This window comes from Azospirillum terrae, assembly GCF_053470425.1.
The window spans coordinates 1-53,891 of the sequence record NZ_JBPXMR010000017.1; the positions used below are offsets into that span (position 1 = coordinate 1).

The 53,891-nt window shown below is 67.8% G+C and carries 58 protein-coding genes, 1 tRNA gene and 1 rRNA gene (1 of these 60 running past the window's edge); 27 read left to right on the forward strand and 33 right to left on the reverse strand.

What is annotated here, in order from left to right; translation table 11 throughout:
* Positions 1–109: ribosomal RNA gene (locus ACSVDD_RS26485) — 16S ribosomal RNA — on the reverse strand; the annotation flags it as partial.
* Positions 110–816: 707 nt separating this feature from the next.
* On the opposite strand from ACSVDD_RS26485, the gene ACSVDD_RS26490 reads away from it, so the two are divergent.
* Complete coding sequence (locus tag ACSVDD_RS26490) at positions 817–2,193, forward strand: peptidoglycan DD-metalloendopeptidase family protein (RefSeq protein WP_448192428.1); 1,377 nt, start codon at positions 817–819, stop codon at positions 2,191–2,193.
* A 9-nt stretch (positions 2,194–2,202) separates the two neighbouring features.
* Here ACSVDD_RS26490 and ACSVDD_RS26495 read toward each other — a convergent pair whose 3' ends face one another.
* From ACSVDD_RS26495 to motA, 3 genes are all read right to left on the reverse strand, one after another.
* Complete coding sequence (locus tag ACSVDD_RS26495; protein WP_448192429.1) at positions 2,203–2,376, reverse strand: hypothetical protein; 174 nt, start codon at positions 2,374–2,376, stop codon at positions 2,203–2,205.
* A gap of 62 nt (positions 2,377–2,438) precedes the next feature.
* On the reverse strand, positions 2,439–3,386 hold the full coding sequence (locus tag ACSVDD_RS26500) for a lipid II:glycine glycyltransferase FemX (protein ID WP_448192430.1): 948 nt from the start codon (positions 3,384–3,386) through the stop codon (positions 2,439–2,441).
* Positions 3,387–3,401: 15 nt separating this feature from the next.
* Positions 3,402–4,262, reverse strand: a complete 861-nt coding sequence (gene motA / locus ACSVDD_RS26505; RefSeq protein WP_448192431.1) for a flagellar motor stator protein MotA — start codon at positions 4,260–4,262, stop codon at positions 3,402–3,404.
* A gap of 483 nt (positions 4,263–4,745) precedes the next feature.
* Here motA and ACSVDD_RS26510 point away from each other — a divergent pair, with 483 nt between their 5' ends.
* A complete protein-coding gene (locus tag ACSVDD_RS26510) occupies positions 4,746–5,768 on the forward strand; it encodes an amino acid ABC transporter substrate-binding protein (RefSeq protein WP_448192432.1) in 1,023 nt (340 codons plus the stop codon).
* Between the two features lie 67 nt (positions 5,769–5,835).
* Here the strand turns inward: ACSVDD_RS26510 and ACSVDD_RS26515 are convergent, their stop codons facing one another.
* The gene (locus tag ACSVDD_RS26515; RefSeq protein ID WP_448192522.1) at positions 5,836–7,677 is read right to left on the reverse strand and encodes a phosphoenolpyruvate carboxykinase (GTP); all 1,842 of its coding nucleotides are present in this window, start codon (positions 7,675–7,677) and stop codon (positions 5,836–5,838) included.
* 356 nt (positions 7,678–8,033) lie between these two features.
* Complete coding sequence (locus tag ACSVDD_RS26520) at positions 8,034–8,858, reverse strand: HugZ family pyridoxamine 5'-phosphate oxidase (RefSeq protein ID WP_448192433.1); 825 nt, start codon at positions 8,856–8,858, stop codon at positions 8,034–8,036.
* A 188-nt stretch (positions 8,859–9,046) separates the two neighbouring features.
* Between ACSVDD_RS26520 and ACSVDD_RS26525 the strand changes: the two genes are divergently transcribed.
* From ACSVDD_RS26525 to ptsP, 8 genes are all read left to right on the forward strand, one after another.
* Positions 9,047–9,751, forward strand: a complete 705-nt coding sequence (locus ACSVDD_RS26525; protein ID WP_448192434.1) for a response regulator transcription factor — start codon at positions 9,047–9,049, stop codon at positions 9,749–9,751.
* Positions 9,720–11,414 carry a stimulus-sensing domain-containing protein gene (locus ACSVDD_RS26530; protein ID WP_448192435.1) on the forward strand — a complete coding sequence of 565 codons (1,695 nt, stop codon included), beginning with the start codon at positions 9,720–9,722 and terminating at the stop codon, positions 11,412–11,414. Before ACSVDD_RS26525 ends, ACSVDD_RS26530 begins: the two co-directional genes overlap by 32 nt.
* A 109-nt stretch (positions 11,415–11,523) precedes the next feature.
* Positions 11,524–11,874 carry a hypothetical protein gene (locus tag ACSVDD_RS26535; protein WP_448192436.1) on the forward strand — a complete coding sequence of 117 codons (351 nt, stop codon included), beginning with the start codon at positions 11,524–11,526 and terminating at the stop codon, positions 11,872–11,874.
* A 54-nt stretch (positions 11,875–11,928) separates the two neighbouring features.
* Positions 11,929–12,378 (forward strand): HPr kinase/phosphorylase, encoded by a 450-nt coding sequence (locus ACSVDD_RS26540; RefSeq protein ID WP_448192437.1) that lies wholly within the window; start codon positions 11,929–11,931, stop codon positions 12,376–12,378.
* Positions 12,379–12,383: 5 nt separating this feature from the next.
* On the forward strand, positions 12,384–13,298 hold the full coding sequence (rapZ, locus tag ACSVDD_RS26545) for an RNase adapter RapZ (RefSeq protein ID WP_448192438.1): 915 nt from the start codon (positions 12,384–12,386) through the stop codon (positions 13,296–13,298).
* A gap of 59 nt (positions 13,299–13,357) precedes the next feature.
* Positions 13,358–13,759 (forward strand): PTS sugar transporter subunit IIA, encoded by a 402-nt coding sequence (locus ACSVDD_RS26550; RefSeq protein WP_448192439.1) that lies wholly within the window; start codon positions 13,358–13,360, stop codon positions 13,757–13,759.
* A gap of 2 nt (positions 13,760–13,761) precedes the next feature.
* A complete protein-coding gene (locus ACSVDD_RS26555; RefSeq protein WP_448192440.1) occupies positions 13,762–14,076 on the forward strand; it encodes an HPr family phosphocarrier protein in 315 nt (104 codons plus the stop codon).
* Positions 14,066–15,832 carry a phosphoenolpyruvate--protein phosphotransferase gene (ptsP, locus tag ACSVDD_RS26560; RefSeq protein ID WP_448192441.1) on the forward strand — a complete coding sequence of 589 codons (1,767 nt, stop codon included), beginning with the start codon at positions 14,066–14,068 and terminating at the stop codon, positions 15,830–15,832. The genes ACSVDD_RS26555 and ptsP overlap by 11 nt, the downstream gene beginning before the upstream one ends.
* A gap of 180 nt (positions 15,833–16,012) precedes the next feature.
* Here the strand turns inward: ptsP and ACSVDD_RS26565 are convergent, their stop codons facing one another.
* The 5 genes from ACSVDD_RS26565 to aceA form a co-directional block, all read right to left on the reverse strand.
* Positions 16,013–16,393 carry a helix-turn-helix domain-containing protein gene (locus tag ACSVDD_RS26565; protein WP_448192442.1) on the reverse strand — a complete coding sequence of 127 codons (381 nt, stop codon included), beginning with the start codon at positions 16,391–16,393 and terminating at the stop codon, positions 16,013–16,015.
* On the reverse strand, positions 16,390–16,563 hold the full coding sequence (locus tag ACSVDD_RS26570) for a type II toxin-antitoxin system RelE family toxin (RefSeq protein WP_448192443.1): 174 nt from the start codon (positions 16,561–16,563) through the stop codon (positions 16,390–16,392). Before ACSVDD_RS26570 ends, ACSVDD_RS26565 begins: the two co-directional genes overlap by 4 nt.
* Positions 16,560–16,913: an HVO_A0114 family putative DNA-binding protein gene (locus tag ACSVDD_RS26575; RefSeq protein ID WP_448192444.1), complete on the reverse strand. Its 354-nt coding sequence runs from the start codon at positions 16,911–16,913 to the stop codon at positions 16,560–16,562. The genes ACSVDD_RS26570 and ACSVDD_RS26575 overlap by 4 nt, the downstream gene beginning before the upstream one ends.
* Entirely contained in the window at positions 16,910–17,233 is a 324-nt protein-coding gene (locus ACSVDD_RS26580; RefSeq protein ID WP_448192445.1) for a toxin-antitoxin system TumE family protein, read from the reverse strand. Before ACSVDD_RS26580 ends, ACSVDD_RS26575 begins: the two co-directional genes overlap by 4 nt.
* 154 nt (positions 17,234–17,387) lie before the next feature.
* Positions 17,388–18,665 carry an isocitrate lyase gene (gene aceA, locus ACSVDD_RS26585; protein ID WP_448192446.1) on the reverse strand — a complete coding sequence of 426 codons (1,278 nt, stop codon included), beginning with the start codon at positions 18,663–18,665 and terminating at the stop codon, positions 17,388–17,390.
* A 182-nt stretch (positions 18,666–18,847) separates the two neighbouring features.
* On the opposite strand from aceA, the gene ACSVDD_RS26590 reads away from it, so the two are divergent.
* A complete protein-coding gene (locus ACSVDD_RS26590; protein ID WP_448192447.1) occupies positions 18,848–20,293 on the forward strand; it encodes a helix-turn-helix domain-containing protein in 1,446 nt (481 codons plus the stop codon).
* Between the two features lie 5 nt (positions 20,294–20,298).
* On the opposite strand, the gene ACSVDD_RS26595 is transcribed toward ACSVDD_RS26590, so the two are convergent.
* The 8 genes from ACSVDD_RS26595 to ACSVDD_RS26630 form a co-directional block, all read right to left on the reverse strand.
* Complete coding sequence (locus tag ACSVDD_RS26595; RefSeq protein WP_448192448.1) at positions 20,299–23,232, reverse strand: tetratricopeptide repeat protein; 2,934 nt, start codon at positions 23,230–23,232, stop codon at positions 20,299–20,301.
* 5 nt (positions 23,233–23,237) lie between these two features.
* On the reverse strand, positions 23,238–24,383 hold the full coding sequence (locus ACSVDD_RS26600; RefSeq protein WP_448192449.1) for an ATP-binding protein: 1,146 nt from the start codon (positions 24,381–24,383) through the stop codon (positions 23,238–23,240).
* A gap of 196 nt (positions 24,384–24,579) precedes the next feature.
* A complete protein-coding gene (locus tag ACSVDD_RS26605) occupies positions 24,580–25,011 on the reverse strand; it encodes a PRC-barrel domain-containing protein (RefSeq protein ID WP_448192450.1) in 432 nt (143 codons plus the stop codon).
* A gap of 169 nt (positions 25,012–25,180) precedes the next feature.
* Positions 25,181–26,137 (reverse strand): YsnF/AvaK domain-containing protein, encoded by a 957-nt coding sequence (locus ACSVDD_RS26610; protein ID WP_448192451.1) that lies wholly within the window; start codon positions 26,135–26,137, stop codon positions 25,181–25,183.
* Positions 26,138–26,141: 4 nt separating this feature from the next.
* On the reverse strand, positions 26,142–26,573 hold the full coding sequence (locus ACSVDD_RS26615; RefSeq protein ID WP_448192452.1) for a YsnF/AvaK domain-containing protein: 432 nt from the start codon (positions 26,571–26,573) through the stop codon (positions 26,142–26,144).
* An 8-nt stretch (positions 26,574–26,581) separates the two neighbouring features.
* Positions 26,582–26,713, reverse strand: coding sequence for a hypothetical protein (locus ACSVDD_RS26620; protein WP_448192453.1), 132 nt, complete (start codon positions 26,711–26,713; stop codon positions 26,582–26,584).
* 69 nt (positions 26,714–26,782) lie between these two features.
* Positions 26,783–27,445 (reverse strand): hypothetical protein, encoded by a 663-nt coding sequence (locus ACSVDD_RS26625; protein ID WP_448192454.1) that lies wholly within the window; start codon positions 27,443–27,445, stop codon positions 26,783–26,785.
* Positions 27,446–27,450: 5 nt separating this feature from the next.
* A complete protein-coding gene (locus ACSVDD_RS26630) occupies positions 27,451–28,860 on the reverse strand; it encodes a cation diffusion facilitator family transporter (protein ID WP_448192455.1) in 1,410 nt (469 codons plus the stop codon).
* 223 nt (positions 28,861–29,083) lie between these two features.
* Between ACSVDD_RS26630 and ACSVDD_RS26635 the strand changes: the two genes are divergently transcribed.
* Positions 29,084–30,877, forward strand: a complete 1,794-nt coding sequence (locus ACSVDD_RS26635; protein WP_448192456.1) for a glycoside hydrolase family 17 protein — start codon at positions 29,084–29,086, stop codon at positions 30,875–30,877.
* A 4-nt stretch (positions 30,878–30,881) separates the two neighbouring features.
* Complete coding sequence (locus ACSVDD_RS26640; protein WP_448192457.1) at positions 30,882–31,274, forward strand: hypothetical protein; 393 nt, start codon at positions 30,882–30,884, stop codon at positions 31,272–31,274.
* A gap of 37 nt (positions 31,275–31,311) precedes the next feature.
* On the opposite strand, the gene ACSVDD_RS26645 is transcribed toward ACSVDD_RS26640, so the two are convergent.
* Complete coding sequence (locus ACSVDD_RS26645; RefSeq protein WP_448192458.1) at positions 31,312–32,028, reverse strand: orotate phosphoribosyltransferase; 717 nt, start codon at positions 32,026–32,028, stop codon at positions 31,312–31,314.
* Between the two features lie 327 nt (positions 32,029–32,355).
* On the opposite strand from ACSVDD_RS26645, the gene ACSVDD_RS26650 reads away from it, so the two are divergent.
* On the forward strand, positions 32,356–33,486 hold the full coding sequence (locus ACSVDD_RS26650) for an HD-GYP domain-containing protein (RefSeq protein ID WP_448192459.1): 1,131 nt from the start codon (positions 32,356–32,358) through the stop codon (positions 33,484–33,486).
* 3 nt (positions 33,487–33,489) lie between these two features.
* On the opposite strand, the gene ACSVDD_RS26655 is transcribed toward ACSVDD_RS26650, so the two are convergent.
* Positions 33,490–35,820 (reverse strand): mechanosensitive ion channel domain-containing protein, encoded by a 2,331-nt coding sequence (locus tag ACSVDD_RS26655; protein WP_448192460.1) that lies wholly within the window; start codon positions 35,818–35,820, stop codon positions 33,490–33,492.
* A gap of 185 nt (positions 35,821–36,005) precedes the next feature.
* Here ACSVDD_RS26655 and ACSVDD_RS26660 point away from each other — a divergent pair, with 185 nt between their 5' ends.
* The 5 genes from ACSVDD_RS26660 to ACSVDD_RS26680 all read left to right on the forward strand — a co-directional run bounded on the left by ACSVDD_RS26660 (position 36,006) and on the right by ACSVDD_RS26680 (position 40,275).
* Entirely contained in the window at positions 36,006–36,668 is a 663-nt protein-coding gene (locus ACSVDD_RS26660) for a sulfite oxidase-like oxidoreductase (RefSeq protein WP_448192461.1), read from the forward strand.
* Between the two features lie 245 nt (positions 36,669–36,913).
* Positions 36,914–38,638, forward strand: a complete 1,725-nt coding sequence (locus ACSVDD_RS26665; RefSeq protein ID WP_448192462.1) for a 2-oxoacid:acceptor oxidoreductase subunit alpha — start codon at positions 36,914–36,916, stop codon at positions 38,636–38,638.
* A 21-nt stretch (positions 38,639–38,659) separates the two neighbouring features.
* Positions 38,660–39,502: a 2-oxoacid:ferredoxin oxidoreductase subunit beta gene (locus ACSVDD_RS26670; RefSeq protein ID WP_448192463.1), complete on the forward strand. Its 843-nt coding sequence runs from the start codon at positions 38,660–38,662 to the stop codon at positions 39,500–39,502.
* Positions 39,499–40,035: a ferritin-like domain-containing protein gene (locus ACSVDD_RS26675; RefSeq protein WP_448192464.1), complete on the forward strand. Its 537-nt coding sequence runs from the start codon at positions 39,499–39,501 to the stop codon at positions 40,033–40,035. The genes ACSVDD_RS26670 and ACSVDD_RS26675 overlap by 4 nt, the downstream gene beginning before the upstream one ends.
* A gap of 69 nt (positions 40,036–40,104) precedes the next feature.
* On the forward strand, positions 40,105–40,275 hold the full coding sequence (locus ACSVDD_RS26680; RefSeq protein WP_448192465.1) for a DUF1289 domain-containing protein: 171 nt from the start codon (positions 40,105–40,107) through the stop codon (positions 40,273–40,275).
* Between the two features lie 40 nt (positions 40,276–40,315).
* On the opposite strand, the gene ACSVDD_RS26685 is transcribed toward ACSVDD_RS26680, so the two are convergent.
* Both ACSVDD_RS26685 and ACSVDD_RS26690 read right to left on the reverse strand, forming a co-directional pair.
* Positions 40,316–40,525 (reverse strand): hypothetical protein, encoded by a 210-nt coding sequence (locus ACSVDD_RS26685; protein WP_448192466.1) that lies wholly within the window; start codon positions 40,523–40,525, stop codon positions 40,316–40,318.
* 113 nt (positions 40,526–40,638) lie between these two features.
* Positions 40,639–41,088 (reverse strand): PA2169 family four-helix-bundle protein, encoded by a 450-nt coding sequence (locus ACSVDD_RS26690; RefSeq protein WP_448192467.1) that lies wholly within the window; start codon positions 41,086–41,088, stop codon positions 40,639–40,641.
* A gap of 162 nt (positions 41,089–41,250) precedes the next feature.
* On the opposite strand from ACSVDD_RS26690, the gene ACSVDD_RS26695 reads away from it, so the two are divergent.
* A complete protein-coding gene (locus ACSVDD_RS26695; protein WP_448192468.1) occupies positions 41,251–41,763 on the forward strand; it encodes a YciE/YciF ferroxidase family protein in 513 nt (170 codons plus the stop codon).
* 43 nt (positions 41,764–41,806) lie between these two features.
* Here ACSVDD_RS26695 and ACSVDD_RS26700 read toward each other — a convergent pair whose 3' ends face one another.
* The 4 genes from ACSVDD_RS26700 to ACSVDD_RS26715 form a co-directional block, all read right to left on the reverse strand.
* Positions 41,807–42,349 (reverse strand): YgjV family protein, encoded by a 543-nt coding sequence (locus ACSVDD_RS26700; protein WP_448192469.1) that lies wholly within the window; start codon positions 42,347–42,349, stop codon positions 41,807–41,809.
* Between the two features lie 175 nt (positions 42,350–42,524).
* Positions 42,525–42,788 (reverse strand): hypothetical protein, encoded by a 264-nt coding sequence (locus ACSVDD_RS26705; protein WP_448192470.1) that lies wholly within the window; start codon positions 42,786–42,788, stop codon positions 42,525–42,527.
* Positions 42,789–42,900: 112 nt separating this feature from the next.
* Positions 42,901–43,548 carry a hypothetical protein gene (locus tag ACSVDD_RS26710; RefSeq protein WP_448192471.1) on the reverse strand — a complete coding sequence of 216 codons (648 nt, stop codon included), beginning with the start codon at positions 43,546–43,548 and terminating at the stop codon, positions 42,901–42,903.
* Positions 43,549–43,564: 16 nt separating this feature from the next.
* Positions 43,565–44,356: a 2OG-Fe(II) oxygenase gene (locus tag ACSVDD_RS26715; RefSeq protein WP_448192472.1), complete on the reverse strand. Its 792-nt coding sequence runs from the start codon at positions 44,354–44,356 to the stop codon at positions 43,565–43,567.
* 180 nt (positions 44,357–44,536) lie between these two features.
* On the opposite strand from ACSVDD_RS26715, the gene ACSVDD_RS26720 reads away from it, so the two are divergent.
* On the forward strand, positions 44,537–44,986 hold the full coding sequence (locus ACSVDD_RS26720) for a lasso peptide biosynthesis B2 protein (RefSeq protein ID WP_448192473.1): 450 nt from the start codon (positions 44,537–44,539) through the stop codon (positions 44,984–44,986).
* A gap of 6 nt (positions 44,987–44,992) precedes the next feature.
* On the opposite strand, the gene ACSVDD_RS26725 is transcribed toward ACSVDD_RS26720, so the two are convergent.
* Genes ACSVDD_RS26725 through ACSVDD_RS26740 form a run of 4 tightly spaced genes read right to left on the reverse strand, consistent with a single transcriptional unit; the run spans position 44,993 to position 48,984 of the window.
* On the reverse strand, positions 44,993–46,921 hold the full coding sequence (locus ACSVDD_RS26725) for an asparagine synthase-related protein (RefSeq protein ID WP_448192474.1): 1,929 nt from the start codon (positions 46,919–46,921) through the stop codon (positions 44,993–44,995).
* A gap of 13 nt (positions 46,922–46,934) precedes the next feature.
* Positions 46,935–47,204: a PqqD family peptide modification chaperone gene (locus ACSVDD_RS26730; RefSeq protein WP_448192475.1), complete on the reverse strand. Its 270-nt coding sequence runs from the start codon at positions 47,202–47,204 to the stop codon at positions 46,935–46,937.
* Positions 47,201–48,061 carry a sulfotransferase domain-containing protein gene (locus tag ACSVDD_RS26735; RefSeq protein WP_448192476.1) on the reverse strand — a complete coding sequence of 287 codons (861 nt, stop codon included), beginning with the start codon at positions 48,059–48,061 and terminating at the stop codon, positions 47,201–47,203. Before ACSVDD_RS26735 ends, ACSVDD_RS26730 begins: the two co-directional genes overlap by 4 nt.
* A gap of 8 nt (positions 48,062–48,069) precedes the next feature.
* Positions 48,070–48,984: a hypothetical protein gene (locus ACSVDD_RS26740; protein WP_448192477.1), complete on the reverse strand. Its 915-nt coding sequence runs from the start codon at positions 48,982–48,984 to the stop codon at positions 48,070–48,072.
* A 210-nt stretch (positions 48,985–49,194) separates the two neighbouring features.
* Here ACSVDD_RS26740 and ACSVDD_RS26745 point away from each other — a divergent pair, with 210 nt between their 5' ends.
* The 5 genes from ACSVDD_RS26745 to ACSVDD_RS26765 all read left to right on the forward strand — a co-directional run bounded on the left by ACSVDD_RS26745 (position 49,195) and on the right by ACSVDD_RS26765 (position 52,405).
* Positions 49,195–49,353 carry a hypothetical protein gene (locus ACSVDD_RS26745; RefSeq protein ID WP_448192478.1) on the forward strand — a complete coding sequence of 53 codons (159 nt, stop codon included), beginning with the start codon at positions 49,195–49,197 and terminating at the stop codon, positions 49,351–49,353.
* A gap of 633 nt (positions 49,354–49,986) precedes the next feature.
* Complete coding sequence (locus ACSVDD_RS26750) at positions 49,987–50,601, forward strand: phage tail protein (RefSeq protein WP_448192479.1); 615 nt, start codon at positions 49,987–49,989, stop codon at positions 50,599–50,601.
* Positions 50,602–50,684: 83 nt separating this feature from the next.
* Positions 50,685–51,233 carry a phage tail protein gene (locus tag ACSVDD_RS26755; protein WP_448192480.1) on the forward strand — a complete coding sequence of 183 codons (549 nt, stop codon included), beginning with the start codon at positions 50,685–50,687 and terminating at the stop codon, positions 51,231–51,233.
* A gap of 20 nt (positions 51,234–51,253) precedes the next feature.
* Entirely contained in the window at positions 51,254–51,811 is a 558-nt protein-coding gene (locus ACSVDD_RS26760) for a phage tail protein (RefSeq protein WP_448192481.1), read from the forward strand.
* Positions 51,812–51,889: 78 nt separating this feature from the next.
* Positions 51,890–52,405 carry a GNAT family N-acetyltransferase gene (locus ACSVDD_RS26765; protein ID WP_448192482.1) on the forward strand — a complete coding sequence of 172 codons (516 nt, stop codon included), beginning with the start codon at positions 51,890–51,892 and terminating at the stop codon, positions 52,403–52,405.
* Between the two features lie 141 nt (positions 52,406–52,546).
* Here the strand turns inward: ACSVDD_RS26765 and ACSVDD_RS26770 are convergent.
* A tRNA-Arg gene (locus ACSVDD_RS26770) sits at positions 52,547–52,623 on the reverse strand.
* Between the two features lie 196 nt (positions 52,624–52,819).
* Between ACSVDD_RS26770 and gpt the strand changes: the two genes are divergently transcribed.
* Positions 52,820–53,299, forward strand: a complete 480-nt coding sequence (gene gpt, locus ACSVDD_RS26775; RefSeq protein ID WP_448192483.1) for a xanthine phosphoribosyltransferase — start codon at positions 52,820–52,822, stop codon at positions 53,297–53,299.
* On the opposite strand, the gene ACSVDD_RS26780 is transcribed toward gpt, so the two are convergent.
* Positions 53,296–53,891, reverse strand: partial view of an ABC transporter permease gene (locus tag ACSVDD_RS26780; protein ID WP_448192484.1) — the 3' portion only. It continues 265 nt past the right edge of the window; 596 of the gene's 861 nt are visible here — the last part of the coding sequence; its start codon lies off the right edge, out of view — the gene reads right to left on this strand; the stop codon is at positions 53,296–53,298. The genes gpt and ACSVDD_RS26780 overlap by 4 nt on opposite strands.

A 53,891-nucleotide genomic window follows, 5' to 3' on the forward strand; every position in this document is an offset into this window, starting at 1 on the left:
CCACGTGTTACTCACCCGTGCGCCACTAAGGCCGAAGCCTTCGTACGACTTGCATGTGTTAGGCATGCCGCCAGCGTTCGTTCTGAGCCAGGATCAAACTCTCAGGTTCAATTCGCCGCCCCGCCCGAAGGCCGGAGGCAATTGATAAGGGTCGCCAAAGCGACATTCCTTACACCTAAGCGCGATACTGTTTCGTCTCTTGCTTGGCTTGTCGGATGCGCTCCGATCGATCCTTGCATTGTGCCGTGTCCTCTGAAACCCGAGAACCCCGACCAGCAAAGCCGACCGCCTGCGCATCCCTTCTCACAACACGGTATTCAATTGTTCAAGATCCGGGCCGCTCCGTCAGCCGGAGCGACAGCGGCCCGAGCCTGCCCCTTTCGGAACCGGCGGCGGAGCCGCGAATTGTCTCGTGTGGACCCAGAGACGAAAAGCGCAACGCCGAACCGGCGCCGCTTTCTGCGGAGAACCGCAACCCTCTGGGCTTATCCCGACCCGCCCGCCTCTCAGTGGAGGCCGCCGCGTCGGTGAGCGGTTTATAGGGGGAGCTCCGGGGAACTGGCAAGCGCTTTTTTCAGTTCCATGACGAATTTCTGGCAAGACGGCGTAGGCCGACCGACAGAGCCCTCCCATACCTCCTCCGGGAAGGGGCCGGGAAAGGGCTGGGACACCTCCTCCTTCTGACGGTTGTGCGTTGACAGTGCCAAGCACCGCGAGCATGGTCCGAGAAGAAGGATCTATGACAACCCTGTAGAAGCGCGCGCGTGCACGCAGGGGGTGATCCGGTTGCGGCGGGGTAATCAAAGGAGGGTGCCGGTGCGTCTGAGGGTCGTCAGCCTCCCCGCGCTTGCGTTGCTTGCGTCCGGCATAGCCGGTGTTCTGATTCCCACGTTTCCCCTCACCGCCTCGGCTCAGGAGGAGAGTGCGCCACTCGATGCCGCCCAGGCCGGAGCCGCACAGGCCGAGACCGTCCAGGCAGAAGCCACACCGGCCGCGACGGCGCCGGCCGAAGATGGGCCGGCCGAAGGCGGGCTGGACCGCCGCGTCGTGTCGGTCGGGCGCGGCGACACCTTGATGGACCTGCTCACCGGCGCCGAGGTGCCGCGCGCCGAGGCCGATGGCGCCATCGCCGCGCTGAGCGGCGTCTACGATCCGCGCAAGCTCAAGGTCGGCCAGCAGGTCACCGTGCTGTTCGAGCCGCGGCGCGGCGGCTCCCGCCGCTTCGTCGGGCTGGAGCTGACGCCTGACGTGGTGCGTTCGGTCAGCGTGGCGCGCACCGGCGACGCCGGCTTCGAATCCGCCGAGGTGAAGAAGGAAGTCCGCCGCGAGCAGGTGGCGGCCGAGATGGACATCCGCTCCAGCCTGTTCGAGGCGGGAAACGGTGCCGGCGTGCCGGTGTGGGTGATGCTGGCGGCGATCCGCACCTATTCCTATGAGGTCGATTTCCAGCGCGACCTGCAACCGGGTGACCGCTTCAAGGTGCTGTACGATCGCCTCGTCACGGCCGACGGCAAGGTCGCCGGCGAGGGCGAGGTGCTGTTCGCCTCGCTGACCGTCGGCGGCGAGGAGCTGTCGATCTACCGGCACAAGACGCGCGACGGCCGGACCGACTATTACGACCGCGATGGCGAGAGCATCCGCCGCGCCTTGCTGCTGACGCCCATCGACGGCGCGCGGCTCACCTCCGGGTTCGGCATGCGCATGCATCCGATCCTCGGCTACAGCAAGATGCACAAAGGCGTCGACTTCGGCGCGCCGACCGGCACGCCGATCTACGCCGCCGGCAACGGCGTCATCGAGGAGATCGGGCCGCACGGCGCTTACGGCAACTATGTCCGCATCCGTCACAACACCGAAGTCACCACCGCTTACGCCCACATGAGCCGCTTCGCCAAGACGGTGCGGCGCGGCAGCCGGGTCGAGCAGGGCGACGTGATCGGCTATGTCGGTGCCACCGGCCGGGTCACCGGCGCGCACCTGCACTACGAAGTGCTGAAGGCCGGCCATCAGGTGAACCCGAAGGCCGCCGACCTGCCGACCGGCGAGAAGCTGCAAGGGCGCGAGTTGCAGGCGTTCGAGCAGACCGTGCGCGCCACCGACCGCACTTACGCCGAGGCCAAGGCCGGGATGCAGTTCGCCCACACCGCCGACACCAAGCTCGACAAGGCCTGCACCAACGTTGCGACGTGCTGACGACTGATATCAGCGATCCTCGTGCAGCAGCCGCTTGATGGCGCGGGCCAGCATTTCCAGGCCCTTGTCCTCGCTCGCCATCTTCTGGATGCGGTCGCGCACCGCCGACACCTGCGGTTTGCGCTCCGAGGCGCGGACGATGGCCTTGTAGGCGTCCTCGGGCTTGATGTCGTCGTCGGCCATGATCGGCTCCGTGGGCTTCGATCCATCCTGCGCCGTGGTCCCCGTCCCGCGCAAGGACCGGATCAGCGGAACAGGCCCACCGTCTCGGTGGCCTCGCCGCCGGTGCCCAGCTTGAACTCGGTGACGCCCGGCGCGGTGTCGGGGTTGATGCCGCCGAGGTCGAGCCAGCGGAAACCGCGCTCGCGCAGATGGCCGATGGCCCGCCACAGCACGAGGCGCATGGCGCCGGCCTTCTTGCCCGCGTCGTTCGACCAGCCGATCTGGTAGGTCGCCGCCTTCCCGTGGCCGAGCAGCAGCGCCGCCGCCACCGGAGTCGTCCCGTCCAGCGCCGCCGCCATCAGCACGCCGTCCGCCTTGTGCAGCGCATTGCGCAGCCGCACCGACAGGCGGCCGGACATCTCGCGGTAGTGCTTGGCCTGCGCCTGATCGTGCTCCTGCTTGGCGAGCCAGGGCAGGTTCTTGGCCTCCGGATCGAGGTCGAGGACGAGGCCGGCCTTCTCGGCGCCCTTCAGGCGCTGCCGCCAGTCACGGGCCAGCACGGCGCGCAGATCCTCGTCGGGCTTCGACAGGTCGATCCACACCGTGCGGTAGCCCGGCCCGGTGCGGCGGAATCCGCAGCGCAGCAGCAACGCCTCGGTCTCCGGCGACGCGATCAGTTCCGGCAGAAAGCTGAAGCGGTTCAACGGGTTGTCCGGGCACTCGCGGCGCAGCCGGCGCAGCACGGCCTCCAGAACGTCCTCGGATGGCGCACCGTCGAACCACAGCGGGCCGCGGTGCAGCTGGCGATGATGGAAGAGCTTAAGGGAGCGGCGCTCCAGCACCTGGACCATGCCGATGGGCCGGCCATCCTGCTCGATCATGCCGAGGCGCGGCACGTAGCCGTGCGTCTTACCCATGGCCTGGGCGTAGCCGAAGCACTGCGGCAGGGTGGAGCGCGGCACGCGCGCGAAGGCCGCGGCCCACTCGGCCATCGTGCCTTCGTTCCAGACGATGCGGACGTCGCAGGACATGAAGGGCCGGCGTCCTTAGGCGGGCGGCAACGCCGCCGTCGCTTCTTCGACCTGGGTGAAGCTTGGCCGGTATTCGGGTTCGAGCACGTTGCGCGCGTACTCCACCGAGATCGCCGGCGCGTAGCCCGAGAGGTGGGCGAGCAGGCCGGTCTTCATGCACTGATAGTACTTGCCCTCGGCGTGATAGATGTTCTTCAGGCCGGACGCGATCGGCCCGACGAAGCCATAGGCCACCAACACGCCGGTGAACGTGCCCACCAGCGCGCCGCCGATCAGCTTGCCCAGCACCTCCGGCGGCTCGGTGATCGAGCCCATGGTGTGAATCACGCCCAGCACCGCCGCCACGATGCCCAGCGCCGGCACGCCGTCGGCGACCGCTTGGATCGCGTCGGACACGCGCTGGTGCTCGTGGTGCATGGTCTCGATGTCCTCCTCCATGAGGTCGACCAGCTCGTGCGGGTTGTCGGCGCCGAGCGACATCAGGCGGAGATACGTGCAGAGAAACGCGATGGCGTGGTGGTCGCCGTAGAACTTCGGGAACTGCTGGAACAGCGGCGAATCCTCGGGCTTCTCGATGTGCTGTTCGAGGGCCAGGAGACCCTTGGTCTTCGCGATCTTGAAGACCTGGTACATCATGGTGAGCAATTCGAGATAGCTCTCCTTGTTGTACTTCGATCCCTTGAAGAGGTGCCCCATCTCCTTGCCGGTGTGCGAGATGACTCCCTTGGGATTGCCGATGAAGTACGCGCCGGCCGCGGCGCCGAGGATGATCAGGTACTCGAACGGCTGCCACAGCACGCCCATGTGGCCGCCACCCGCGATGTATCCGCCGAACACGCAGGCGATCACAACGACGAAGCCGATGATGACGAACATGTTCCAGATCCCCTAGCGCTCTACCGATCCCGACAGCACGTTCGCCACGCCGACGCCGGCCGAATCGCGAGCCCGGATGCGGGCCCGTGTGCCATGGACAACAATGGCCGACTCAGGCGTTGAAGCTTGGTAAATTCCGCAGGACATGAGGCCACACACGGCCGGATGGCCGTGGATGTCACGGGATTCTACCGGGTTGGCCGAAGCCTGTCACGAAGGGAGTAGGCCGGGTGGGATGATGACCGGCACAGCATGCAAACGGAAGAGATGATCCGTCAGGACTTTGGAAGTGCAGCCCCTTGGCATCAACAAATATTTGCAAAAACCCGCCGCGCACACATGCGATATGCAGCATGACTACGCTCAATTTGGATCAATGAAAACTCTCATGGGGTAAGGTCTTGCTCAGACCAGCGCCATTCTGGAAATTTTAGACAATGTGTGTGATGCTTGCAAAAAGGCAAATATTGAGGAGGTCAGACAATGCAGACCACTCTCCGCCTGATAGCAACCATCGCCCTCCTGCTCGCCACCGGCACCGGTTCAGCGTCGGCGCAAAGCACGCTCGACCGGGTCAAGCAACGCGACAGCCTGTCCTGTGGCGTCAGCCAAGGTCTCGGCGGCTTCTCGCTGGCGGACAGCGCTGGCCGCTGGACCGGGTTCGACGCCGACGTTTGCCGGGCTCTCGCGGCGGCGATCTTCAACGACCCCAACCGGGTGCGCTTTGTCCCGCTGTCCGCGAAGGACCGCCTGACCACGCTTCAGGCCGGGGACATCGACGTGCTCTCGCGGACCACGACATGGACCATGGGCCGCGACGTGGGGCAAGGGCTGAACTTCACGGCCGTCAGTTTCTATGACGGGCAGGGCTTTCTGGTGCGGCAGTCCAAGGGGGTGCAGTCCGCCAGGGATCTCAAGGGTGCCTCGATTTGCGTCTCGCAGGCCAGCACCCACGAACTGAACCTCGCCGACTATTCGCGGATGAACGGGCTCGACTACAAACTGGCGGCGTTTCCCACCACCGACGAGATCAAGTCCGCCTATGAGGCCGGGCACTGCGATGCCTGGAGCGGCGACCTCTCGCTGCTTTCGTCGGTGCGCCTCACCCTTGCCAGCCCCGGCGAGCACCGTCAACTGCCGGACGTGATTTCGAAGGAGCCGTTGGGTCCGTGGGTGCGGCATGGGGACGATCAGTGGTTCGACCTCGTCCGCTGGACGATCTTCGCCCTGCTCGACGCGGAGGAGTTAGGGGTGACACAGGCCAACGTGGAGGACATGCTGTCGTCCAGCAACCCGGAGGTCCGGCGCCTGCTCGGCGTCGAAGGCTCCTTCGGGGAGACGCTCGGCCTTACGCGCGATTGGGTGGTGCGGGTCGTGAAGAATGTGGGCAATTACGGGGAGAGCTTCGAACGGAATCTCGGAACCGGCAGCCCATTGAACCTCCCCCGTGGCCTGAACCAGCTCTGGTCGAAAGGCGGCCTGCAATACGCACCGCCAATCCGCTGAAAAAGCCACAAAGAAAAAGGGCCGCCCAAAGGCGGCCCTTTCCCCGGAACAAACGCTCAGCCCGAGATCAGGCCGACTTCCACACCGCGGGGGCGTCCTCGAGGCGCTTCAGCAGGGCCTGACGCTCCTGCTCCAGTTCCACGGGGAGGTGCTTGCCGAAGCGGTCGAACAGCTCCTGCTGGTCGCGCGCCTCGTTCTTGGCCTCCTCGCGGTCGACGTTCATGATCTTCGCGAACTTCTCCTGCGGGAAGTCCAGGCCGTCCCAATTCAGGTCCTGATAGCGCGGCATCAGCCCGAACGGGCTCTCCACCGCGTCCGCCGCACGGCCGCGGACGCGGTCGACGATCCAGCGCAGGACGCGCATGTTGTCGCCGAAGCCCGGCCACACGAACTTGCCGTTCTCGTCCTTGCGGAACCAATTGACGCGGTAGACCTTCGGCAGGGCCTTCACCTTGCCCTCGAAGCTCAGCCAGTGGTTCCAGTAGTCGCCCATGTTGTAGCCGCAGAACGGCAGCATGGCGAACGGGTCGCGGCGGATGGCGGCCTGACCGACCGCGGCGGCGGTCGCCTCGGAGCCCATGGTCGCCGCCCAGTACACACCCTGCTTCCAGCTCGTCGCCTCGAACACCAGCGGGAAGGTCTTGGACAGACGGCCGCCGAAGATGAAGGCCGAGATCGGCACGCCGGCCGGATCTTCCCACGCCGGGTCGATGGACGGGCACTGCGCCGCCGGAGCGGTGAAGCGCGAGTTGGCGTGCGCCGCCGGACGGCCGGACTCCGGGGTCCAGTCCTTGCCCTGCCAGTCGATGAGGTGCGCCGGCGGGGTGTCGGTCAGACCCTCCCACCACACGTCGCCGTCGTCGGTCAGCGCGACGTTGGTGAAGATGACGTTGTGGTCCAGCGTCTTCAGCGCGTTCGGGTTCGACTTGATGCTGGTGCCCGGCGCCACGCCGAAGAAGCCGGCCTCCGGGTTGATGGCGCGCAGCGTGCCGTCCGGCTGCGGCTTGATCCAGGCGATGTCGTCACCGATGGTGCGGACCCTCCAGCCCTCGAACTCCTTCGGCGGGACCAGCATGGCGAAGTTGGTCTTGCCGCAGGCCGACGGGAACGCGGCGCCGACGTAGGTGCGCTCGCCCTCGGGGCTCTCGACACCGAGGATCAGCATGTGCTCGGCCAGCCAGCCCTGCTCGCGGCCCATCGCCGAGGCGATGCGCAGCGCGAAGCACTTCTTGCCCAACAGCGCGTTGCCGCCGTAGCCCGAACCGTAGGAGACGATGGAGTGCGTCTCGGGGAAGTGGACGATGTACTTGTGGTCGGCGTTGCACGGCCAGGCCACGTCCTTCTGGCCCTCGGCCAGCGGGGCGCCCACCGAGTGCAGGCACGGCACGAAGTCGGCGTCGCCCAGCTCGTCCAGCACGGCCTGACCCATGCGGGTCATGATGCGCATGTTGACGGCGACGTACGGGCTGTCGGAGATCTGCACGCCGATGTGCGAGATCGGCGAGCCGAGCGGGCCCATGCTGAACGGCACCACGTACATGGTGCGGCCGCGCATGCTGCCGTCGAACAGGCCGTCCAGCTTGGCCTGCATCTCGGCCGGGTCCATCCAGTTGTTGGTGGGACCCGCCTCTTCCTTGGTCTTCGAGCAGATGTACGTGCGGTCCTCGACACGCGCGACGTCACCCGGATCGGAGCGGCAGAGGAACGAGTTGGCGCGCTTCGCCGGGTTCAGCCGGATGAACGTGCCGGCCTCGACCATCTCGTTGCAGAGCCGGTCGTACTCCTCCTGCGAACCGTCGCACCAATGCACCCGCTCCGGCTTGCACTTGAGCGCGATTTCCTCGACCCAAGCCAGGAGCTTCTTGTTCCTCGTACGTGCAGTCATCTCAGCCTCTTTGCCTTTCGCCAGCCGCCCTGCGGTTCCCCGCGGCAGCCTGCCGGCCAAATCCAATGTTTGCCACGGCGGTCTCCGACGGAGCACCGCCTCCCGTTTGTCTCCGACCCGCAGGCGGAACGCCGACGAACCGAAACCCTACACCGCGCCGCCCGCGCCGAACCCGTCGGGGCCGGCAAGGATGGCGGGTCCCACCGCGACACCTCGCGCCGTCATGCGGCGCCCGGCGTTCGGGGTGGTCAGCCTGAAGCCCTGAGGGCCATAGCGGCTGCCGGTCGGTCCGAAGTGGTCCACTGTCCTGGTCTCCTGGTTGCGCTGGTTCTTTTTTCCATGCCGCTTGTGCGGCTTTATCGTTCTTGGCGTGGAGGTAATCAACTGTGAGGGGGCGGATGGCCCACCCCGGCCGCGTCCTGACGCTGGCGCCGGGCGCGCACGGCAAGCCGGATCAGCTCCGCCTTGGCTCCCTCGCCGTCGTGGACGCGGTGTTCGAAGTCGAGGCGGCCGATGGCGCCGCCGCGGCGGAGGTCGACGCCCTCCGGGTCGATGCCCGTCACCGTCCAGCCCTCGTCGCCGGGCAAGCCCAGCAGGACGCCGGCGAACAGTTGCACGGCGTCCGATTCCTCTTCGTTCATGTGGCGGACAAGGTCGGCCTCCCCCGCCGCGAGGCCGGCGGGCACCGCGGGCAGCAGCAGGTCGGCGGCGCCGATCCAGTGGATGCGGCCGAACCCGGCGACGAGATGGGCGCGCTCGACCTCCACCCGGTACAGGGCGAAGTCGGCGAAGCCGGCGTACAGCGCGGCGTCCGGGTGGCGGGCGAGGTAGCGGTCGCGGTGGCGCGGCTCGTCGCTGGGGACGGCGCGGCCAAGCACAGAGACGCGGGCTCCGGCCAGCGGCTGTGCCAGCCCGGCGGTGCCGTCGAACAGCAGGCCGACGCGGGAATCGGCGAGGATGTTCTGGGTGTGGTCGGCCAGTCGCGAAATCAGCAGCAGCGGCGTGCCGTCGTGGTCGAGGGCGGTGAGCGCAAGCGACGGGTACGGCCAGCCGGCACCATCTCGCTGCCCGGTGGCGAGCGCCGCCCGGTCGGCGCCGCGCAAAACGCGACGCGCGGACTCGCCGGGTGAATCGGCCTGATCGACCGAATGGCTGTCCGCCGGCCCCCTGGATTTGGGTCCGCTGGAGTCTGCTGTTGAACTCATGTCTTTTTTGAGTGCGTCCGCCCGTGCCGCGGAGTTTCCTCCGCTGCCGTTTTGATGCCATATTGGCGCGGAGAATGCCCTTTAGAAAGTGAAAACTGCCGGGTTATGCGTTTGCACCGCAACAATCGGGAAGGAAGTTGCCCGGAAGCGTTGGCATCCGGGCTGTGGCAACGAAGGGACGCGACTTCATGGCGCAGATCATTGCGCTCGTCGATGACGACCGGAACATCCTCACCTCGGTGTCCATGGCGCTGGAGGCGGAGGGCTACGAGGTGCGCACCTACACCGACGGCAGCGAGGCCCTGCGCGGCCTGACCCAGCGCCCGCCGGATCTGGCCGTGCTGGACATCAAGATGCCGCGCATGGACGGGCTGGAGCTGTTGCAGCGCCTGCGCCAGACCACGCAGATGCCGGTCATCTTCCTGACCAGCAAGGACGACGAGGTGGACGAGCTGATGGGCCTGCGCATGGGCGCGGACGACTACATCAAGAAGCCGTTCTCCCAGCGCCTGCTGATCGAGCGCATCCGCGCCCTGCTGCGCCGCGAGTCGCTGGCCCGCGACAAGGACGCACCCAGCGCCGATCCCGGTCAGGTGCTGACCCGCGGCTCCATGCTGCTGGACAGTTCGCGCCACGCCTGCACTTGGAAGGGCCAGCCCATCGACCTGACGGTGACCGAGTTCCTGCTGGTCAAGGCGCTGGCCCAGCGGCCGGGCCACGTGAAGAGCCGCGACCAGCTCATGGACGCCGCCTATGGCGAGCACGTCTACGTCGACGACCGCACCATCGACAGCCACATCAAGCGCCTGCGCAAGAAGTTCAAGGCGATCGACGCGGAATTCTCACAGATCGAAACCCTCTATGGCGTCGGTTATCGTTACAAGGACCAGTGAGCGCCCGGCCCGCCGGCCGACGCCCCAGCCCGGACGGCGCACGCTGTCGCCGCTCACGCTGCGCGTGCTCGCCGTCAACGTGCTGGCGCTGGCGCTGCTGGTCGGCGGGCTGCTGTACCTCGGCCGGTACCAGGACCGCCTGATCGACGCCGAGATGGAAGCGCTGGAAACCCAGGCGCGCATCTTCGCCACGGCGCTCGGCGAAGGCGCCGTGCAGCGCGCCGACCCTGCCGCCGACAGCCCCGGCGAGAGTTACGAGCTGTCGCCCGAGCTGGCGCGGCAGATGGTGCGCCGTCTGGTCGAGGCGACCGAGACGCGCACCCGCCTGTTCACCCCCGATGGCGCCCTGGTGTCGGACAGCCGCGTGCTGACCGGCTCGCCCGGCACCATCCAGATCGTCGAGCTGCCGGCGCCCGACGACAGCGGCCCGCTGACCCGCGCCGCCGTGTACCTCTATAATTGGGCCACCGACACCATCCCCGGCCGTGACGCGTTCCCGCTCTACCGCGAGCAGCCGGGCCAGAAGGCGAGCCAGTACCCCGACGCCGAACGCGCGCTGGCCGGCGAGGAATCCTCAACCGTCTGGCGCACCGAGCGGCCGGGCGAACGGCCGGGGCTGATGTTGACCGTGGCGATCCCGGTGCAGCGCTACAAGCAGGTGCTGGGCACCGTCATGCTGTCGCGCGGCGGGGCGGAGATCGACGAGGCGATCCGTTCGGTGCGCTTCGACATCCTGCGCGTCTTCGTGCTGGCGCTGGGGGTCACGGTGCTGCTGTCCTTCTATCTGGCCGGCACCATCGCGCAGCCGATCCGCCGCCTTGCCATCGCCGCGGATCGCGTGCGCTCCGGCCACGGCCGGCAAGCGGAGATCCCCGACTTCACCGCGCGCGGCGACGAGATCGGCGATCTGTCCGGCACGCTGCGCGATATGACCGCGGCCCTGTGGGCGCGCATGGACGCCATCGAGCGCTTCGCCGCCGACGTGGCGCACGAGATCAAGAACCCGCTGACCTCGCTGCGCAGCGCCGTGGAGACGGTCAACCGGGTCAACGATCCCGACCGCCGCGAGCGGCTGATGGCGATCATCGCCGACGACGTGCAGCGCCTCGACCGGCTGATCAGCGACATCTCCAACGCGTCCCGCCTGGACGCCGAACTGTCGCGCGCCGAACCCGAGCCGGTGGACATCGGCGCCATGCTGGCGATGCTGGCCGACATCCACGCCGCGACCGCCGCAGCCTGTGAGGACGGCCAGCATCCGCGTCTGACCGTGACCATGCCGGCCGGCGCCGACCTGACGGTGCCGGGGCTGGAGGGGCGGCTGACCCAGGTGTTCCAGAACCTGATCGCCAACGCGGTGTCGTTCTCGCCGCCCGGCGGCGCCGTGCACATCGCCGCGCGGCGCGACGGGCCGGAGGTGGAAGTGACCGTCGCCGACTCCGGGCCGGGCATCCCCGAGGGCAAGGAAGAGGCGATCTTCGAGCGCTTCTACACCGAGCGCCCGGCCGGCGAGAAGTTCGGCACCCACTCCGGCCTGGGGCTCAGCATCTCCAAGCAGATCGTCGAGGCGCACGCCGGCAGCATCACCGCGGCCAATCGCCGCGACCCCGCCGGAGAGGTGGCCGGCGCGGTGTTCACGGTGCGGTTGCCGGTCGCCGCGTGATCTGCATCATTGGTGCGGTATCGTCTGAAGGGTAGACTCCCAATCGAATGACTCGAGCCGGCGGGCCGCGATGCGGGACCCGTTGGCTTTCGGGAGCAGAGGGGAGCCCATGGCCAGCAGCAGCGCCAAGCTCGTGGATTTCAACCGCTACCGATTGGCGCGGCTCATTCGCGACGCCGGCCGCCAGCAGGGCGAGTTGGCCCAGATGATGCGCGCCGCCACCGTGGAGCGCACCCAGCTTGCCGAGGCGCTGAACGGCGCCCAGCGCCACCTCGCCCGCATCGCCGATTCCTATAAGGTGCTGCTCGGCCGTCTGGCGCAGGAGAAGGACTTCCGCGAAGCCTGTCTGGCCGCCACCGAGCTGGAGGATCTGGACGAGATGATCCGTCGCCGCGACGAACTCGCCAAGCAGCTGGAAGATATCCGCCGCGACTCGCGCCAACCGCTGCTTGTCGATTAGTCCTTCCCGAGACCTCCCATTGACAGAACCCGCGGCACGCCTCACCTTGGCCGCATGGTGACGATTCACGGCACCTGCGTTCTGGTCGGGGGAATCGGCGTGCTGCTGCGCGGGCCTTCCGGCGGCGGCAAATCCGATGTCGCCGTGCGCCTCATCGACGACGGGGCTCTGCTCGTCGCCGACGATCAAGTGCAGGTGCGCAACGACCAGGGCAGGCTGATGGCAACCGCGCCGGCTCCGCTGGCGGGCCTCATCGAGGTGCGCGGCGTCGGCATCCTCCCCGTGCCCACCGCTCCCGCCGCCGAAATCCGCCTTGTGGTCGATCTCGTGGCGGCCGGGCACGTCGAGCGCCTGCCCGAGCCGGAAACCGTCACGTTGCTGGACCACGCCCTGCCGCGCCTGGCGCTCGCCCCGTTCGACGCGTCCACCCCCGCCAAGCTGCGCCTCGCCGCCGCCGCGGTGGCGGCTGGACGGCTCGGCGCGGTGCCGCCCCCGCCCCAATGACCACCATGACCGATCAAGCCCAAGACACAGCACCCACCTCCACCGCCGGCCGCCGCCGCATCCTGCTGGCCACCGGCATGTCCGGCGCCGGGCTGTCGGTGGCGCTGAAGGCGCTGGAGGATCTGGGCTACGAGTCGGTGGACAATCTGCGCCTGTCGCTGGTGCCGGCGCTGATCGAGCAGGGCGACCCCAGCCACCGCTCGCTCGCCATCGTCATCGACAGCCGCACCCGCGACTTCTCGGTCGCCGCCTTCCTGGAGCAGGTCGAGTCGCTGCACGCCCGGCCGGATCTCGACGTGCGCCTGCTGTTCCTCGACTGCGGTGACGAGGTGTTGCAGCGCCGCTTCACCGAGACGCGGCGGCGCCACCCGTTGGCCGACGACCGCCCGGTGCCCGATGGCATCCAGCGCGAACGCACCCTGCTGTTCCCTTTGAAAGAGCGCGCCGACGTGGTGCTCGACACCACGCAGCTGTCCATCCACGATTTGCGGCGGCTCCTCGCCGGGACCTTCTCGCTGGACGCCCAGCCGGCCCTGCAAGTGTTCGTAACGTCGTTCTCTTTCCGCCTGGGGCTGCCGCGCGAGGCCGATCTGGTGTTCGACGTGCGCTTCCTGACCAATCCGCATTGGGACCCGACCCTGCGGCCGTTGACCGGGCGCGACGCGGCGGTCGCGGCGAAGGTCGAAGCCGACCCGGACTTCCCGGCGTTCTTCCAGAATTTGACGGGCTTGTTGCGGCCGCTTTTGCCGCGCTACAACCAAGAGGGAAAGAGCTATCTTACCGTTGCCGTCGGCTGCACCGGCGGGCGGCACCGTTCGGTCTTCGTGGCCGAGCGGCTGGCGGAATGGTTGAAGGAACTGGGGCTCAAGGTCGGGCTCAGCCATCGGGACCTCGAACGGCAAAGCCCGCGCTCCGGTTGAACCGGGAAAGAACGGGCCGCGACAAGGGTGGGAGGTTATCCCAGCGTGAAGGACATGCGATGATCGGTATGGTTCTGGTGACCCACGGACGGCTGGCGGAGGAGTTCATCGCCGCGCTGGTGCACGTCGTGGGCGAGCAACAGCAGGTCCGCGCCGTTTGCATCGGGCCGGACGACGACATGGAGCAGCGCCGGCAGGACATCCTCAACTCGGTCGCGTCGGTGGACGACGGGGCGGGCGTGGTGGTGCTGACCGACATGTTCGGCGGCACGCCGTCGAACCTCGCCATCTCGATCATGGACAAGGCGAAGGTCGAGGTGATCGCCGGCGTCAATTTGCCGATGCTGATCAAGCTGGCCAGCGTGCGCACCAACGAGACGCTGACCCACGCCGTCGTCGCCGCCCGCGAGGCCGGGCAGAAGTACATCAACATCGCTTCCTCCCTTCTGTCCGACGGGTGACCATGTCCGACGAGAACGGCGCCAACCAGCCTCCCGCCAGCCAGGCTCCCGAGGTCTGCCAGACCCTGACCATCACCAACCAGCGCGGCCTGCACGCCCGCGCCGCCGCCAAGTTCGTCAAGCTGGCCGCCAAGTACGATTGCGAAATCGAAGTGCGCCGCGGCGAGACGGTGGTGTCGGGCGAATCGATCATGGGCCTGATGATGCTGGCCGCCGGCCCCGGCACCACCGTGGAGTTGTGCGGCTACGGCGCCGAGGCCGAGGCCGCCATCGGCGCGCTGGCCGACCTGATCCTCCGCAAGTTCGATGAAGACTGACGCACCCCCCGGCAGCCGGACGCTGCGCGGCCTGGGGGTCTCCCCCGGCGTCGCCATCGGCCCGGCGCACATCGTCGAGAGCGGCGCCGTCCGCGTGCCGGAATACGCGCTGGCCGCCGACGCGGTCGACGCCGAGGTCGAGCGCTTCGCCGACGCCTGCGGCAAGGCGCGCCGGCAGATCCGCAAGCTGAAGACCAAGGCCCTGGTCCTGCCCGAGTCGGCCTCGGAGGAGATCGGCATCCTGATGGATGCCCACCTCGCCATGCTGACCAACTCGCGCCTGACGCGCGGGGTGGAGCGCCGCATCCGCGCGGAAGCGGTCAACGCCGAGGCCGCCGTGCAGGCGGAGATCGCCACCATCGCCGAGACCTTCGCCGCCATGGGCGACGCCTATCTGGCGGCGCGCGTCCACGACGTGCGCGAGGTGGGCCGGCGGGTGATCCGCGCGCTGATGCGGCACGAGTACCAGGCCTTCGCCGTGCTGCCGCCCGGCACCGTCATCCTGGCCGAGGAACTGACCCCGGCCGACACCGCCCTGCTCGACCCGCGCCGGGTGGCCGGCTTCGCCACCGTGCTGGGCGGGGCCGAGGGGCACACGGCGATCATGGCGCGCTCGCTGGGCGTGCCGGCGGTGCTGGGCGTCGCCGGGCTGCTGACCGGGGTGCGGCACGGCACGACGGTGGTGGTGGACGGCATCGCCGGCCGCGTCGTCATCGACCCCTCGCCCGAGGAGCTGGCCGACTACGGGCGCCGCCGCAGCGAGCGCCAGAAGGAGCGCGAGAAGCTCAAGACGCTGAAGCGCCTGCCGGCGGTGACGCGCGACGGCACCTCGATCGTCCTGCAGACCAACCTGGAGCTGCCGCGCGACCTCGACAACGCGCTGGACAGCGGTGCGCAGGGCATCGGCCTGCTGCGCACCGAGTTCCTGTTCATGAACCGCGACGACCTCCCCGACGAGGACGAGCAGTACGAGGTGCTGCGCGCCATCGTCGAGGGCATGGGCGGCCGTCCGGTCACCGCGCGCACCATGGACGTCGGAGGCGAGAAGCTGGCCGGCTGGATGACCGGCCGCTACACCGAGCCGGCCAACCCGGCGCTGGGCCTGCGCGCCATCCGCCTCGGCCTGCGCGAGCCGAAGCTGATGGAGACGCAGCTCGCCGCCATGCTGCGCGCCGGGGCGCACGGGCCGCTGCGCATCCTGCTGCCGATGATCTGCTCGGTGGCCGAGGTGCAGACGGTGCGCGAGATGATCGCCGCCGTCGCCCGCCGCCTGCGCCGCCGCGGCACGCCCATCGCCGACCCGCTGCCGCCGGTGGGGGTGATGGTCGAGGTGCCGGGAGCGGCGCTGTCGGCCGACGCCTTGAGCTACGCCGCGGATTTCTTCGCCATCGGCACCAACGACCTGACGCAGTACACGCTGGCCATCGACCGCGGCGACGAGCAGGTGGCGAGCCTGTACGACCCGCTGCACCCCGCGGTGCTGCGCCTGATCCAGTTTACCGTCGAGGCGGCGCTGCGCGCCCGCATCCCGGTGTGCGTCTGCGGCGAGATCGCCGGCGACCCGCGCTACACGGCGCTGCTGCTGGGATTGGGGATACGCGAGTTGTCGATGGCGCCGCTGAGCGTCCCGGTGGTCAAGCGCCGCATCCGCGCCATGGACCTGATGGAGGCGACGCGGCGGGCGCGTGTCATCATGGACCAGTCCGACAGCGGGAGGATCGCCGCGCTGCTCGACGACTTCAACGCAACGGCGTGAGGACCGAGGACCCAGGGAGGGTGGGAATGGAACAGAGTGGAACAGTTTGAAACAGTGTGCACGCCGTGTTTCGTTCATCTCTCCCGTCGCCACACAGCATGGCCGCTATAGACTATATTCCTAGCATGCCCGGCCATGTTTGGCAACGATCCATTCCCTCCCCCCGCTTCCAGCGGGTCACTATTGGCGCACCAGCAGATCCAGCGGAACCTTGAGCGTTGTGGCGATGCGGGCCATGGCGTCGAAGCTTCCCGGCTTCCGGGCGTTCTCGATCTCGGAAAGGTAGGACGGGGCGACACCAGCCGCTTCCGCCAAGCCACGTGCGGTGAGCCCGCGATGCTCGCGGAACACCGTGACCGGGTGGGCGCCGTCGAGGAGACGCTCCGCGACCTCGAACAGGAACGCCTCCGTCTCGCCGGCCACCAAGCGGGCCTTCACGGCTTCAGCATCGGACAGATCGTGCGCATCGGCCACCAACTCGGCCAGTGCCTCGAAGTCGGCCCGGCTCAGGGTCACGCTGTCGGCCGTTTCGGCAATCGGCGTGATGGGCAGAGCGCTCATCGGTAAACCTCCTTGCGGTTTCCAATCTTCAGCACGGTGATCACCAGGGCATCACCGTCGATCTGGTAGACGGCCCGCCAGTCGCCATGACGGATGCGACCTTGAGTGACTGACGTGAGCCAAACGTGTGTTAGGGAGGGACTATGGCCGATGCATGAGCCGCCACTCAAAGTGAGATGACCGCGTGGATCTCCGACACCGGCGCGCGCAAGGCGCGCCCCTCCTTCTCCACCAGACCGACCGATGCCAAAGCCTCCACATCCTCGTGAACGCGCTTGTAATCACGTCCCAGGTCACGCGCCAGCGCCCGCATGCTGGGTGCCGGGTTCCGATGCAGGTGCCGCAGCAGTTCATGACGCTTGTCGGTCATTACCGCCGACAAAGCCGACCACGAGACGAAGGACACGTTGTCCTCCGGCTCGACAACTTCTCCGCGCTCGGCCTTCTTCCAGACCTCCACGAAACGCTTCGCCGCATCGTCGAGCGCCGTGTAGCTGACGAAGATGTTCCGCTTGGTCATGATCTGTCTCCCCTGCATCCGTTCACGTCCGACAGGAAGTCGGCAAGCAGCGTGTCCACGTCCTCGAACACATATGGGGCTTCCGTGTCCCCATAGTGGCGGTGGTCACCCTTGCCGCGCTCGTTGTCGTATCCGACGATGCGCTTCCCCGTGACAATATAGACGAGGCGATACTTGAGGCCGTGCGTCGTCGGTGGGATCGGTTCCGGCACGCGCCACAACACCATTTCCGCGAAGGCTCCATCGGGAAACTCGACGCGCTCGCGGAGCAGGAGTTCGGCTTTGGGTTTCCTCGCCTTCATGATGGCAGAGTCTGCCATCACCCGCTGATGGCGGCAAGCGCCATCATGGCGCGCTCACCCACCCACGAAAAAAAAGCGGCCGGAGGGTTGCCCCTCCGGCCGCTCAGTTTATCAGAGCGTCAGCCTAATGTTGCCCTGAGAACTCACACAACAGAACTCACACAACCTGCGATCAATGGAACTGATCGGCCTCGGTCGAGTCCTTGTACGCGGTGGTCGAGGACTGGCCGCCCGACACGGCCGTCGCGACCATATCGAAGTAGCCGGTGCCGACCTCGCGCTGATGCTTGGTGGCCGTGTAGCCCTCGGCCTCGGCGGCGAACTCGGCCTGCTGAAGCTCGGAGTAGGCGGCCATGCCGCGGGCGGCGTAGCCCTTGGCCAGCTTGAAGGCCGAGTAGTTCAGGCTGTGGAAGCCGGCCAGCGTCACGAACTGGAACTTGTAGCCCATGGCCCCCAGCTCCTGCTGGTACTTCGCGATGGTCGCGTCGTCCAGGTTCGCCTTCCAGTTGAAGGACGGCGAGCAGTTGTAGGCCAGCAGCTTGTTCGGGAACTCCTTGCGGATGGCCTCGGCGAACTTGCGGGCGTCGTCGAGGTTCGGCTTGGAGGTCTCCCACCACAGCAGGTCGGAGTACGGCGCGTAGGACAGGCCGCGGGCGATGCAGTGATCGACGCCCACGCCGGTCTTCAGGCGGTAGAAGCCCTCCGAGGTGCGGCCGGCGTCGAAGTCGATGAACGGATGATCGCGCTCGTCGATGTCCGAGGTGATGAGCTGCGCCGACTCGGCGTCGGTGCGGGCGATCACCAGGGTCGAGGTGCCGCAGACGTCGGCGCCCATGCGGGCGGCGTTCAGCGTGCGGATGTGCTGCTGCGTCGGGATCAGCACCTTGCCGCCGAGGTGGCCGCACTTCTTCTCGGACGCCAGCTGGTCTTCCCAGTGCACGCCGGCCGCGCCGGCCTTGATCATCGACTTCATCAGCTCGAAGGCGTTCAGCGGGCCGCCGAAGCCGGCCTCGGCGTCAGCGATGATCGGCGCGAACCAATAGGTGTCGCCCTTGCCCTCGGCGGTCTGGATCTCGTCGCAACGCTTGAAGGCGTTGTTGATGCGCTCCACCACGGCCGGCACCGAGTTGGCCGGGTACAGGCTCTGGTCCGGGTACATCTGGCCGGCCAGGTTGGCGTCGCCGGCGACCTGCCAGCCCGACAGGTAGATGGCCTTCAGGCCGGCCTTCACCGCCTGCATCGCCTGGTTGCCGGTCAGGGCGCCCAGGGTGTTGATGTACGGCTCGGTGTTCAGCAGCTCCCACAGGCGCTGGGCGCCCAGCTCGGCCAGCGTGTACTCGATCTTGATCGAACCGCTCAGGCGCTTGACGTCATCCATCGTGTAATCGCGCTTGATGCCTTCGTAGCGGCTGGCGCGGAGGGCGGCCTTGGTCTTCTCGTCGAGTGCCATGCTGATGTTCCTTCTGCCTTCGGTCGCGCGCCACGTTGCGGCGCAGCACATGCTTTACAGTTATGACGAACGCCGCAGGATAGCAATAAGTGCTTGTTCGTAAAAAGGTAAGCTTGTAAAGCTCTGTCCGTGACAGCCTGTAAATCCGTAAAGTTTGTAACTTTACATGGCGGTGCGGTGGGATGGACAAGAAGGCGATGCTGGGACCCAAGGTGCGGCGCCTGCGGCGCGAGCACGGGTTGACCCAGGCGCAGATGGCGCAACAGCTCGGCATCTCGGCGAGCTACCTCAACCTGATCGAGCACAACCAGCGCCCGGTGACGGTGCCGCTGCTGCTCAAGCTGGGGCACGGCTTCGGCGTCGATCTCCAGGCCTTCGCCGAGGATGAGGAAAGCCGGCTGGTGGCCGGACTGCGCGAGGTGTTCGCCGACCAGCTGTTCGACGGCTCGGACATCAAGAACCAGGATTTGAAGGAACTCGCGGCCGTGGCGCCGACCCTGGGGCAGGCGGTGGTGACGCTGTACCGGTCGTTCCGCGAGCAGCGCGAGGATTTGCAGAACATGGGCGAGCGGCTGGCCGACCGCGACAAGCTCAATCTCGTGCACAACGCCGCCTTCCCGCTGGAGGAGGTGCGCGACTTCTTCCACACCCACCACAATCATTTCCCGGAGATCGAGGCGGCGGCCGAGGCGCTGTGGGAGGAGGCCAACCCCGAGCGCGGCGACCTCTACCGCGGGCTGGTGGACTGGCTTGCGAACCAGCAGGCGGTGCGCGTCAAGATCATGCCGGCCGACGTGATGGGGTACGCGGTGCGCCGGTTCGACCGGCACGGCCGGCGCATCCTGGTGTCGGAGATGCTGGCGCCGTCGGGGCGCAACTTCCAGCTCGCCGGGCAGATCGCGCTGTTGCGCCACCGCGACCTGATCAACAGCATCGTGGACGCCGCCAACCTGTCCGGCGACGACGCGCGGCGGCTGGCGCGCATCGGGCTGACCAACTATTTCGCCGGTGCCGTGCTGATGCCCTACGACCGCTTCCTGGAGGCGGCCAAGCACGAGCGGTACGACATCGACGTGCTGCGCCGCCGCTTCGACGCCAGCTTCGAGCAGGTCTGCCACCGGCTGACCACGTTGCAGCGGCCGGGGGCGCGCGGGGTGCCGTTCTTCCTGATCCGGGTGGACAGCGCCGGCAACGTGTCGAAGCGGTTTTCCGGTGCGGGGTTCCACTTCGCGCGCTTCGGCGGCGGCTGCCCGCGCTGGATCGTCTACGAGGCGTTCCGCACGCCCGGCAAGATCCACACCCAGGTAGCGCAGATGCCCGACGGGACGACGTATTTCTCGCTGGCGCGCACGGCGGTGAAGGCCAGCGGCGGCTACCGCAGCCCGCCGCAGCAGTTCGCCATGGCGCTGGGCTGCGAGATCGCGCACGCCGGCCAGATCGTCTACGCCGACGGCATCGACCTGGAGCACACCGAGGCCGCAACCCCCATCGGCGTCAACTGCCGCCTGTGCCCGCGCGTGGACTGCTCACAACGCGCCTTCCCGCCGCTGAACCACCGGCTGATCGTCGACGAGAACCTGCGCGGCGTGACGCCGTTCCTGTTCGCGCCGCCGCCGGGGGAGCGGTAGGGGCGTCAGGGGGAGCTGATGCGCTTCGGCGGTCGGCCACGGCGACGCTTGGGCGGGGGCGGCTGTGGGGGTTCGGAGGCGTGGCGGCGGCTGGCGAGCCAGTTGTAGATGCGTTGCGCGGGCTGCCGCACCTCGGGATTGACGTCCAGCAGCGAGCGCTCGCCACGCACATAGGCGACAAAGGCGGCATAGATGGGAGCGTGACGGTCGGAATGGCCGGTTTCAGCCATCCACGCGATCAGGCGCTCGCCATAACCGCGCCGCTCGAACAAATACAGAAGGCGCAGCAGGTCATCGAAGCAATTTACTTCTGGTGTGTCCAATTCAAGAGCCAGCGCAGCATCGAGGTGGCGCGTTGAGGCCCCGAAATTGTCTTTTGAAACTTCCATGCCAGCATCAATCAGGCAAATCCCAACCAATGCCATATTGGAAATTTCCTGGCGCAGCACCTCGGCTTCGGTTTGGCGCCCAGTATCGAGATACAACCAAAGCAGATTGCATTGACCCATCGCCAGAATGTCTCCGCCAAGGTTAACAACTCTCCGGTAGGCGCGCTCGGCGTCTTTCGGACGCCGGAGATGATCAGCCAGCAGGTTACCAAGACGGTTCAGCACCCGAGCATTTGTCGGATCGAGCTCTATGGCTCTGCGGCAGGCCACCTCCGCCTCGGCGGGGTGGTCAAGGTGGTCCATCAGCACGGCGCCAAGGTTGTTCAACGCCCAGGCATATTGCGGATCGAGCTCTATGGCTCTGCGGTAGGCCACCTCCGCCTCGGCGGGGCGGCCTAGGTGGTCCATCAGCACGGCGCCAAGGTTGTTCCACGCCCAGGCGTATTGCGGGTCAAGCTCGATGGCTCTGCGGTAGGCCACCTCCGCCTCGGCGGGGCGGCCTAGGCAGTTCATCAGCAGGCGACCGAGGTTGTTCCACGCCAAAGTGTGTTGCGGATCAAGCCGGATGGCTCTGCGGTAGGCCACCTCCGCCTCGGCGGGGCGGCCTAGGTGGTCCATCAGCACGACGCCAAGGTTGTTCCACGCCCAGGCGTATTGCGGGTCAAGCTCAATGGCTCTGTGGTAGGCCACCTCCGCCTCGGCGGGGCGGCCTAGGCGGTTCATCAGCAGGCGACCGAGGTTGTTCCACGCCGAAACGTATTGCGGATCAAGCCGGATGACTTTGCGGTAGGCCACGGCCGCCTCGGCGGGGCGGCCAAGGTGGTCCATCAGCACGGCGCCAAGATTGTTCCACGCCCGGGCGTATTGCGGATCGAGCTCGATGGCTCTGCGGCAGGCCACCTCCGCCTCGGCGGGGCGGCCTAGGCGGTTCATCAGCAGACGGCCGAGGTTGTTCCACGCCAAAGCGTATTGCGGATCAAGCCGGATGGCTTTGCGGTAGGCCACCTCCGCCTCGGCGGGGCGGCCTAGGCGGTTCATCAGCACGACGCCAAGGTTGTTCCACGACCAAGCGTATTGCGGATCAAGCTCGATGGATCTCCGGTAGGCCACCTCCGCTTCAGCGAGACGGCCAGCTTTGTAGTGTGATACCCCTGCCGCGAATAGCGTAGGCGCATCCCGCTTTCCCTGCACACCGGAGGCCACCGCCGCACGTTTCCGTACCAAGCCGCCCCCTGCCCGCCCCGTGGCAACCTGCCCCTCCATGGCTTCGAGCGCCGCATCGAGAGCTTCGGCGTAGAGCGGCCCCCACCTGCCAGAATCCGTGCATTGCGCAAAGCGTTCCCGCATCCGCTTCAGGTCACCATCCGTGTAGAAGATCTGCAAAAAGGCCGTGAGCCAGCGCATCTTCTGCTTGGTCCGGCGCGTGCCGTGCCGCATCAGGTACCAGACATTGAAGAATCGCTCGACCAGTTGGTATCCGGCCCGCGAGCCGGAGGTCGGCACCTCCTCGATCAGCCCGAAACTCTTCAGGCGGCTGAGCTGGGAGGAGACGGTGGTGACCTCGACCCCGGCCGCCACGGACAGGTCGTGGGACGTGATCGGGTCCCAATGCAGAGCGACGGCATCGAAGATCGAGCGCTGCAACTCGGTGCTCAACTCCTCCACCCGCGCCTTGTAGAAGGGCGTCAGCTGGTCGAGCAACGCTTCCAGATCGGCGAACACCGTCTCGCTTTCCGCGCGCTCCAGCAGTTGGTAGATCAGCGCGAGAATGCGCGGGTTGCCGCCCGTCAGCGTGTGCAGAACGCGCAGCCGTTCCGGTTCGCGGTCCAGAATGGCGATCACGGGCTTCCCGGCGTCGCCGCGCGAGACGGCCAGCCGGCGCATGCATTGCAGCAGTTCCGCTTCGGTCAGCGGCTCCAGCAGGTCCATTCGGAAGAACTCGTAGAACGCCGCCTTCGGGTCGCCGCTCTGGCGGAGAGCCCGCGTGGCCGCACCGTAGAGGATCGGCCCGCTGGGAGCTTGCAGGGCGCGGCGCAGTTGCCAGTGCTCGTCCGCCGGCAAGGCATCCAGCACGAGGTCCAGGTTGTCCACCAGCAGCACCGGGCGCTTCCCGGTCAATGCGACGCACGCCAGAAAATTTTCGACCGCGCCGTCCGCCGTGGCCCAGGCGGGACCGCACAACGCACGGTCCAACCGTTGCGCCTCGGCGCCTTGGCCCGACTGTTCCAGCCATTCGGCGAGAGCCTCGCCGCAGTTGCGCCAGAAGCGGTCAAGCGTGCGGACGTTGTACTGCTCCTCGCGGAAGGTGAGCGGCAGCAGCGTCGTGGCCAAGCCCGGATCGCTCTTGATGCCGATGGCGAGGCGGCGCAGCAGGCTGGTCTTGCCCATGCCACGCTGGCCGATGATCACGCGGTGCTTGGCTTCGCCGCAGGACGGGATCTGCCGCAGTTGGCCGAGCAAGAAGTCCGCCAGTTCATTGCGGGCGATGAATCCGGCAAGGAAGTCTTCTTCGCTCAGGCGGCGGGGATCGTAGATGGCGATGCCGGTCATCGGGCTCACTCCGCGTGGTAACGCAGCCAATAACGGCGCAGCAGCCCGGAGCGGAAGCGGAACCGCGCGTCCTCTCCCTCCCCCGCTTCCATCAGGTATCCATCGGTGACAAGCACGTTCAGCAGGGCACGCAGTGTTTTGCGGGCGACGCTACGCGGCGGCACGCTCAAGCGGGCGAACAGCGTGTCGAACTGCTCTCCGGTGGACTGCCGGGAGCAAAGGTCGAGGACAAGGCGCAGGATATCGGCGTCGTCCCGCGCGAAGTTCTTGCTCAGATGTTCTTCCCACGGAACGAAGCAGGTGTTGCGCTCGGGGGCCAACATGGCGGTCAGCGCGGCATCAATGTCTTGTTCGGTCGCCAGCGGCAAGCCCTCGCCTTGCGGGCCGCTCGGCCTGACGAGCTTGGCGATCTCTTCGAGGTAGTAAGGCGCCAACCAACCGAGTTGATCGGCCAAACGCGCGAAAGACGCATCGTTCAAAGCGAATGGCCGGAACACTTGGCCGGTCTTCGACAGGTGCTCCAGGAACGCCCGTGCGGCGTCGGTTCCGAAGGGCTCAAGCGGGAACAGTGTGAGATTGACCAGCGCTCCCCCAATTTCTCCACGCTTGGCGATGGCATCGAGCCCGATGGAGCCCGTGAACAGCCAGCGGACCTTCGGGTAACGCTGCTGGAGAGCCCGCAAGCCGTACAGGAATCCCTTGGCCGCTTGCGGATCGCGCTCCTGGAGATCTTTGACGAAGAGCGCCAACTCGTCGACGAGGATGACGGTTCCTTGCTCCCGCGCGTTGAGGCCGCGCACCAAGGTCTCGGCGAAGGAAGCCCAATCCGTTTGAACCAGCGCTTGCTGCCATCCATCCTTGAAGTCATTGGAGAAAAACTGGTTCACAAACTGCTTTGCGCGGCCTCCGGCCTTTGCAGCAAGCCCCTCTTGCTCTTCGATCTGCTGGCAGAGGTGGCGCAGGAATTGTGTCTCCTGGCTCATGCCCTGAACGTCGCACAAAACAGCCATCCAGCCCTTTTGGCGCAGGTCGTCGGCAAAGCTTTTGATCAGCCACGTTTTGCCGATTCGGCGCGGCGCCAACATGAGGACGCTGCGCCCCCGCTCAACGTGAAACAGCAGTTCCTGACGCTCGGTAAGCCGGCTGAACATGAGCGGACTCCGCCAGAGGCATCGCGGCACGATTTATCCAATAACTGATAAATCGGTTTTTGGATAAATTCAATAGCGATATACGCGAAGCCCGCCTGCGCTTTCCCTTCCATCGTGCGGTCATCCACCCAAAACAAAGCCGGCGGACAGGCGCCCCACAGGCCCCCGTCCGCCGGCTCGCAAACGCCGCGCTCGGTTACTTCAGCGCGCCCTTGACGTCCTCGTACTTGCCCTTCTGCCACTTCTCCAGGCCCTGGATCTGGTCCTTGGTCATGTCCAGGGTCATCTTGTCGCCCTTCATGTGCAGGCGGTTCGCCGGCAGCACCACGTCCTTGTCGCTCACGTCCACCACGTGGTCGACGTCGAGCACGACGAAGGTGTCCTTGCCCTTGCGGACCACACCCTCGACCTGGGCGATCTCCTTGCCGTCGCTGCCGTAGACGTCCTTGCCCTTCAACTGGTCGGCGCGCATGCGCGCCAGCGCCGGGTCCATCTGGCCCTCAGTGGACGCCACCGACGGCGATACCTCCTTGGCCGGGGCCTTGCTGCTGCTCGTGCCGGTCTGAGCGAAGGCCGGCGCGGCGGCGAGAAGGACGGCAAGGCTGCACGCGGTCATCAGCGTCTTCATGGTAAACCTCCCATGCGGTTGGAACTGTACCGACGTGAACGCGCCAGCCGGAGAATGCTTCCCTGCTCCGGCGGGCTACCCCGTTCACACCGCACGCCCAGCCCATAAGAAGAGGGCGGCCCGGCGGCCGCCCTCCCCGTCTTCCCGGCTTTCCGGCGAATGGTGCCGGTCAGCGCTCCAGATCGTCATCGCGGCGCACCGTCCGGTCCGTGGCAGGCCGATCCTTGCCCGTGCGGCCGTCATCGATCTCAACCTCGGTGCGGCGGACGGTGTCGGAGACGTTCTGCGCGCGCTCCTCGACGTCCTTGCGGATGACGACTTCCTCCGTCACGTGGGCGCGCTTCTGCACGACCGCCTCCTCGGCGGTCTCGGAGACCTCGATCTCGCGCTCGCGGAAGGCGTCCTCGGGCAGGTTGTCGACCGCGCGGTCGACCGGGCGCCGCTCGACGCTGACGTGCTCCTGGCGCAGGTTGACCTGCTCGTTCACCGGAGTCTCGGTGACATAGCTGCGCACCCGCACGGTGCCGCGCTCGACCTGACGCTTGCCGATGTCGAGCTTCTCCTCGGCGACCGGGATGACCTCCTCGCGGTCCACATCGACGCCGCGGCGGGCGGTGGTTTCGTCGGTGGTGTTGGTGGCGCGGAACGACTCCGCGGCGGCACCCAGCCCGGCGCCGGTGCCCATACCAGAGGTGGTCATGCTGCCGGCGGCGTAGCGCGCGCGCTCCTCGCTGGCCGAGGTCTCGTCGTAGGGGGCCGCCGTCTCGTCGTAGCCGGTCCAGCCGGACGAACGGTAGGCGGTCTCGCGCTCGTCCACGTCCACCACGTTGCCGCGCTCCAGCACGGCGACGGCGCGGTCGACGTCGTCGTCATCGACGCGCAGCTTCAGCAGGCTGCCGCCGCGCCGCACGCCCTCGGCGTAGACATGGGCGTCGCGCTCCGGGACGCTCCACTCGAACAGGCGGGACAGGAAGCCGCCGCTCTCGCGGCTGCTGTAATCCGTGGTGGTGTCGGTGTGGGCGATGATCTCGGTGGCGCTGCGGTCGAAGCCGTCCGCTTCCAGATCCCTCACCGCCGCCTCGGCATCGCTGCGGGTGTCGTAGAGGGCTACGATGGTCCTGTTCATGGTGTCACTCCTCGGGTTGTGGGTGTGCCCCGGCACCCCGCCCGCCGGGTTCTTCGATAGGTTCGCCCCCTATCCGCTCGATGGTAGCGCCCTCGGATCGCAGCGTGACGGGCTGCTCGGCCTGCACGGTGCGCTTCGTGCGGCGCACGTGGATCTCCTCGCGCAGGACAAGGCGCCTCTCCACCACCAGCACCTCTTCGACCAGCGGAATGATCGTGGTGTCGCCGTCCTGGCGGATCTCCGGCCGGGCATCGACCTCGCGGTCGACGGGCACGCGCGTCACCTCGACGTCCTCCTGCTCCAGGGCCTGGCGGACGATCTCCTGGTGTTCGGTGACTTTGGTGGTCACCCGCACGCGACCGCGTTCGACGCGGCGCTTGCCGACGGAGATCGTTTCCTCGTGGAGCGGAACGACCGTCTCGCGGTCGTCAGGCATGGCGGCGCTCAGCGCAGGACGAAATACAGGATGATCGCCAGGACGATCAGCCCGACGACGATCCACGTCCAATTAAGCCCCGCGGCGGCCCCCGGCCCGCCGTATACGCCGACCTTCTTGGGTCCGTGCTCGTTCGCCATGGATGCCTCCAGAGGTGTCGAATGCACCGTCAACAGTGGGAGGCACAGGCCGTTGCGACTCGACTCCTATTATTTGGGGAGACCCCGCATTGGGGCACCCGGCCGGCAGGTCTGCACGGCGTGCTCGATGATGGCGCAGGCGTCGGCGCCCTCGATGACGCGCCGCTCCAGCAGCGCGTCGGCCAGCGCCTCGACGGCGGCCCAGCGCGGCGGCGGTCGCAGGACGGCGGCGGCGCGGGCCCACAGCGCCGTCATGAGGACGTTCAGCTCACGGTCGTTGCGGGCGAAGTCGCGCGCCTTGCGCAGCGCGAGGGCATAGTCGCCGCTGCCGCCGGCCATCATGATGCGGTTGCGCGAGATCCGCCGGCAGCGCGCCTCGGCCAGCGTGCCGGCCAGCAGCTCGACGACGTCCGCCTCCATGTCGCGGCGCCAGCCGGCGAGCATGCGGCCATACTCCGCCGGGGAGGCGGCGTCGCTCGTCGTGCCGGGCAGGTAGCGGCCCTGCGGCAGGTAGCGCGCCGGCTCCTCGACCATGCCCAGGCAGTCGATCCGGCAGCCGAGGCCGGTGACGTAGGCGCCGGCCTCGGCCTCCTCCATGGAGCGCACGACGACGCGCTCGAAGTGGCAGCCGCGCAGGCCCAGCGCGCGCTGCATGGCCCAGCTCGCCACGGCGTGCCCCGATTCGTGGACAGCGACCCAGCGCGGCGTTCCCTTGAGCCCGTGCCGGTCCATGCCCCCTACTCCGCTGGTACGGTGCTGACGCCGGTCACCGGGTCGTCGTGGTGGCCAACGGGTTCGGCGTGCACCACGACGCGCGCGATGCCGCGCAGCCGGTCGCGGATCAGGTATTCGAAACGGGCGGTGGCGTCGTGCACCCGGCGCACCGGAGCGTCGCCGGCGAACACGCAGTGAAAGGAGACGTACAGCCCCTCCTCCACCTGCTGGACGCGCACGTGGTGCACGCCCTTGATGGTCGGCAGGTCGCGCCCGATGGCCTCGATGTCGGCGGTCAGCGCCGCGAGGCGGTCGGGGTCGAGGTCACGGCCCTGCACCACATGGGTACGGCGCGGGTCGATGTGGCTGTCGATGGCGATGTCGCCCAGCTCGGCCAGCAGCGCCTGCTCCAGCTCGGTCGCGATGTCGTGCGCGGCGCCGATCGACAGGTCCTCCTCGACCTCCAGGTCGAAGCCCAGGTGCTTGCGGCCGGCGACATCCTGGACGCTGACGTCGTGCACGGCCAGCCCGCGTGCCGCGGCCTTGACGCGCACCGTCTCGGCGATGCTCTCGTCGTCGAGCGCCAGCGGCTCGGCGACCACCAGGGGATCGGCCTCGGGCAGGGCGGCGCGGATGGCGTCGGCCACCTCGGCGCGGAGTGCTGCGACCCGCTCGAAGGGCAGCGTGCGGCTGACCCGAAGCTCCACGTCGAGGAACAGCACGTTGCCGGCCGGGCGCACCCGCACGCGCTCGACCCGCGCCACATCAGGCACCTTTGCGGCGATCCGGGTGACGCGGTCGGTGACGCCCTCCGGAGCGGCGTCCATCAGCACGTCGATGGTGCGCTTGCCCAGCCGCCAGCCGGCCAGCGCCACGAACACCGCCACGCCCAGCGCCGCCACCGCGTCGCCCTTGGGCCAGCCCAGCGCCACGAAGCCCAGGCCCAGCAGCACCACCGCCGAGCTGACGATGTCGGAGCTGAAGTGCAGCGCGTCGGCCTCCAGCGCCTGGCTGCCGGTTTCCTTGGCGACCCGGTACAGCGCGCGCGAGCGGCCGAAGTCGATGGCGATGGACACCACGATGACCGCCACCGCGTACCATGGAGTCTCCACGGCGACGGTGTCGGAGAGCAGCCGCTCCACCGCCTCCTTGACGATCCAGGCGCCGGTGACGAACAGCAGCCCGGTCTCGATCAGCGCCGAGATGCTCTCCACCTTGCCGTGGCCGTAGGGGTGGTTCTCGTCCGCCGGCTGGTCGGACATGCGCACGGCGAACCACGTCAGCGCCGCCGCGCCGAGATCGAGCAGGGAGTGCGCCGCCTCCGACAGGATGGCCAGCGAGCCGGTCATCAGCCCAACCACCAGCTTCATCGCCGCCATGAAGGCGCTGGCGAACACCGACGAGAGGGCGACCGATTCCTTCGATTCCTGCATGCGCGCAACTCCGACCCAGATCGTAAGGCAGCACTATCACCACCGGCGCCGACGGTCCACCCGCCCGCGGAATAATCCGCGTTACCCCCGCGTTCATCCCTGTCGTGAAGGCGCGTCCCTCACGCAGGGTCACCTCAGGGTGGGCCGGTGCGATGCGACAAGCATGGCATCGGCCCACCCTTCTCTTTCGGCGTGATGCGCCTTTCGTGTAGACAGTGGATCCATGCGCATTCTGAACATCCTCGCCGTGCTCCTCGTGGCCGGCCTCGCCACCGCCGCCTTGTGGTATGTCCCCAACCGGCCGGTCCCGCTCGAAGCACCGCCCGGCGGCAAGCTGAAAAGCGTCTCCTTCGCCCCGTTCCGCGACGGGCAGAGCCCGCTGACGCGCGTCTATCCCTCGACGGAACAGATCGAGGAGGACATGCAGGCGCTCTCGGCGCAGGTCGCGGGCATCCGCACCTACACCTCGCTGGAAGGGCTGGAGGTGGTGCCGGAGCTGGCGAAGAAGCACGGGCTTCAGGTCACCATGGGCGCGTGGCTGTCGAGCAAGCTCGACAAGAACGAGGCGGAGGTGGCGTCGCTCATCAGCCTCGCCAACCGCTACCCGGAGACCATCACCCGCGTCATCGTCGGCAACGAGGTGCTGCTGCGCGGCGAGCTGACGCCCGAGCAGATCACCGGCTATCTGCGCAGGGTGAAGGCCGCCATCAAGCAGCCGGTGTCCTACGCCGACGTCTGGGAATGGTGGCTGAAGTACCCGCAGATGGCCAAGGAGGTGGACTACATCACCATCCACCTGCTGCCCTATTGGGAGGACATCCCGGCCAGTGTCGAGAAGGGGGCCGAGCACATCGCGTGGTCCTACCGCGAGATCGCCGCGCGCTTCCCCGGCAAGCCGATCCTGATCGGCGAGACCGGCTGGCCGACCTCCGGCCGCGCCCGCGGCGCAGCCGCCCCTGGACTGGTCGCCAAGGCGCAGTTCATCAACCAGATCGTCCGGCTGGCCGAGAAGGAAGGCTTCGACGTCAACATCATCGAGGCGTTCGACCAGAACTGGAAGCAGAAGCTGGAGGGCACCGTGGGCGGCCATTGGGGCCTCTACACGGTGGACCGCAAGCCGAAGTTCTCGCTGGCCGGCCCGGTGGTCGAGAACCCCAAGTGGGCCGAGCACGCAGGGCTGGCGGTCATGGCCGGCACCGCGCTGTTCGCCGTGCTGGCGGCCAGCGGCCCGATGCTGCCGCTGGCGGGCGCCGCGGTGCTCGCCGCGCTGACCAACGGCTTCGCCAGCCTGTACCTGCACGCCGCCGACCTCGGCCTGCACCGCAGCTATTACTGGCAGGACCTGACGCTGACCGGGATCATGCTGGCGCTCACCGGAGCCCTGGGGCTGTGCGTGCTGATGGCGGCGCACCGCGTGCTGTCCGGCCGGCCGCTGGGGACCGAGCCGCTGCGCGGGCTGGCGGCCGATGTGGGCTATGGCCGGCTGCACCGCGTCGGCGCCACAACCACGCTGGCGCTGGCGGCGGTTCTGGCGGTGTGGAGCTTCCTCATCGTCTTCGACGGCCGGTATCGCAACTTCCCGACATGGTACGCGGCGATCCCGGCGGTGGGGCTGCCGGTGCTCGGCTGGCTGCGCGCGGTGTGGCGGCCGGTGGGGACGAACTGGCGCTCGGCCTTTGCCGCGGGGTCGCTGTTCCGCCCGGCGGTGGCGATGGTGCGCACCCCGGTGCGCGCCCCGCGGCTGGAGCTGTGGCTGGGCCGCGCGCTGCTGGCCGGGGCGACGCTGACTCTGGTCGCCGAGGGCGTGCTGCCCATCGACGCGCCGCTGCGCGGCTGGCTCGCCGGCACCAGCGCCATGCCGCTGAGCGCCATCGACTGGGCGCACCCCAACGTCGAGGCGCTGGTCTGGGCCGGCTTGCAGGCGTTGTTCGCCCTGCCCTTCCTGGCGAGCGCGCGGTTGGCCCGCGCCTCGCAGCCGGACGCGGCGGCGCGCGCCGTGCGGGCCGTGGGGGAGTAAGGCCATGAGCACCATGTCCCCTGCGGTCACCGACGCCCAGCACAGCATCGCGCATGCCGAACGCTTCCGCCGCCTATGGCGGGCGGTGCGGGTCGGCATGATGGTGTTGCTGTCGGTCTTTCTGGCGATACTGATCGTCTACACCGGCATCGCCATCGGCACCCAGGCCGGGGCGTGGCACTGGGGCTTTCTGCTGGTCGGCGACGCGTTCCTGGTCTCCCTGCTGGTGATGGTGGCGCGCCACCGCGGCACCGAACGCCTGTTCGACGCCGACGTGGCGAGCGCCACCCAACGCCTGCACGCCGCCGGCTACCGCCCGGTCTTGCGCGGCGGCCGGGTTCTGGTCGCCCCGCTAAACGCCCCGGACGATGCGGCGGTCGAGGTGGAGGGGGCGTAGCGGAAGTCCCTCTCCCCAGGGGGGAGAGGGGAAGAACTTAGGCCACCCGTGCCTGCTTGCCGTGCGTGGCGCACCAGCGGCGGGGGTCGTGCAGGTAGGCATGAATCTCGCCCAATGCCTCCTCGGGCAGGAAGTTGCCGCGGTTGGCGACCTCCAGCAGATCCCACCACGTGCAGGCCGCGTGCATGGTGATGCCCAGCCCGGACAGGTGCTCGTGGATCGAGTCGAAGATCCCGTATTGGAACAGCACGAACACGTCCCGCACGTCGCAGCCGGCCTTGCGCAGCGGCTCGATGAAGCGGACCTTGCGGTGCCCGTCGGTCGCCAGTTGCTCGACCAGCAGGACGCGCCAGCCGGCCTCGACGTTGCCGATGATGCGGTCCTTGTGCGCGGCGCCTTCGGTCGTCTCCTTGCGGACAATGATCAGCGGCAGGTTCAGCTTCTCGGCGATCAGCGTGGCGAAGGGAACGCCGGCCCCCTCGCCGGCGGCGATGGCGTCCAGTTCCTGACAACCAGTGCGCTCGTTCTCGCCGATCTCGCGGTTGATCATTTCGCAAGCGAAACAGATCACCTCCTTGCGGATCTTCGGATAGGACAGCAGGTGCCGCGCGTCGAGGCGCACCGGGCTGACCAGATCATCGGTGTAGCGGAACGGGTGCTTCGGATCGAAGTGGACCGCGCCGGTTTCCAGCAAGTGGCGGGCCAGGCGTTGCGCGCCCTCGCGACTCTCGATGTCCCAGGCATCCGGTATCATGGCCTCCCCCTTTTTTGCCGTGTCGGTGTGATCGGTGATGGCGCCGCGTGTTGGACGGGTCGTGTATGGGTCTTGGGCGGTCTTAGGCGGCGTTGCAGCGACAACAACCGCAGCCGCCCCAGGATCGTCGTTGGAAATTCCTATCGATCGGCGTTCCCCATTGATGCTCCACCGGCCCGCCATCGCAACCCGCCATCGTGCCGTAACGGACACACATCGGAGGTACTCCGGATGGGGAACTCATCTCCCGCGTGTTCTGCCCGGCGATGGTTGACAATCCTCGCGTGCCCGCCGAAAACCAAAGGGGCTGGAAGAGGGGCGACGGTCATGGCGGACACCGCGGACGACGAAGACGTGCTGTTCGCCGACGAAGAGGCGGAGGATTCCGACGCCGGCCCGCCACCCGCCCCCTGGATCGTGATGATCGTCGACGACGACCCGGAGGTGCACGCGATCACCCGCGTGGTGCTGGGCGACGTGGTGTTCGAAGGGCGCGGCATCGCCTTTCTCGGCGCTCACAGCGCGGCCGAGGCCCGCACCCTGCTGCGCACCACCGAAGACGTCGCCGCCGTGCTGCTGGACGTGGTGATGGAGACCGACGACGCCGGCCTCAAGCTGGTGCACTTCATCCGCAACGAGCTGGGCAACCACCGCATCCGCATCATCCTGCGCACCGGCCAGCCGGGCCAGGCACCCGAGCGGCAGGTGATCGTCAGCTACGACATCAACGACTACAAGGCGAAGAGCGAGCTGACCGCGCAGAAGCTGTTCACCAGCACGGTGGCGGCGCTGCGCTCGTACCAGCACATCTCGGCCATCGAGCAGGGCCGCCGCGGGCTGGAGAACGCCCAGCGCGCCACCGTGCACGCGCTGGGCAAGCTGGCCGAGTTCAAGGACGAGGTGACCGGCGACCACGTCAGGCGCATCGGCCAGTGGGCTACGGCCATCGCCCGGCGCCTGGGAGCCGACGGGATTTTCCCGGCCATCGTCGACGAGGGCTTCTGCAAGCAGATCGGGCTGGCCAGCATGCTGCACGATGTCGGCAAGGTGGGCATCCCCGACCACATCCTGGGCAAGCCCGGCAAGCTCGACACGCAGGAAATGACGGTCATGCGCGAGCACGCCAGCATCGGCGGCCAGATCCTGCGCGAGGCGTCGGGCCATGTGGACGGCCGGACCCCCCTGTCGCTGGGCGCCGAGATCGCCGAAAGCCACCACGAGAAGTGGGACGGCACCGGCTATCCGCACGGCCTGAAGGGCGACGCGATCCCCTTATCCGGGCGCATCGTCGCGGTGGCCGACGTGTACGACGCGCTGCTGCACCGCCGCCCCTACAAGGAGGCGTGGGACCACCGCGACGTGATCGGATTGATCGAACGCGAAGCCGGCACCCACTTCGACCCGCGCGTGGTCGCGGCCTTCCTCAAGGTGCTGGAGGAGCAGGGCGTTCCGGGGTGAGCCTCAGGTGCCCTCCACCGCGGTCGGGCGACCCTGCTGGTCGACGATCAGGCGCATGTGCGGATAAGGCATGGAGATGCCCCGCTCGTCGAAGATTTTCTTCATCCGCTTGTTGAACTCGCGGCCCACGCCCCACTGCTTGAGCGGGCGGGTCTTGAAGCGGGCGCGGATCACCACCGCCGAGTCGCCGAAGCGCTCGATGCCCATCACCTCCAACGGTGCCAGGATGTCGGGGGCGAACAGCGGGTCGGCCTGCACCCCCTCGCCGACCTCCTTCAGCACCGCGCAGACGGTGTCGGGGTCCTCGTCGTAGCTGACGCTGACGTCGAAGACCGAGAAGGAATAGTCCTTCGTCATGTTCTTGACCGTGGTCACCGCGCTGAACGGCACGGAGTGCACCGCCCCAGCCCCGTCGCGCAGGCGGATGGTGCGGATCGAGATGGCCTCGACCACGCCCGAATGGCCGCCGCCCACCTCCACCACGTCGCCGACCGAGATGGTGTCCTCGAACAGGATGAACAGGCCGGTGATGACGTCCTTGACCAGCGTCTGCGACCCGAAACCGACCGCTAGGCCGACCACACCGGCACCGGCCAGCAGCGGCGCGATGTTCACCCCCAGCTCGGCCAGCGTGATCAGCGACACCATGGTCACCAGCACCACCAGGAAGGCGTTGCGCAGCAGCGGCAGCAGCGTGCGCATGCGGGCCGAGCGCTCGATCCGCGTGCCCTGGACCTCGGTGCCGCGCAGGAAACGCTCGATGAGCGCGCTCACCACCTCCCAGGCGACGACGGCGACGGCCAGCATGACGCTGATGGTGGCAATGCTGCGCACCACGCGGCGACCGACGGGCGTCTCGATCCAGGCCAGGGTGTCGATGCCCCAGGCGTTGAGGATCATCAGCACCGCCACCGTCCAGATCAGCGTCTTGATGACCCGGTGCAGGACGGGGATGTAGAGGTTGGCGCGCGCCTCCAGCGTCGGGAACTGGAGGCTCATTTCCCGCGAGATGCGGAAGCCGCGGCGCAGCGCGCGGTTGATGCCGCTCACAGCCAAGCGGGCGACGATGAAGATGCTCAGGCTGGTGATGGTCGCCCGCGCCAGATACTCGAACCCGTCATAGACGTTCAGCACCCAGGCGCCGAAGGCCACCGCCACATAGGCGATCGCCAGGACGTGCCAGATGTCGGCCAGCCGCCGCCGGGCCGAGCGCATGACCGCCCCCTGCCCCTCCGCCTCGCGCGCCGCGGTGTCGGCCGGGTCGCCGTCGCCGGTCAGCGGGTTGCCGCGCATCCACTCAGCCACCGAGGCGCGGTTCTGCAGGATCAGGATGACCAGCATGGCGGCCATCACCACGCCGAGCAGCTTGAGCAGCGCACCGTACGCCCCCAGCGCCAACCCGAAGACGAATGCCCCATCGGCGAGGAAATACCCGTACACCCCGACGATGGCGAGGCGGCGCGTCCACACATAGGAGTAGGCCGCGGTCTCGTCGCGCATGTGCGTCAGGCGCAGGCCCGGAGCCGGCGGGGCGAACAGGAAGCTGGCGGCGACCAGCACCGCCTGCACCACCACCGTGGCGGTGATGATGTCGATGACGACGTGGCGCACCCGCGACCCGGCGCTGAGCATCACCGCCTCGCCCGCCATCAGGATGCCGTAGGCGACCAGCGCGAAGGCGATGACCGGCACCAGCTCCAGCAGCGCGCGCATGACCAGGAAGCTCAGCTTCCCCGACATGCGCTCGCAATGGCGTGCCTCGATGGCGCGGCGCGGGCGGCGCAGCAGCCAGCTGGTGAAGCGGCTGACCACGGCACCGGCGATGACGATCATCACCAGATCGAGCGACAGCTGCGTCCAGCGCTCGCGCGCCGAGGGATCGTCGATCTGCCGCCGCACCCAGTCGGCGACCGCCGGCAGGTCGGAGAAGGCGTTGACGATCCGCAGGAACTGCTTGCTCGCGTCCTCCAGGCGGTGCGCCATATAGGCCAGCGAGCGCGAGCCCAGCGCGTCCGGCAGCAGGTCGCTGGGCGCCTCCGACTCGGGTTGCGCGGCGGTGCCCTTCTGCGCGGCGACCAGCGTCTTCAGCTGCTCCACCAGCTTGGCGCGCGCCTGCGGGTCCTCCAGCGTCGAGACCAGCCCTTCGAGCTGTTCGACCGCCGCGGCCTGCGGGGCAGCCGGAGCCGTTGGCGCGGGCGCGGGCGCAGGTGTTGTTGGCGCCGGAGTCGGGGCGGGCGCGGCGGCCGGAGGCTGCGCGAGGGTGGCGGTCGGGCCGGTCAGGAGCAGCAGCAGGGCAACCAGGGCGCCCAACCACCGGGCGTGCGTGCGGGGCATCGCAGATCCGTGGACATATTCGAAAGTGTGGAGAGCCGCGAGACTACCCTGCCCCTGCCGGCTTGCCAACCCGCACAGGACCGTAAGAGTGTGGCATTTCAGCGGCTTTTTACGTTCAACGCGTCCTTGGTCGGCCGGTGATGGCGGTGTAGATCTTTCCCCGGAACCGGACGGAGGAACCTGCCATGGCCGATGAGGTGGAGCGCGACGGCGCGATCAACGCCAAGCTCGTCGCAACCAAGGAAAAATGGGCGCGCGAAGGCCGCGGCCTGTCCGGGGAGATCAGTGGCGGCGAGCGCCTGCCGCCGGGCCAGCACCTGACCGAGGGCTGGCCGGTGCTCGACCTCGGCATCCTGCCGCGGGTGGACCGGACCAACTGGCAGCTCGGCGTGGACGGGCTGGTGGAAAACCCCATCACATGGCGCTGGGACGACCTTCAAGCGCAGCCGGTGTTCCGCCACGTGTCGGACATCCACTGCGTCACCACGTGGTCGCGCTACGACAACCACTGGGAAGGGGTGAGCGCCAGGCACCTGCTGTCCGTCGTCCGGCCGACGCCGGAGGCGCGCTTCGTGCTGTTCCACTCCTCGGACAACTACACCACCAATCTGCCGCTGGCGGCCTTCGATGACGACGACGTGCTGCTCGCCACCACGTGGCAGGGCGAGCCCATCGACCGCGACCATGGCGGGCCGGTGCGGGTCGTCGTGCCGAAGCTGTATTTCTGGAAAAGCGCCAAGTGGGTCAAGCGCATCGAGTTCCTGGCCGAGGACAAGCGCGGCTATTGGGAGGTGCGCGGCTACCACAACGACGCCGATCCCTGGAAGGAACAGCGCTACACGGAATAGCCCCGCAACGCTCCCCCTCATCGGAACCCCGCCGGCGAGGTGCGTCGAAACGCGCCACGCACGCGACGCCGGTGTGTGGGACAGTTCTGGTTCATTGCTGGCTGGACGAACCATCCTAATCGTTGTAGTATTTCGGTACCGGAATGCGCAATTGCTCTAGATCATTCCGTGTGGCCTACAACGTCTGTATGACGGAGCGGGGTTTCGGCCAAAACCCACGGACTGGGGTGGAGAAGGAAAGAACAATGACAGTGGACTCGGTCACGATAGCCTTTGTGGGCAGTGGCGGTGCCGGCGTCATGACGGCCGGCCAGATGCTGCTCGACGCCGCCGCGAACGTCGGTTGGTACGGCCTTATGTCGCGCTCTTCAGGCCCGCAGATCCGCGGTGGCGAAGCCGCCGCGTTCGTGCGTCTCTCACCCCGGCCGGTGCACGCCCCCGGCGACCGCTTCGACATGATCGTCGCCTTCGACTGGCAGAACGTCGAGCGCTTCGCCGCCGAACTCCCGATGTCGCCGGAAAGCGTCATCGTCACCGACCCCGCGCAGGGTGAGGTGCCGCCGGTGCTGGCGGCCAGCGGCGCCAAGACCATCGCCATGCCGATCAAGGAGATCGCCGCCTCCATCACCGGCGGTCGCGTCAACATGGTCGGCCTGGGCGCCGTGGCGGCCGTCGTCGGCCTGCCGCACAAGGGCATCGAGGCGGTCGTCCAGGACGCGCTCGGCAAGAAGGGCGAGGCCGCCGTCCAGGCGTCGCTGGCCGGCTCGCAAGCCGGCGCCAAGGCCGCGGCGGACTGGAACCTCGGCCTCACGCTGTCGGCGCCGGCCAAGAAGGACGCCCCGCGCTGGAACATCTCCGGCAACGAGGCGGCCGGCTTCGGCGCGCTGCGTGGCGGTGTGAAGTTCTGCGCCGCCTACCCGATCACCCCGGCGACCGAAGTGCTGGAATGGCTGGCCCCCAACCTCGCCAAGACCGGTGGCATCCTGGTCCAGGCCGAGGATGAGATCGCCTCCATCACCATGTGCATCGGCGCGTCTTACGGCGGCGTACCGTCGATCACCTCGACGTCCGGCCCCGGCCTGTCGCTGATGATCGAGGCGCTCGGCCTGTCGCTCGCCTCGGAGACCCCGGTCGTCGTGGTGGACGTCATGCGCGGCGGCCCGTCCACCGGCATTCCCACCAAGTCCGAGCAGTCCGACCTGAACATCGCCGTCTACGGCATGCACGGCGACGCCCCGCACCTCGTCGTGGCGCCGACCTCCATCGCCGACTGCCTGTTCACCACCCAATGGGGCGTGCATCTGGCGGAAGCCATCCAGACGCCCTGCATCGTCCTGTCCGATCAGGCGATGGGCCAGTCCCGCACGGTCACCGACCGCCCGGTCGATGCGCCGTTCAAGGCCAAGCGCCTGCTGGCCGAGATCGCCGAGGGGGAGACCTACAAGCGCTACGCCAACACCCCCAGCGGCATTTCCCCCGCCGCGGTGCCGGGCATGCCCGGCGGCGAGCACACCGCCGATGGTCTGGAGCACGCCGAGAACGCCCTGCCGTCCTCGCAGTCCTCCGACCACCAGAAGCAGCTCGACAAGCGCCTGCGCAAGCTCACCCAGTTCGACTTCGGCGCCGAATGGGCCGACATTGAGGGTGACGGCGAGGCCGAGGTCGCGGTGCTGACCTGGGGTTCGGTCACCGGCCCGGCCCGCGAGGCCGTCGCCAAGCTGAACGCCGAGGGGAAGAAGGTGCGGCTGGTTTCCATGCGCCTCATCTCGCCGATCCAGCCCGAAAAGCTGGCCGAGGCGCTGAAGGGCGTGAAGAAGCTGCTGGTCCTGGAACAGACGCATGGCGCCCAGTTCCACAAGTACCTGCGCGCGCACGTGGATCTGCCGGGTGAGGTGACGGTGTTTAGCCGTCCCGGCCCGCTGCCGATCCGCGCCCGCGAGGTGCGTGAGAAACTGGTTTCTCTGGTCTGACCCGGACAGGAGCTTTACGACATGGATACCCATCTGACAGAAGCGCCCGCGGGTCCGACTCCGGCCGACTACAAGTCCGAGGTCAAGCCGATCTGGTGCCCGGGCTGCGGTGATTACTCGGTGTTGGCGGCGGTGACGCGCGCCTTCGCCACCATGGGCCTGGAAAAGCACAACACCGCGGTGATTTCGGGCATCGGCTGCTCGTCGCGCATCCCCGCCTACACCTCGGTCTACGGCTTCCACGGCGTGCACGGCCGCGTGCTGCCGGTCGCCGGCGGCCTCAAGCTGGCCCGGCCGGAACTCACCGTCGTGGCATTCGGCGGCGACGGCGACGGCTTCTCCATCGGCGGCAACCACTTCCTGCACGCCTGCCGCCGCAACGTCGACATGACCTACGTGGTCATGGACAACCAGGTCTACGGCATGACCAAGGGCCAGGCCTCGCCCACCACGGAGTCGGATTGGTGCGAGAGCAAGCTGACGCCGGAAGGAACGGGCGTGAACCCGATCCAGCCGTTGCAGCTGGCCATCACCTGCGGGGCGAACTTCGTGGCGCGCGGCTTCTCAGGCGATCCGAACGGCGTGGCCAAGCTGATCGTCGACGCGATCAAGCACCCCGGCTTCTCGGTGGTGCAGGTCATGAGCCCGTGCGTCACCTTCCGCCCCGAGCAGAAGAACTGGAAGAGCACGGTGCACCCCTACGGTCGCGAGCCGACCGAGGATCCGGCAACGGCGATGCGCGCCGTTCTGGAGGACGATGGTTTCGGTCTCGGAATTTTCCTGGCCGGCAACCGTCGCCCGTTCGCCCCCGCCGGCAAGGCGGTGGCGACCCTCGAACAGCTCGAGAAGGAGTTCGCCGTATGACGATCGCGAAGATCCAGAACGGCGCCTCCAGCGTCGGCCTGTTCCTGGCCCATGCGGTCGAGCTGGAGTCGGAGGCCGCGGAGCGGTACGACGAACTGGCCGACAGCATGGAAGCCCACAACAACCTTGAAGTCGCCAAGCTGTTCCGCGACCTCGCCGGCTATTCGCGCCAGCACCGCGACGAGGTGAAGGGCATCGCCTCGGAGTACGGCGCGCTGCCCAAGGTGGCTCCGTGGGAGTTCCAGTGGGACAACACGGCCGAATCGCCGGAAGCCGCGGCGTTCGAGAACGCGCACTACCTGATGACGGCGCACCACGCGCTGAAAATGGCGCTGATCTGCGAGATCCAGGGCCAGAAGTACTATGCGGCCGTGGCGGCGGAGACCAAGGACCCGACCGTCGCCAAGCTCGCCGGCGAGTTCGCCGAGGAGGAAGGCGGTCACGTGGTGCTGGTGCGCCAATGGCTGGAGCGCTACCCCACCCCGCCGGAAGGCTGGGACGAGGACCCCGATCCGCCGAACTATTCGGAGTGACGGGCGCCGAGGCGCAATGGTAAACGCAAGGGAGCCTCAGGGCTCCCTTGTCGTTTATGGGCTCACGCGATGCCGTTGGACGAGAACCCCGTGCCTTCCCCCTGCACACGCGTCTGCACGCTGGACGACAACGACGTCTGCATCGGCTGCAAGCGCACCGTCGCCGAGATCAAGGCGTGGCGCGGAATGAGCCCGGATGCGAAACGAGCGTTGCTGAGAGAGATTGAAGCACGAAAATAGTAGCCCCTCACCCGGCGGAGCCGGGGGAGGGACTTTCAAATCACGCAGCGCGCGTGACGGTCAGGCCTTCGGCCGCGAGGCTCTCGCGGATGTCCTGGAACTTGCGCACATACCGGCTCTTGTAGGTCTCAAAGTCCGCGGCGATCGCCTGGGCGGCGTCATCGCGCTTGGAATATTCGTCCACCCGGTGCGGGTTTTCCGCCCGGTACAGGGCAAAAGCACCAGCATTCAACAGTTCGTCGTTGGTCATTGTTCCTGTCCTCGCAATAAGCGACCGTTTGAAGACTCAATAACCGCTCCACAGCGAAACAGCAAGTGTCATACTGCGGTGCACCATTGCGATAAACGTCTACCACTTGGGATTCATGCCGCGGCGTCGCGCAAGGCAGCCATGCGGTCGCGGTCGACGCGGATGCGGCCGAGGTGCTGGCTCACCACGTCGGCGATCTCCGGCGGCAGTTCCTTGCCCAACGCCTCGTCGTAGCGGCGCACGCACTCCGTCTCGCCGCGTTCCACCTCTGCCAGGATGGCCTCACGCTCGTGGCCGAGCACGGCGGCGCGCAGGCCGAGGAAGAAGCGGTGCGCGCCGCCGACGATGGTGCCGCCGATGTCCGGCGCCCCGCCCTGCTCGGCGACCAGTCGCTGAAGTTCGCGCACGATGGCGCCACGCTGGGCGGCAAGGTCGCTGAACAGCGCCTTGAGGTCCTCCTCGTCGTCCCCGCCGCTGTCGGCCGCCTGCTGGTAGCCCTCGTGGCTGTCCTGGACGATGCGAATGAGGTCGTTGAGCGTGTCGACGATCTCGTCCTTGCCCATTTTTAGCCTCTCCCCGCAGAGCCTGAAACGCGCCGTTGCGCACGCCGACTCAACCCATGGTCCAGCCAGAGGTTCCATCGGCGGCAACGGAAGCGCACCGACGCTGTTGAAGGCAGGCACAGCCCGTTCGGGCGTTCCGCTTTCGAAACAAGGGAGGAAAGATTGGCTAATTCCAAGGATCAGCTGACCGATTGGCTGCGCGATGCCTACGGCATGGAAACGCAGGCGATCGAGATGCTGGAGCGTCAGGAAGGGCGCATCACCAACTATCCGGAGATGCTTGCCAAGGTGAAGGAGCACATCCAGGTGTCCAAGCGGCAGGCCGACCGCCTGAAGCAGTGCCTGCAACGCCTGGGCTCCGACACGTCGGCGATCAAGACCGGTATCGCCATGCTGATCGGCAACGCCCAGTCCATCTCCGGTGTCTTTGCCGAAGATGAGGTCGTCAAGGCCGGTATCTTCAATTACTCGTTCGAGCATTTCGAGATCGCCAACTACCGCGCGCTGATCTCCGCCGCGGAACAGTGCGGCGAGACCGAGATCGCCCGGCTGTGCCAGGAGAGCCTGAACGAAGAGATGGAAATGGCAAACTGGCTCGAACAGCGCCTGCCGCAGGTCACCAAGACCTACCTGCAACGCAAGGAGCAGGGCGCCACGGCGGAAGCCAAGCGCTGACGCACTCCCGGCCGCTGGCATCCGCCCGGCGGCCGGTTCGTTTTCAGGCTTCGACAAGCGCCGGCCGGCGACCGCGCAAGCGCCACAGGCTCCAGAGATGGCCCGACAGCGCCAGCGCGTCGGAGCCCAGGCCGAAGCCCGAGCCGGCCAGCGCGTTGTGCCCGGCGCCGAACACCGTCGCGGCGGCGGAGCAGGCGCGCATCGACAGCATTGAGGTTTGCCAGCGGCCAATCGTTCCGAGGACGAAACCGATGGCCGACAGCGCCGTCATCGCGCCGTGCCACGTCGCCGCCGCCACGCACAGCCCAGCCGGCAGCGTGGCGAGGAACAGCGCACCGGTCCAGCGCGGCCGCTCGCTGGGAAAGGCGGTCGCCATCTGCACCAGGCCCAGCGCGCACATCAGCGTGCCGGTGCTGGCCCCAAGGCCGGCGTAGTGGAGGGCGAACAGGGCGCAGGCCGCCGCCTGGACCGTCAAACACACGCGCCGGTCGCCGATCAGCGTCGATGCCGTTCCGAGGACAAGTCCGGCAAGCCCCGCCAGTATGGTCAGCGAGAGTGCCGGGAGGATGTGGGATAGGAACAGCATGGCGGGTCCCCCTTGGTTGCTCCGGGAATGCTGCGCCGCAGCAAGAGCGGGGGACCCTAGGCCCGGGGGGTTAAGCGGCTATGAACGGCGCGGTGACCAAAAACGGGCGCGGTTGCTGGCTATGCCCTTGAATTGATTGCGATAGTCAGAGGCACTGACGATACCGGGCGCCGGGTCAGCGGCACTCGAAGCGGAGGCGGTCGGCGGTCGGGCTCCGATCGACGTCCGCCAGGGACGCGTGCTTTGCGTAGCGCCGGCAGTGGTCGGCGGCGTAGACAAGGATGCTGTCGCGGTCGGTCAAGGTCTGCTCGTACTCGACCGTGATGGCGGTCGGCGACGTCTCGACCGCGTGATAGGTGCCGCCCCACACCAGTGGCGTGCACCCGGCCAGAAACCAGACGGCCAGCGCCCCGGCGACGCCACGCGCGACTTCACTCATGTTACGCCTGCAAAACGATATACTCTGCTGGCCGGGACGCTACGCCTTCGGCGGCGGGCGGGGGATGGGACCGTTTGTCTCTGGACCTTTGGACCTGGGTATTAATACCGGCTCAGCCCCGGCGCGCCCGGTAGTGGCCGAGCAGGCGCGGGCACAGCAGCTCAAGGCGGGCGTCCAGTTCCGGGTCGCGCGGCTTGTCGCGGAAGCGTTCCGACACGGCGCGGCCCTGGACGTTACCAAAGGCGAACTCCATGCGCGGCATCAGATCCGGCACGTGCTCCCACAGCGCGCTGAGCAGTTCTTCATGGCGGCGGCGGTAGTCGTGGAAGCTGTCGTCCACCGGCCAGCCGAGGTCCGCCAGAGTCTGCATCACCGACGGGGCGCGGGCGACGAAGTCCTCGTATTCTATGACGGCATCGAAACGATGACGCTCGGCGAACAGCTGGTCGATGATCAGGAACTTTTCGTCGATCAGACCGGAATGGTTGCAGTAGTTCTTTGTGCGCAGGCTCTGGTAATTGTCGCGCGGGTCGCGCAGCAGCAGCAGCACCTTGTCGGGCCGGAAGCGCTCCATGTGGACGGCGATCGGGTAGGCGGTGGTCACCGCCACCTTCACCACCATGTCCAGCGGGGTGTCCACCCGTGGCGCCGCATAGTTGTTCAGCACGTCGACCAGCGCCAGACAGTCCGGCCGCTGCGCCAGGAACAGGGTGAAGGCGGTGGCACCGCTCGACTGCATGCCGTGGACCAGAAGCCGCATGGCCGTTCTCCGCCGCTCAGGCCAGCGCCGGAACGGCAGCGGGCGAAACCAGCCAGTTCTCGGCGATCTCGGCGCTGATGAAGACGTAACGGCGGGTGTGCGGCGTCGGGTGGCGAATGCCGACGCCGTGGATGGCGTCGATCCCCTGCGGGAAAATCACCAGCTGGTTGGCGCGGTAGGGAATGGTCTCCACCACCTCCACCGCGTCCTGGGGCAGCTCGTACGTGTCGATGTCGGCGACCGGGCCGTTTTTCCAGCGGAACAGCTCCAGGTCGCCGCCCTCCGCGTCGTCGTCGGGATGGCGCAGGTAGTACAGGCAGGTGAACATCCGGTTCGGCGTGTCGAGGTGCGCGCCGCGCGACGACGAGGGACCGGCGGTGACCGGCGTGTTGATCTCGGCGCGGGCGTCCTGGAGGATGCGCGCCCGGTTGAAATCGTCGCGCAGCAGCAGCCCCATGGGGTGGTCGAGCAGGTCGCCGCCCAGCGCCTGCTTGAGCGCCGCGGGCCAATGGGCGTGGAACAGCGCCACCACCTCGGCGAAGAAGGCGGGCGAGGAGTGCAGCGTGACGAATTCCTTCCACACGTCCGGCATGTCGGGGCTGTTGAGGATCGGCCAGGCCGAGAACTGAAATCGGTGGTTGCTGCGCGGCAGACGCTTCGGGTTCGCCCAGCCCATCATGGAGAAGGGCGGGAAGCTGTCGTTCAGGGCGCGGTGGGTGTCCTCGTCCAGCACGTCGCGCACGAAGACATGGGGATAGGGATCGAGCCGGATGTCGGCCGGGGTGATGCCGGAGAGCAGGGACCGCATGCTTATCGTCCTGGAGGGTGGGCGTCGCACCACCTTCGTGCGGAAATCGACCGCACACAAGGCCGATTTGACGGTGAATCCCGATGCGCGATCAACCCGAGGGAGCCGAATGCGGCCGTCTGTTTATCTCCCGGCCGATTCGCGCTATCCAGTCGCACAACGTATCGCCGAGGGGTTCGCATGACGCTGACCGGCTTGCTGGAGCTGCGGCGCTGGCCATGGCGCTTCCTGGTCCTGGAGGCGGTGGTCTGGCTGGCCGCGGCCTCGCTGGCGCTGCGGCTGGTGCCGTTCCGCCGGCTGGCGCCCCTGTTGGGGCCGGTCCGCCCGTCCTCTCCCGCCGATGATGGTCCCGACCCGGACGAAGCACAGGAACGGCAGGCGCGTCGCGTCGGGGCGGCGGTCGCGCGGGCGACCCGGTTCCTGCCCTGGGAGGCCCTGTGCCTGCCGCAGGCGATGGCGGCCAAGGCCATGCTCGCCCGCCGCGGCCTGCGCACCACGCTGCACCTGGGCGCCATGCCGGACCAGGAAAAAGGCGGGCTCAGCGCCCACGCGTGGCTGATGCTGGGGCCGCTGACCGTCACCGGCGGCGCGACGCGGCCCGGCTACGCCGAACTGGCCCGTTTCGGCTGAGGGCTCTCAACCCAGCCGCGCGACGTGGCCGGCCAGGGTCAGGGCGCGCAGGGCGGACATGGCGCGCGGAAGGGCCGGGGGCACGGCGCCGTGCCCTTGCGCCACGGTGACCAAGCCCTCGGCCTCCGCCCCTTCGGCCATGGCGCCAAGGACGGCGGCGATGGCGTCCAGGTCGAACAGGGCGGTCACCGCCGGACAGCCCCGCAGCCGGTCGAGCCGGGCCAGCAGGCCTGCCTTGGAGGCGGCCAGATTCAGCGGCAGGTCGGGAAAGGGAACGAACTTGCTGTCGCGCCAGCGGATGGCCTCGGGCAGGATGCCGGCCATGGCGTTGCGGAAAGGCTGGCGGGAAAAGCCGCCGTCCAGGAACCGCTCCAGCGGCAGCGACAGAATGAAGTCGATGATCCGCCGGTCGAGCAAGGGGGAGCTGAAGGCCACGCCGTGGCGGGCGCCGAGGATCGACCAGCGGTCGCCCCGGCCGACCAAATAGCCCTCGGTCAGCATCTCCACCCGGTCCTGCGGCCGGTTGCGCCAGTCGGCGGCCGGCGGCAGCGCCGCCGCGACCTCGGCCGCAAACGACGGGACAAGGAACGCCAGCGCGTCCCTGCGCTCATGGCGCGCCGGCCGCCCGAGCAGACGCCGGCGCAGGGCCACCAGCCAGTCGGGCACGAAGGGGAGGATCAGGCGATGGGTGACCACGCGCCGCAGCGGTTGCCCATCGCGCCGGGCGCGCGCCGGCAACTCCACCGCCAAGCCACGCCAGCGGCCCTGGCGCAGCAGTGCGGCGTAGAGGTTGGCGCCGTTGTAGGTGGCGCCCTCGTCCCCGCCGGCCCCCGACAGCAGCAACCCGGCCCCTGCGGCGGCGGCGGCGGCACAGATCCGTTCGTCCGACGCCACCAGCGGGCCGGACAGAGGCAGATCGCGATCGTTCGCGCCGTCCCCATCAAGGGGCGAGAGATAGGCGGGCGACCAAGCGATGTCCGGCTCCTGCGCCAGCACCGCCTCGACGAATTCCCGCTCGTCCCGCAGGGTTAGACCGTGGGAAGGATCGGCAAGTTGCGAGAAGGCGTGCAGCCGGCGGCCCTCGGCGCGCAGCCGGCGGGCGGCGATGACGGTGATGGTGGAGGAATCCAGCCCGCCGCTGAGGTGGACGGCCACCGGCCCCGATGGCGGCAGGCGTCCGGTCACCGCCTCCTCGATCAGGGTGCGCAGCGTCGCCGCCGCCTCGGCCGCCGATCCGCGCCAGCGGCCAACCTGGGCCGCGTCCGGTCGCCACGCGCGGTGCAGGCGCACGCCGTCCGGCGTCACCGTCAGGCTGTGGCCGGCGCGCAGCCACGCAATGTCCTGAAAGCCGGTCGCCGCGCCCCGCGCCGTCACCTCGATCAGCAGCCGGCCGAGCGCCACCCGGTCCGGCCGCGGCGGAACCACGCCCGACGCGTGCAGCCCGCGCGGCAGCGAGGCGAAGGCGAACAGCCGGCCCGGCCGGTGGGTGTAGCAGAGCGGCCGCGTTCCCATGATGTCGCGGGCGCAGAGCAGCCGGCGTTGCCGCGGATCCCAGGCGGCCACGGCGAAATCGCCGTCCAGCCGGTCGGGCAGATCCTCGCCCCAGCGGGCCAGGGCGGCCAGGGTGAGAGCCTCCGCCCCTTCATCCGCCGGCCCCATATCCGTCTGAAGGCCGAGGGCTGCGGCCAGCGCGCCGGGCCGGTCCAGCCGCACGTCGGCGGCCAGCCAAGTGCCGTCCGCCCCCTGCGGCAGCGCCGCCGGCCCGTCCGCCGAAACACCAGGGAAGTCCAGCACGGCCAGCGCCGCCGGCCCGTCCACCCGCCGCGTCACCCGCGGAGCCAGCCCCGGCGCGGTCAGCGCGGCCACCATGGCGTCCAGCGTCGCGGCATCGGCCGGGGCGCCGTCCAAACACACCAGACCGCAGATCAGGCGCATGGACGGCGTCCGCTCAGGCCACGTCGAGCAGCAGACCGCGTTCGCGCAGCCCGGCCAGGAAACCCGCCACCTGCTCGGCGCAGACGTCCGGCGTCACCTCGTACTCGGCCAGCAGCCGCTCGACCACGGCCACCTCGGTGGTGGGCTGCTCCAGCAGTTCCCAGATGCGGGTACCCACGCCGTTCAGGCCGTAATATTGCCCGTTCTCCACGCTCATCATCAGCAGCGTGTCGTCGAGAGGAGCGGCGAAGACATCGCCCGCCCGCTGGATGCTTGCGCTCATACCGCCGTATCCTCCGTCATCCGTTCATAGCCCAGCCGCGCCATGACGGCGGCATGGGCGGTTTCGATCGTTCGGACCTGCGCCGCGCTCAGATGCCGGCGCCAATCCCCTACCTGACCCTGACGAAAGAAGATCGTCTGCCCCTTCGCCCGTTCGCGGAAGCCGGCCCTGCGTTCCTGGCGCTGCAACTCTGCGAAATCGGCATGGCGCACCGCCCGGACCGCCGCCTCCTCTTCATAGCGAATACCCAGGAAGTCCAGGGCACGACAGAACTCCCCCGGCGTGTCGGCCCACAGATCTTCATAACGGATCAGGTGCACGGGCAGGTCGGTCTGGTCCAGCCAGCCGCAGACGTGCCCGCTCCAGTCGGTGAGCAACTGCCGGAATTGCACATTGGTGGCCCACAAAGACCCTGTCGGGTTGTTCATCAGGTCGATCGCCTCGTCCAAACTGACGGACAGATGGAAGGCGAAGGAGACGGCGACGTCACGCGGATCGCGCACCAGATACAGAGCCGCCCGCCCCGCCCGGCCCAGCAGCGGCGTGCCGTCCAGCAGATGGGTGTAGGCGTCGTGCACCTTGACGAGGGCGCCTCCACTCCGCGACACCGCATAGGCGTCGAGCACGGACGGCCGCAACGCCTCCGCCTCGCCCTCGGTCAGCAGGTGCGAATCGACCAGGGTCTGCTCTTCGAAGATCCCGCGGCCACTGGCGATGCCGTCACGCAGGGCCAGATCGTTGATGTCTTCCGGCTGATCAGCCCCACCGATCAGGTTCGACAGCAAGGCGCGCATCCAGGTGTTGCCGGATTTCGGATAGGAGGCGAGCCATACCATACCATCGGGCAGGGTCGGCATGGCGGGCATCACCCGGCAAGCCCACGCCAATGGGCCTGCACCGCCGTCACCGTGTCGGCCAGCCGATCCAGGTCGCGCGGCCGGGTCAGGTGGAAGACCGGGACGTGGCGCAGGATGGCGGCCGTCATCGCCACTTGGCGGCTTGTCTTGGCCATGGCGAGGACCATGCGGGGGCGGTAGCTTTCGTTCAGCAGGGCCTGGGCGGCGTCCAACGGCGGCAGGCGCTCGATCCCGGCGTGCAGAGGGGGCTTCTGGTCGCGCAGGATATAGATGGCTGCGAGCGGCACCGGCCCGTCGCCCGCCGGCCCTGGCGGTTCGACGTAATGCTTGCCGATCCCGGTCCGCACGGCGCCCCGGCGCTGCTCCTCCAGATCGCAGAACGCGATGCTCTCCTCGAACAGCTTGAACTGCCGCCCGTCCGGCCAGAGCACGGGCCGCCCACCGTCATCGAGAGCGATGGCGGAGACATCGTCGCTGACGAAATTGCAACCGGCTTGGCAGAGGGCGGCGACCAGGGTGGATTTCCCGGCCCCACTGCGCCCGCAGATGGCATAGGCCTGCCCTTCGGCGGCCACCGACGCCGCGTGCAGCACCATTCCGCCGCGCTGATGCAGCAGGATGCCAAAGCCCGTTCCCATCAAAAAGGGCATTGCATCCGCCGGGTCCGTCCCCGGCGCCGGCTCCATGTCCAGGGTCCGGCCGTCTTCGGCCAGGAAACGGCCAATGGCCGGAAGGCGCAGCAGGAAACGCCGCCCTTCCATCTCCCAGACCGGACCGTGGATCGTCGCGCCCTCCAGCCGGTCCGGCACCGGGCGGCGGCGGATGTGCACGTCCACCTCGCCCGGCGGTGCCGTGAGCGGAACCACACCCGGCAGTTCCATCTCGGCGGCAACAGTCAAACCGGCAATTCGGTAGGTGGGCATGGCAAGCGGCGGTCTACGGCGACGGTGGGAAAGGCTGATACCCTTGTCTGCCAGATGCCGCGCACCCATTCAACACCTGATGAAAGGTGGTGAATTCCCGTCCCACCCGGTCTTCGACCGACAGTGTTCCCTTTTCACGCGGGCCGATCCGTGGCATCTTTGCCGCGAACATTCGTAGTTGGGTAAACGCACAGCACGTGGCGGGCAAATATGACGCAGGAAAAGTCGGTGGTTATCGAGGATACGCTTTCGAGTGAAGCGCCGCGGCGCAAACCCTGGCTTGCGCCGCAAATCGAAGACGTTTCGGTTGCCATGACGGCGAAAGTCACCTCCACCCTGGAATACGGGACAGGCAAGAACGGGTCCTGAGGACGCGGCTTCCGTACCGGCACGTCGTGGCGCGAACGCCTGTCCAAGATTCTCGAACAGCCAAACCCGTTTTCTCGTTGGTCTGAACGCCCCCTTCGGCGTCAAACCCAGCCAGGACGGCAAAAAAGGGACGCTCACACCGCGAGGAAAACGGCTCCAAGGTTCTCGCGCGCTACGATGGTCGGCGCGGGATAGGGTTTATCCGCTTCAATGGCGGGTTCCAACGGCGGTCTGTGCGTTCGGCCCCTCACCGATCCCAAGTCTGTTGTAAGGCAAAGTCTCGGCTACCGATGCGGGTCATCGCGCGATCCATCTGAGACTTGCGCGGGCTTGCGGTCCGCCAACGTGGCGGATGCTCCGATTCGCCAAAAAAAATAGAGATCCTCTAGCACCGCATGCACTTTTTTGACGCATATTCGCACACACCACCATAATTTTTCGTATTGATATCAGATTATTATCGCAAGTGAAGGGCCGGAAGCCAATTCTCCTTCTTTTCGAAGCAGCAACTCCGAACCACCACCACCGTCTGGTGGGATGACAAAGCGCAGGCCAACTTGCGTTTGTCGTACGCGATGGTCATACTATCCGAATGTTTCAATTCGGCGATACCGCCGCATGACGAAACCTGGTGTGTCGGCCACCATCGCCAGCCCGATCACAGCACAGCGGCCCGAATGGCCGCGGGAGGAAATCGTGTCAGATGCCTATGTGGGTGAAATCAGAATCTGGAGCTTCGCCTGGGCGCCCAGTGGATGGCTCTTGTGCGACGGGTCCCTGCTGCCGGTAAAGCAGTATCAGGCGCTCAATGCCCTGCTGGGCAAAACGTTCGGCGGCGACGGCGTGAACACCTTCGGGCTGCCCGACTTGCGCGGTCGGACCCCCATCGGCGCCGGCGCTTCGGCGACCCTGGGCACGTACCCGCTTGGGGCCAAGGCTGGAGCGGAAGGGGTTACCCTGTCGCCGGCTTCGGTGCCGCCCCATATGCACTATGCCACCGCCTGCGTAACTCCCGGCACGGCAATTCCGGCCGCCGGCAGCAACATGGCCAACGTGGTCAGCGCGATAACGGGCAGCACCACGAACTTCTCCGCGTATCTGCCAGCCGCCAACTGGACGGCAAACGCGCAGCTGAATGTCGGCAGCATCACCACCACCGGAAGCAGCGCGCCGCACAACAACATGCAGCCGTTTACCGTGCTGAACTTCACCATCTGCAGCGAAGGCCTTTTCCCGCCGCGGAATTAGGCGCCCCGCAGGTCACACATCCATCTCCATTTTCGCCCCCGCGTTTCGCGGGCCGCTGGCGGTAAACGACAAGGACCATCGCCATGAGTGAGGCTTATACCGGCGAGATCCGCATGTTCGCGGGCAATTACGCGCCCGAGAACTGGCTTCTCTGCAACGGCTCCCTGCAGCCGATCAACACCTATCAGTTGCTGTACTCCCTGATTGGAACTACGTTCGGTGGCGACGGCGTGACCACCTTCGGGCTGCCCGACCTGCGCGGCCGGCTGCCGGTCGGCCAAGGCCAGGGGACGAGCCTGACCAACCGCGTTTTAGGCCAGACCGGCGGCGCCTCCATGGTGCAGTTGGTCGAAGCCAACCTGCCGGCGCACACCCACGTCGCCAACGCCTGCACCACGGTCGGCTCGACGCCGGTGATCGCCGAGGGTATCGGCCTGGCGCAGACCGATACCCCGGCGAACGGCAAGGTAGTGCGCTATGCCCCGCCCAGCTCCAACCCGACCCTTGCAAACCTGGCCCCGAGCACGGTTGAGTCGGATGGGAGCGGCAACCAGCCGCACACCAACGTGATGCCCTACCTCGCCATCAACTACATCATCTGCCCGACCGGCATGTACCCGCAGCGGCCGTAAGCGGAAAAGGAGCAGAGACAATGGATGCATTCATTGGCGAAATCCGCCTGATGGCGATCAACTTCGTGCCGCGGGGCTGGTTCCCTTGTGACGGGCGGGTCTTGCAAGTCCAGGCGTACCAAGCGCTGTGGGCCGTCATCGGCAACACCTATGGCGGCACGCCCCCCAACACCTTCGCGCTGCCCAACCTCATTGGGCGGGTGACGGTCGGTGCGGGCGACGACCCGTCCGATACCTTCGACCCGGCCTTCGGCAACAGCGGCGGGAGCAATGCCGTGACCCTCACCAGTGCGACGATGCCGTCGCACACGCACAATATGGTCGGCGCCGCGGTGGCGCAGTCGCTCCGGGTAGCCACGCCCCAAGGCAACTACCTGTCCGCTGCGGCGTTCGTTCCGACATCCGGCACGCTCGAAAACGGCAAGGCTTTCACGGCCACGTCGATCACGCCGGTGCACCTCAACGCGAACACGCTCAGCCCGTACCTCGGCACCGGCGGTCCGCACGAGAACCGTCAGCCCTATCTGGCTTTGCAGTACTGCATCTGCAACGAGGGTGAATTCCCGGTCAGGCCCTGATCCCGCCCCTCCGGCGGTGGTGTTCACCACCGCCGGAGTTTTTTCTCCCTCTCTCCCCGCCCCTTTCCATCAGGCCCCATGCTCCAGACCGCTTTGCCCACCGTGCCCCCGCACCTCGCCGCGCGCGGTGTCTCCCTGCGTCCGCGGGAGGATTCGGACGCCGAGTTCCTCCGCGACGTCTACATCGCCTACCGCTGGGAGGAGGTCGCCGCCACGGGCTGGCCCGAGGACATGCGTTTGGCCTTCCTGCACGACCAGTACCGGATGCAGGACGCCCATTACACCAAGCACTACGACGGCGCCGCCTGGGGCGTCGTCGAGGTGGACGGCGCGCGTGCCGGGCGGCTCTACCTGCTGAACTGCGGCAGCGACCTGCGCATCGTCGACATCGCCTTCCTGCCCCCCTACCGCAACATGGGCCTGGGTGGCGGCCTGCTCGCCGCCGTGCAGGAGCAGGCCCGCGCGCTCGGCGTGGCCAAGGCCAGCATCCACGTGGAGCAGTCGAACCCGGCCCTGCGCCTGTATGAACGGCTGGGCTTTCAGAAGGTGGAACTGCGCGGCATCTATCACCTGCTGGAATGGCCGGCGAGCTGACGGGCCGCCGAACACACCCGTAACGCCACGACGTCAGCGCGGCCTCCGATCCGGGAGGTCGCGTAAAGCTGTCTGTTGGCAGGGCCGATGGCAGAAACGACAAAGGCCACCCGGAGGTGGCCTGTAAGTCCTTGAAGAGAATGGCGCGCCCGAAGAGATTCGAACTCCTGACCCCCAGATTCGTAGTCTGGTGCTCTATCCAGCTGAGCTACGGGCGCATCCTGTTCTCGACACCGGCGAGTGTTACCCCCCGGCGAGGCCGGCAACTTAGCCAAATCGCCCAACCTGTGCAAGCCTTTTGATAGAATTTTTTCGACGCCGGAAATCCCCTGCAAATCAGCCGTTTTCAGGCACCGATGGACGAAGCGGCGGGGTTGGGCTATATCACCGCGCACCGCTTTTGGGAGTCGTGACGTGGGCGAAAAATCGTTCGAACGGGGTTTTCCGGTCTCTTGGGAAGAGCTGCACCGCAACGCCAGGGCGCTGGCGTGGCGGCTCATCGACAAGGGGCCGTGGAAGGGCATCGTCGCGGTGACCCGCGGCGGTCTGGTGCCGGCCGCGATCATCTCGCGCGAGCTGGAGATCCGCCTGATCGACACCGTGTGCGTGTCCACCTACGACCACCAGAACCAGCGCGAAGCCCGCGTGCTCAAGGGCATCGAGGGCGACGGCGAGGGCTGGCTGATCATCGACGACCTCGTCGATACCGGCAAGACCGCCGTCATCGTGCGCAAGATGCTGCCCAAGGCGCATTTCGCCACCATCTACGCCAAGCCGGCCGGCCGGCCGCTGGTCGACACCTTCATCACGGAAGTCAGCCAGGACACCTGGATCTTCTTCCCCTGGGACGTCGAACCGCAATACGCCACGCCGCTCGCCAACCGCCCGCGCTAACCAAGCGTCGTCGTCTTGTGGCGCGGGTCGAGCACGTCGCGCAGCCCGTCGCCCAGCAGGTTGAGGCCGAGCACCGCCAGCGCGATGGCGGCGCCGGGGTACACCGCCTGCATGGGCGCGGTGAACAGGTAGGTCTGCGCGTCGCCCAGCATCTTGCCCCAGCTGGGCGACGGCGGCTGGATGCCGAGGCCGAGGTAGCTCAGCGCCGCCTCGTTCAGGATGGCGACGGCGAACAGGATGGTCGCCTGCACGATCACCGCACCGGCCACGTTGGGCAGCACGTGCACGACCGTCACCGACAGCGGCCCGCGCCCCAGCGCCAGCGCCGCCCGCACGAACTCCCGCCGCCAGACCTGCAAGGCCGCCCCGCGCGTCACGCGGGCCAGCACCGCCACGTTGAACACGCCGATAGCGAGCACGGCGTTGATGGCGCCGGGGCCGAGCAGCGCGGTCAGCAGGATCGCCGTCAGCAGCGCCGGGAAGGCGAACAGCAGATCGGCCAGCCGCGCCACCCCCTCGTCCGGCCAACCGCGCCGCGCCGCCGCGATGAGGCCGAGCGGCACGCCGGCCAGGATGCCGATGGCGACCGCCG

Excerpts from the sequence above, each read along its gene's own strand:
- ACSVDD_RS26495 (WP_448192429.1), bottom strand. The coding sequence starts at position 2,376 with ATGGCCGACGACGACATCAAGCCCGAGGACGCCTACAAGGCCATCGTC.
- ACSVDD_RS26670 (WP_448192463.1), top strand. The coding sequence starts at position 38,660 with ATGGATACCCATCTGACAGAAGCGCCCGCGGGTCCGACTCCGGCCGAC.
- ACSVDD_RS26540 (WP_448192437.1), top strand. The coding sequence starts at position 11,929 with ATGGTGACGATTCACGGCACCTGCGTTCTGGTCGGGGGAATCGGCGTG.
- ACSVDD_RS26555 (WP_448192440.1), top strand. The coding sequence starts at position 13,762 with ATGTCCGACGAGAACGGCGCCAACCAGCCTCCCGCCAGCCAGGCTCCC.
- ACSVDD_RS26610 (WP_448192451.1), bottom strand. The coding sequence starts at position 26,137 with ATGAACAGGACCATCGTAGCCCTCTACGACACCCGCAGCGATGCCGAG.
- ACSVDD_RS26745 (WP_448192478.1), top strand. The coding sequence starts at position 49,195 with ATGACGCAGGAAAAGTCGGTGGTTATCGAGGATACGCTTTCGAGTGAA.
- ACSVDD_RS26730 (WP_448192475.1), bottom strand. The coding sequence starts at position 47,204 with ATGAGCGCAAGCATCCAGCGGGCGGGCGATGTCTTCGCCGCTCCTCTC.
- ptsP (WP_448192441.1), top strand. The coding sequence starts at position 14,066 with ATGAAGACTGACGCACCCCCCGGCAGCCGGACGCTGCGCGGCCTGGGG.
- aceA (WP_448192446.1), bottom strand. The coding sequence starts at position 18,665 with ATGGCACTCGACGAGAAGACCAAGGCCGCCCTCCGCGCCAGCCGCTAC.
- ACSVDD_RS26655 (WP_448192460.1), bottom strand. The coding sequence starts at position 35,820 with ATGCCCCGCACGCACGCCCGGTGGTTGGGCGCCCTGGTTGCCCTGCTG.
- ACSVDD_RS26685 (WP_448192466.1), bottom strand. The coding sequence starts at position 40,525 with ATGACCAACGACGAACTGTTGAATGCTGGTGCTTTTGCCCTGTACCGG.
- ACSVDD_RS26675 (WP_448192464.1), top strand. The coding sequence starts at position 39,499 with ATGACGATCGCGAAGATCCAGAACGGCGCCTCCAGCGTCGGCCTGTTC.
- ACSVDD_RS26645 (WP_448192458.1), bottom strand. The coding sequence starts at position 32,028 with ATGATACCGGATGCCTGGGACATCGAGAGTCGCGAGGGCGCGCAACGC.
- ACSVDD_RS26550 (WP_448192439.1), top strand. The coding sequence starts at position 13,358 with ATGATCGGTATGGTTCTGGTGACCCACGGACGGCTGGCGGAGGAGTTC.
- ACSVDD_RS26755 (WP_448192480.1), top strand. The coding sequence starts at position 50,685 with ATGAGTGAGGCTTATACCGGCGAGATCCGCATGTTCGCGGGCAATTAC.
- ACSVDD_RS26565 (WP_448192442.1), bottom strand. The coding sequence starts at position 16,393 with ATGAGCGCTCTGCCCATCACGCCGATTGCCGAAACGGCCGACAGCGTG.
- motA (WP_448192431.1), bottom strand. The coding sequence starts at position 4,262 with ATGTTCGTCATCATCGGCTTCGTCGTTGTGATCGCCTGCGTGTTCGGC.
- ACSVDD_RS26510 (WP_448192432.1), top strand. The coding sequence starts at position 4,746 with ATGCAGACCACTCTCCGCCTGATAGCAACCATCGCCCTCCTGCTCGCC.
- ACSVDD_RS26760 (WP_448192481.1), top strand. The coding sequence starts at position 51,254 with ATGGATGCATTCATTGGCGAAATCCGCCTGATGGCGATCAACTTCGTG.
- ACSVDD_RS26650 (WP_448192459.1), top strand. The coding sequence starts at position 32,356 with ATGGCGGACACCGCGGACGACGAAGACGTGCTGTTCGCCGACGAAGAG.
- ACSVDD_RS26740 (WP_448192477.1), bottom strand. The coding sequence starts at position 48,984 with ATGCCCACCTACCGAATTGCCGGTTTGACTGTTGCCGCCGAGATGGAA.
- ACSVDD_RS26615 (WP_448192452.1), bottom strand. The coding sequence starts at position 26,573 with ATGCCTGACGACCGCGAGACGGTCGTTCCGCTCCACGAGGAAACGATC.
- ACSVDD_RS26735 (WP_448192476.1), bottom strand. The coding sequence starts at position 48,061 with ATGCCGACCCTGCCCGATGGTATGGTATGGCTCGCCTCCTATCCGAAA.
- ACSVDD_RS26680 (WP_448192465.1), top strand. The coding sequence starts at position 40,105 with ATGCCGTTGGACGAGAACCCCGTGCCTTCCCCCTGCACACGCGTCTGC.
- ACSVDD_RS26525 (WP_448192434.1), top strand. The coding sequence starts at position 9,047 with ATGGCGCAGATCATTGCGCTCGTCGATGACGACCGGAACATCCTCACC.
- ACSVDD_RS26665 (WP_448192462.1), top strand. The coding sequence starts at position 36,914 with ATGACAGTGGACTCGGTCACGATAGCCTTTGTGGGCAGTGGCGGTGCC.
- ACSVDD_RS26705 (WP_448192470.1), bottom strand. The coding sequence starts at position 42,788 with ATGAGTGAAGTCGCGCGTGGCGTCGCCGGGGCGCTGGCCGTCTGGTTT.
- ACSVDD_RS26520 (WP_448192433.1), bottom strand. The coding sequence starts at position 8,858 with ATGAGTTCAACAGCAGACTCCAGCGGACCCAAATCCAGGGGGCCGGCG.
- ACSVDD_RS26500 (WP_448192430.1), bottom strand. The coding sequence starts at position 3,386 with ATGTCCTGCGACGTCCGCATCGTCTGGAACGAAGGCACGATGGCCGAG.
- ACSVDD_RS26590 (WP_448192447.1), top strand. The coding sequence starts at position 18,848 with ATGGACAAGAAGGCGATGCTGGGACCCAAGGTGCGGCGCCTGCGGCGC.
- ACSVDD_RS26630 (WP_448192455.1), bottom strand. The coding sequence starts at position 28,860 with ATGCAGGAATCGAAGGAATCGGTCGCCCTCTCGTCGGTGTTCGCCAGC.
- ACSVDD_RS26720 (WP_448192473.1), top strand. The coding sequence starts at position 44,537 with ATGACGCTGACCGGCTTGCTGGAGCTGCGGCGCTGGCCATGGCGCTTC.
- rapZ (WP_448192438.1), top strand. The coding sequence starts at position 12,384 with ATGACCGATCAAGCCCAAGACACAGCACCCACCTCCACCGCCGGCCGC.
- ACSVDD_RS26765 (WP_448192482.1), top strand. The coding sequence starts at position 51,890 with ATGCTCCAGACCGCTTTGCCCACCGTGCCCCCGCACCTCGCCGCGCGC.
- ACSVDD_RS26725 (WP_448192474.1), bottom strand. The coding sequence starts at position 46,921 with ATGCGCCTGATCTGCGGTCTGGTGTGTTTGGACGGCGCCCCGGCCGAT.
- ACSVDD_RS26710 (WP_448192471.1), bottom strand. The coding sequence starts at position 43,548 with ATGCGGCTTCTGGTCCACGGCATGCAGTCGAGCGGTGCCACCGCCTTC.
- ACSVDD_RS26535 (WP_448192436.1), top strand. The coding sequence starts at position 11,524 with ATGGCCAGCAGCAGCGCCAAGCTCGTGGATTTCAACCGCTACCGATTG.
- ACSVDD_RS26620 (WP_448192453.1), bottom strand. The coding sequence starts at position 26,713 with ATGGCGAACGAGCACGGACCCAAGAAGGTCGGCGTATACGGCGGGCCG.
- ACSVDD_RS26605 (WP_448192450.1), bottom strand. The coding sequence starts at position 25,011 with ATGAAGACGCTGATGACCGCGTGCAGCCTTGCCGTCCTTCTCGCCGCC.
- ACSVDD_RS26700 (WP_448192469.1), bottom strand. The coding sequence starts at position 42,349 with ATGCTGTTCCTATCCCACATCCTCCCGGCACTCTCGCTGACCATACTG.
- ACSVDD_RS26530 (WP_448192435.1), top strand. The coding sequence starts at position 9,720 with ATGGCGTCGGTTATCGTTACAAGGACCAGTGAGCGCCCGGCCCGCCGG.
- ACSVDD_RS26640 (WP_448192457.1), top strand. The coding sequence starts at position 30,882 with ATGAGCACCATGTCCCCTGCGGTCACCGACGCCCAGCACAGCATCGCG.
- ACSVDD_RS26595 (WP_448192448.1), bottom strand. The coding sequence starts at position 23,232 with ATGACCGGCATCGCCATCTACGATCCCCGCCGCCTGAGCGAAGAAGAC.
- ACSVDD_RS26660 (WP_448192461.1), top strand. The coding sequence starts at position 36,006 with ATGGCCGATGAGGTGGAGCGCGACGGCGCGATCAACGCCAAGCTCGTC.
- ACSVDD_RS26625 (WP_448192454.1), bottom strand. The coding sequence starts at position 27,445 with ATGGACCGGCACGGGCTCAAGGGAACGCCGCGCTGGGTCGCTGTCCAC.
- ACSVDD_RS26575 (WP_448192444.1), bottom strand. The coding sequence starts at position 16,913 with ATGACCAAGCGGAACATCTTCGTCAGCTACACGGCGCTCGACGATGCG.
- ACSVDD_RS26715 (WP_448192472.1), bottom strand. The coding sequence starts at position 44,356 with ATGCGGTCCCTGCTCTCCGGCATCACCCCGGCCGACATCCGGCTCGAT.
- ACSVDD_RS26580 (WP_448192445.1), bottom strand. The coding sequence starts at position 17,233 with ATGGCAGACTCTGCCATCATGAAGGCGAGGAAACCCAAAGCCGAACTC.
- ACSVDD_RS26690 (WP_448192467.1), bottom strand. The coding sequence starts at position 41,088 with ATGGGCAAGGACGAGATCGTCGACACGCTCAACGACCTCATTCGCATC.
- ACSVDD_RS26600 (WP_448192449.1), bottom strand. The coding sequence starts at position 24,383 with ATGTTCAGCCGGCTTACCGAGCGTCAGGAACTGCTGTTTCACGTTGAG.
- ACSVDD_RS26635 (WP_448192456.1), top strand. The coding sequence starts at position 29,084 with ATGCGCATTCTGAACATCCTCGCCGTGCTCCTCGTGGCCGGCCTCGCC.